General features: G+C 35.3%; 48 protein-coding genes (1 of these 48 running past the window's edge). 26 read left to right on the top strand and 22 right to left on the bottom strand.

Features of this window, described 5'->3' with window-relative positions; all coding sequences use genetic code 11:
* A protein-coding gene (locus HNS40_RS09695) for a prolyl oligopeptidase family protein (protein WP_172280188.1) crosses the window boundary here: on the bottom strand, nt 1-404 show its 5' portion. The gene continues 1,720 nt to the left of window position 1, outside the view; 404 of the gene's 2,124 nt are visible here — the first part of the coding sequence; its start codon is at nt 402-404; its stop codon lies beyond the left edge, outside the window.
* A 245-nt stretch (nt 405-649) separates the two neighbouring features.
* Here HNS40_RS09695 and HNS40_RS09690 point away from each other — a divergent pair, with 245 nt between their 5' ends.
* The 3 genes from HNS40_RS09690 (at nt 650) to HNS40_RS09680 (ending at nt 3,405) form a co-directional block, all read left to right on the top strand.
* Complete coding sequence (locus HNS40_RS09690) at nt 650-1,630, top strand: dihydroorotate dehydrogenase-like protein (RefSeq protein WP_172280186.1); 981 nt, start codon at nt 650-652, stop codon at nt 1,628-1,630.
* Between the two features lie 11 nt (nt 1,631-1,641).
* A complete protein-coding gene (locus HNS40_RS09685) occupies nt 1,642-2,445 on the top strand; it encodes a ferredoxin--NADP reductase (RefSeq protein ID WP_172280184.1) in 804 nt (267 codons plus the stop codon).
* A 75-nt stretch (nt 2,446-2,520) separates the two neighbouring features.
* On the top strand, nt 2,521-3,405 hold the full coding sequence (locus HNS40_RS09680; RefSeq protein ID WP_172280182.1) for a 4-hydroxy-3-methylbut-2-enyl diphosphate reductase: 885 nt from the start codon (nt 2,521-2,523) through the stop codon (nt 3,403-3,405).
* Here HNS40_RS09680 and rfbD read toward each other — a convergent pair.
* From rfbD to HNS40_RS09665, 3 genes are all read right to left on the bottom strand, one after another.
* Nucleotides 3,402-4,271 (bottom strand): dTDP-4-dehydrorhamnose reductase, encoded by an 870-nt coding sequence (gene rfbD, locus HNS40_RS09675; RefSeq protein WP_172280180.1) that lies wholly within the window; start codon nt 4,269-4,271, stop codon nt 3,402-3,404. The genes HNS40_RS09680 and rfbD overlap by 4 nt on opposite strands.
* A 54-nt stretch (nt 4,272-4,325) precedes the next feature.
* On the bottom strand, nt 4,326-5,270 hold the full coding sequence (locus HNS40_RS09670; RefSeq protein WP_172280178.1) for a UDP-glucuronic acid decarboxylase family protein: 945 nt from the start codon (nt 5,268-5,270) through the stop codon (nt 4,326-4,328).
* A 90-nt stretch (nt 5,271-5,360) separates the two neighbouring features.
* A complete protein-coding gene (locus tag HNS40_RS09665) occupies nt 5,361-6,686 on the bottom strand; it encodes a UDP-glucose/GDP-mannose dehydrogenase family protein (protein ID WP_172280176.1) in 1,326 nt (441 codons plus the stop codon).
* 339 nt (nt 6,687-7,025) lie between these two features.
* Here HNS40_RS09665 and HNS40_RS09660 point away from each other — a divergent pair, with 339 nt between their 5' ends.
* From HNS40_RS09660 to HNS40_RS09645, 4 genes are all read left to right on the top strand, one after another.
* Nucleotides 7,026-8,816, top strand: coding sequence for a long-chain fatty acid--CoA ligase (locus HNS40_RS09660; RefSeq protein WP_172280174.1), 1,791 nt, complete (start codon nt 7,026-7,028; stop codon nt 8,814-8,816).
* 127 nt (nt 8,817-8,943) lie between these two features.
* Nucleotides 8,944-10,719 (top strand): long-chain fatty acid--CoA ligase, encoded by a 1,776-nt coding sequence (locus HNS40_RS09655; protein WP_172280172.1) that lies wholly within the window; start codon nt 8,944-8,946, stop codon nt 10,717-10,719.
* Nucleotides 10,719-11,021 (top strand): PaaI family thioesterase, encoded by a 303-nt coding sequence (locus HNS40_RS09650; RefSeq protein WP_172280170.1) that lies wholly within the window; start codon nt 10,719-10,721, stop codon nt 11,019-11,021. The genes HNS40_RS09655 and HNS40_RS09650 overlap by 1 nt, the downstream gene beginning before the upstream one ends.
* The gene (locus HNS40_RS09645) at nt 10,990-11,175 is read left to right on the top strand and encodes a hotdog domain-containing protein (RefSeq protein ID WP_172280168.1); all 186 of its coding nucleotides are present in this window, start codon (nt 10,990-10,992) and stop codon (nt 11,173-11,175) included. The genes HNS40_RS09650 and HNS40_RS09645 overlap by 32 nt, the downstream gene beginning before the upstream one ends.
* 177 nt (nt 11,176-11,352) lie before the next feature.
* On the opposite strand, the gene HNS40_RS09640 is transcribed toward HNS40_RS09645, so the two are convergent.
* From HNS40_RS09640 to recR, 7 genes are all read right to left on the bottom strand, one after another.
* On the bottom strand, nt 11,353-11,685 hold the full coding sequence (locus HNS40_RS09640; RefSeq protein WP_172280166.1) for an acetyl-CoA carboxylase biotin carboxyl carrier protein subunit: 333 nt from the start codon (nt 11,683-11,685) through the stop codon (nt 11,353-11,355).
* An 11-nt stretch (nt 11,686-11,696) separates the two neighbouring features.
* The gene (locus HNS40_RS09635) at nt 11,697-13,244 is read right to left on the bottom strand and encodes an acyl-CoA carboxylase subunit beta (protein ID WP_172280164.1); all 1,548 of its coding nucleotides are present in this window, start codon (nt 13,242-13,244) and stop codon (nt 11,697-11,699) included.
* Between the two features lie 310 nt (nt 13,245-13,554).
* On the bottom strand, nt 13,555-13,887 hold the full coding sequence (gene secG / locus HNS40_RS09630; protein ID WP_172280162.1) for a preprotein translocase subunit SecG: 333 nt from the start codon (nt 13,885-13,887) through the stop codon (nt 13,555-13,557).
* 14 nt (nt 13,888-13,901) lie between these two features.
* The gene (locus HNS40_RS09625; protein ID WP_172280160.1) at nt 13,902-14,807 is read right to left on the bottom strand and encodes a hypothetical protein; all 906 of its coding nucleotides are present in this window, start codon (nt 14,805-14,807) and stop codon (nt 13,902-13,904) included.
* A gap of 1 nt (nt 14,808) precedes the next feature.
* Complete coding sequence (locus HNS40_RS09620; protein WP_172280158.1) at nt 14,809-15,330, bottom strand: LptE family protein; 522 nt, start codon at nt 15,328-15,330, stop codon at nt 14,809-14,811.
* Between the two features lie 2 nt (nt 15,331-15,332).
* Entirely contained in the window at nt 15,333-16,580 is a 1,248-nt protein-coding gene (locus HNS40_RS09615; RefSeq protein ID WP_172280156.1) for a sigma-54-dependent Fis family transcriptional regulator, read from the bottom strand.
* 249 nt (nt 16,581-16,829) lie between these two features.
* The gene (recR, locus tag HNS40_RS09610) at nt 16,830-17,444 is read right to left on the bottom strand and encodes a recombination mediator RecR (protein ID WP_172280154.1); all 615 of its coding nucleotides are present in this window, start codon (nt 17,442-17,444) and stop codon (nt 16,830-16,832) included.
* Between the two features lie 122 nt (nt 17,445-17,566).
* On the opposite strand from recR, the gene HNS40_RS09605 reads away from it, so the two are divergent.
* Nucleotides 17,567-18,352 carry a toxin-antitoxin system YwqK family antitoxin gene (locus HNS40_RS09605; RefSeq protein WP_172280152.1) on the top strand — a complete coding sequence of 262 codons (786 nt, stop codon included), beginning with the start codon at nt 17,567-17,569 and terminating at the stop codon, nt 18,350-18,352.
* Between the two features lie 468 nt (nt 18,353-18,820).
* Here HNS40_RS09605 and HNS40_RS09600 read toward each other — a convergent pair whose 3' ends face one another.
* From HNS40_RS09600 to HNS40_RS09580, 5 genes are read right to left on the bottom strand one after another with little or no spacing between them, the layout of a single operon-like run.
* Complete coding sequence (locus HNS40_RS09600) at nt 18,821-19,825, bottom strand: SPOR domain-containing protein (RefSeq protein ID WP_172280150.1); 1,005 nt, start codon at nt 19,823-19,825, stop codon at nt 18,821-18,823.
* Nucleotides 19,826-19,873: 48 nt separating this feature from the next.
* A complete protein-coding gene (gene kdsB / locus HNS40_RS09595) occupies nt 19,874-20,611 on the bottom strand; it encodes a 3-deoxy-manno-octulosonate cytidylyltransferase (protein WP_172280148.1) in 738 nt (245 codons plus the stop codon).
* 3 nt (nt 20,612-20,614) lie between these two features.
* Nucleotides 20,615-21,229 carry a deoxynucleoside kinase gene (locus HNS40_RS09590; RefSeq protein WP_172280146.1) on the bottom strand — a complete coding sequence of 205 codons (615 nt, stop codon included), beginning with the start codon at nt 21,227-21,229 and terminating at the stop codon, nt 20,615-20,617.
* 17 nt (nt 21,230-21,246) lie between these two features.
* A complete protein-coding gene (locus HNS40_RS09585; protein ID WP_172280144.1) occupies nt 21,247-22,110 on the bottom strand; it encodes a hypothetical protein in 864 nt (287 codons plus the stop codon).
* Nucleotides 22,103-23,620: a GH3 auxin-responsive promoter family protein gene (locus HNS40_RS09580; RefSeq protein WP_172280142.1), complete on the bottom strand. Its 1,518-nt coding sequence runs from the start codon at nt 23,618-23,620 to the stop codon at nt 22,103-22,105. The genes HNS40_RS09585 and HNS40_RS09580 overlap by 8 nt, the downstream gene beginning before the upstream one ends.
* A gap of 150 nt (nt 23,621-23,770) precedes the next feature.
* On the opposite strand from HNS40_RS09580, the gene priA reads away from it, so the two are divergent.
* The 5 genes from priA to HNS40_RS09555 all read left to right on the top strand — a co-directional run bounded on the left by priA (nt 23,771) and on the right by HNS40_RS09555 (nt 31,532).
* Nucleotides 23,771-26,257: a primosomal protein N' gene (gene priA, locus HNS40_RS09575; protein ID WP_172280140.1), complete on the top strand. Its 2,487-nt coding sequence runs from the start codon at nt 23,771-23,773 to the stop codon at nt 26,255-26,257.
* A 746-nt stretch (nt 26,258-27,003) separates the two neighbouring features.
* Nucleotides 27,004-27,807, top strand: coding sequence for a hypothetical protein (locus HNS40_RS09570; protein ID WP_172280138.1), 804 nt, complete (start codon nt 27,004-27,006; stop codon nt 27,805-27,807).
* Nucleotides 27,808-27,848: 41 nt separating this feature from the next.
* Nucleotides 27,849-29,513 (top strand): VC_2705 family sodium/solute symporter, encoded by a 1,665-nt coding sequence (locus tag HNS40_RS09565; RefSeq protein WP_172280136.1) that lies wholly within the window; start codon nt 27,849-27,851, stop codon nt 29,511-29,513.
* Between the two features lie 2 nt (nt 29,514-29,515).
* Nucleotides 29,516-30,271 (top strand): hypothetical protein, encoded by a 756-nt coding sequence (locus HNS40_RS09560; protein WP_172280134.1) that lies wholly within the window; start codon nt 29,516-29,518, stop codon nt 30,269-30,271.
* A 19-nt stretch (nt 30,272-30,290) separates the two neighbouring features.
* Nucleotides 30,291-31,532 carry a hypothetical protein gene (locus HNS40_RS09555; RefSeq protein ID WP_172280133.1) on the top strand — a complete coding sequence of 414 codons (1,242 nt, stop codon included), beginning with the start codon at nt 30,291-30,293 and terminating at the stop codon, nt 31,530-31,532.
* A gap of 53 nt (nt 31,533-31,585) precedes the next feature.
* Here HNS40_RS09555 and pheT read toward each other — a convergent pair whose 3' ends face one another.
* Entirely contained in the window at nt 31,586-34,045 is a 2,460-nt protein-coding gene (gene pheT, locus HNS40_RS09550; protein WP_172280131.1) for a phenylalanine--tRNA ligase subunit beta, read from the bottom strand.
* 26 nt (nt 34,046-34,071) lie between these two features.
* Between pheT and HNS40_RS09545 the strand changes: the two genes are divergently transcribed.
* Nucleotides 34,072-34,278 (top strand): hypothetical protein, encoded by a 207-nt coding sequence (locus HNS40_RS09545; protein WP_172280130.1) that lies wholly within the window; start codon nt 34,072-34,074, stop codon nt 34,276-34,278.
* Nucleotides 34,279-34,515: 237 nt separating this feature from the next.
* Here HNS40_RS09545 and HNS40_RS09540 read toward each other — a convergent pair whose 3' ends face one another.
* A complete protein-coding gene (locus HNS40_RS09540) occupies nt 34,516-35,469 on the bottom strand; it encodes a rhomboid family intramembrane serine protease (RefSeq protein WP_172280128.1) in 954 nt (317 codons plus the stop codon).
* Nucleotides 35,470-36,321: a rhomboid family intramembrane serine protease gene (locus HNS40_RS09535; protein ID WP_253916304.1), complete on the bottom strand. Its 852-nt coding sequence runs from the start codon at nt 36,319-36,321 to the stop codon at nt 35,470-35,472.
* A gap of 166 nt (nt 36,322-36,487) precedes the next feature.
* Between HNS40_RS09535 and HNS40_RS09530 the strand changes: the two genes are divergently transcribed.
* Nucleotides 36,488-36,781, top strand: coding sequence for a hypothetical protein (locus tag HNS40_RS09530; RefSeq protein ID WP_172280127.1), 294 nt, complete (start codon nt 36,488-36,490; stop codon nt 36,779-36,781).
* Complete coding sequence (locus tag HNS40_RS09525) at nt 36,736-37,359, top strand: nucleotidyl transferase AbiEii/AbiGii toxin family protein (RefSeq protein ID WP_172280125.1); 624 nt, start codon at nt 36,736-36,738, stop codon at nt 37,357-37,359. The genes HNS40_RS09530 and HNS40_RS09525 overlap by 46 nt, the downstream gene beginning before the upstream one ends.
* Nucleotides 37,360-37,512: 153 nt before the next feature.
* Here the strand turns inward: HNS40_RS09525 and mutL are convergent, their stop codons facing one another.
* Together mutL and HNS40_RS09515 are read right to left on the bottom strand one after the other, a co-directional pair.
* Nucleotides 37,513-39,411: a DNA mismatch repair endonuclease MutL gene (mutL, locus tag HNS40_RS09520; protein WP_172280124.1), complete on the bottom strand. Its 1,899-nt coding sequence runs from the start codon at nt 39,409-39,411 to the stop codon at nt 37,513-37,515.
* 3 nt (nt 39,412-39,414) lie between these two features.
* A complete protein-coding gene (locus HNS40_RS09515) occupies nt 39,415-39,678 on the bottom strand; it encodes a hypothetical protein (RefSeq protein ID WP_172280122.1) in 264 nt (87 codons plus the stop codon).
* 198 nt (nt 39,679-39,876) lie between these two features.
* On the opposite strand from HNS40_RS09515, the gene HNS40_RS09510 reads away from it, so the two are divergent.
* Together HNS40_RS09510 and HNS40_RS09505 are read left to right on the top strand one after the other, a co-directional pair.
* Complete coding sequence (locus HNS40_RS09510; RefSeq protein ID WP_172280121.1) at nt 39,877-43,605, top strand: hypothetical protein; 3,729 nt, start codon at nt 39,877-39,879, stop codon at nt 43,603-43,605.
* 45 nt (nt 43,606-43,650) lie between these two features.
* Nucleotides 43,651-44,964 (top strand): carboxypeptidase-like regulatory domain-containing protein, encoded by a 1,314-nt coding sequence (locus HNS40_RS09505; RefSeq protein ID WP_172280119.1) that lies wholly within the window; start codon nt 43,651-43,653, stop codon nt 44,962-44,964.
* 123 nt (nt 44,965-45,087) lie between these two features.
* Here the strand turns inward: HNS40_RS09505 and HNS40_RS09500 are convergent, their stop codons facing one another.
* Nucleotides 45,088-46,377 (bottom strand): aminopeptidase P N-terminal domain-containing protein, encoded by a 1,290-nt coding sequence (locus HNS40_RS09500; RefSeq protein ID WP_172280117.1) that lies wholly within the window; start codon nt 46,375-46,377, stop codon nt 45,088-45,090.
* 249 nt (nt 46,378-46,626) lie between these two features.
* Between HNS40_RS09500 and HNS40_RS09495 the strand changes: the two genes are divergently transcribed.
* The 8 genes from HNS40_RS09495 (at nt 46,627) to HNS40_RS09460 (ending at nt 57,279) form a co-directional block, all read left to right on the top strand.
* A complete protein-coding gene (locus HNS40_RS09495) occupies nt 46,627-47,499 on the top strand; it encodes a Fic family protein (RefSeq protein WP_172280115.1) in 873 nt (290 codons plus the stop codon).
* Nucleotides 47,500-47,784: 285 nt separating this feature from the next.
* Nucleotides 47,785-48,462 (top strand): succinate dehydrogenase cytochrome b subunit, encoded by a 678-nt coding sequence (locus HNS40_RS09490; RefSeq protein ID WP_172280114.1) that lies wholly within the window; start codon nt 47,785-47,787, stop codon nt 48,460-48,462.
* 33 nt (nt 48,463-48,495) lie between these two features.
* Nucleotides 48,496-50,433 (top strand): fumarate reductase/succinate dehydrogenase flavoprotein subunit, encoded by a 1,938-nt coding sequence (locus HNS40_RS09485; protein WP_172280112.1) that lies wholly within the window; start codon nt 48,496-48,498, stop codon nt 50,431-50,433.
* Between the two features lie 47 nt (nt 50,434-50,480).
* The gene (locus tag HNS40_RS09480; RefSeq protein WP_172280110.1) at nt 50,481-51,230 is read left to right on the top strand and encodes a succinate dehydrogenase/fumarate reductase iron-sulfur subunit; all 750 of its coding nucleotides are present in this window, start codon (nt 50,481-50,483) and stop codon (nt 51,228-51,230) included.
* A gap of 635 nt (nt 51,231-51,865) precedes the next feature.
* Complete coding sequence (locus tag HNS40_RS09475; protein ID WP_172280108.1) at nt 51,866-53,971, top strand: DUF3857 domain-containing protein; 2,106 nt, start codon at nt 51,866-51,868, stop codon at nt 53,969-53,971.
* A 94-nt stretch (nt 53,972-54,065) separates the two neighbouring features.
* Nucleotides 54,066-54,704, top strand: a complete 639-nt coding sequence (locus HNS40_RS09470) for a hypothetical protein (RefSeq protein ID WP_172280106.1) — start codon at nt 54,066-54,068, stop codon at nt 54,702-54,704.
* A 335-nt stretch (nt 54,705-55,039) separates the two neighbouring features.
* The gene (locus HNS40_RS09465) at nt 55,040-56,257 is read left to right on the top strand and encodes a hypothetical protein (protein ID WP_172280104.1); all 1,218 of its coding nucleotides are present in this window, start codon (nt 55,040-55,042) and stop codon (nt 56,255-56,257) included.
* 329 nt (nt 56,258-56,586) lie between these two features.
* A complete protein-coding gene (locus HNS40_RS09460) occupies nt 56,587-57,279 on the top strand; it encodes an aspartate/glutamate racemase family protein (RefSeq protein ID WP_172280102.1) in 693 nt (230 codons plus the stop codon).
* Nucleotides 57,280-57,671: the final 392 nt, after the last annotated feature.

Here is a 57,671-nt window from a genome sequence, read left to right as displayed (position 1 = left end):
AGAAATAACTCAGGTTCGCCATCCAAGGTTTTCATTCTGTAAATTACATATTGAGGCTGTAATCCATCGTTTTTATAAAAATACCAATAGTCACCTTTTTTAAAAGGCATTCCATATTTGGGGTAATCCCAGATTTCTGTCAGTCTGTCTTTTATTTTTTGGCGAAAAGGAATTTCTGCTAAGTAGTCGTTGGTGACTTTGTTTTGCTTAGACACCCAGGCTTTGGTGGAATCGGAATTATCATCTTCCAACCACCGAAAAGGGTCTGCAACCTCTACTCCATGGTAGATGTCCACGGTATCAACTTTTTGACTAATTGGATAGTTTAACATCTTTTCTTGCTTTTGATTACATGAGTATAAACCCAAAATGGCTGCCATGGCTATGAAAATATATTTTTTCATGATATTGTGATTTATTGAATTTGATGATTGAATTTGAACCGATAAAAGTAAGGAATTTTCAAATGAGATACCTCAGGTATTTGTAAGTTCAGTAAAACTCTGTAAGTGTCAGGAATATAGTTTAGTATATATTTGGTATTATTCCGGAATTAAAATACCAATTTAGAATCGTTTTGAATAATTTTTAGATTTCTAAAATCTTCTAAAAAAACGTACTTTTGCGCTGAATTGAAATTCTTTAAGAAATGGATTTATCAGTAAATTACATGGGTTTGAAGTTGAAAAACCCTATCATAGTTGGAAGTTCAGGGTTAACAAATTCTGTAGAGAAAATCCGCGACTTGGAAAGACAAGGCGCAGGAGCCGTTGTGCTAAAATCCCTATTTGAGGAGCAAATCCTTATGGAACAGGAAAAAGCCAACGATCAAAACGATTTCGATTATCCTGAAGCAATGGATTATATGAAGGCTTATGCTGAAGAATATACCTATGCCGACTTCATTCAATTGATCAGAGGTGCTAAAGCAGCAGTCGATATTCCTGTAATTGCCAGTGTAAACTGCGTTAGTATGGGAAAATGGACTGAGTTTGCTAAGAAAATTGAGGATGCTGGAGCCGATGCTTTAGAGATTAATATTTCTCTCTTGCCTTCTGATATTTATAAAACTAGTGCTCAAAATGAGAAGACTTATTTTGACATTATTGAAGCGGTCAGAAAACAGGTAAATATTCCAATAGCCTTAAAGATGAGTCATTACTCTGCTGGTTTGGCACATTTAATCCGTCAGCTGAGCTTTACCAAAATGGTAGATGCTTTTGTGCTTTTCAACAGATATTATGCCCCTGATATTAATATTGATGATTATTCTATCACTTCGGCTGGTGTTTTAAGTCGTCCTGAGAATATTTCTGATTCATTACGTTGGGTAGCATTGCTTTCTGGGAAAATCAAAACTCCTATCGCGGCCTCTACTGGAGTGCACGAAGGAGAAGATGTAATTAAACAGATTCTCGCAGGTGCTGAGGCTGTTCAGGTGGTTTCGACATTATATAAGCATGGTATTGTGCAATTATCGAAAATGCTTAAAGACATTGAGACTTGGATGACAGAGAAAGGATATACTAATTTAGATGACTTTAGAGGCGAGATTAGCTATGAAAAATTCGACGAACCACAGGCTTTTGAGAGAATTCAGTTCATGAAATATTTTGGAGGATTTGAATAAAACTATAATAAATGATTGAATTAAATAGTGTAGTAACACAAATATTACAAGTTTCACCTATCATGAAGATAGTTCGTGTGAAACCAGTAGGTTGGGAATTCCCAGAGTTTAAAGGTGGTCAGTTTGTGGCTTTAGCATTACCCGGTTCTGCTGAAAGGTGCGATTCAGCAACTGATGAATTTGAAACTCCTGAAGATCCTGATAAATTGATAAAGAGAGCTTATTCTATTGCTTCTACTTCTACAGCTGATTATGTAGAATTTTATATCACTTTAGTGCATTCTGGAGCTTTGACTCCACGTTTGTTCAATTTGAATATTGGTGATAAAGTTTTCATGGGTAAAAAAGGTGTTGGGATGTTTACTTTGGATTCTGTTGTTCCTGAGAAAAACATTGTATTAATTGCTACTGGAACTGGTGTGGCTCCATACATGAGTATGCTTCGTTCTGATGCATTAAAACGTAAAGGTAATATCATGGTAGTTCATGGTGCTGCTAATAGCTGGGACTTGGGATATTCAAGTGAATTACAGCTTTTAGAAAGCATGTTCGATCAGTTTACTTATTTACCTACTATTACTGAGCCTCAGAAAGAACCTGCAGGTTGGGGTGGTGATACCCGATTTATTGAAAAAATCTGGGAAGGTGGAGTAGCAAAAGAAAAATGGGGATTTGACCCAACAGCTGATGATACAGAGATATTCTTATGCGGAAACCCAAGAATGATTGAAAGTATGGTTGCTCTTCTTGAAAAAGATGGGTTTACTGAGCATACTAAAAAAGTACCAGGTCAAATTCACGTAGAGGAATTTTAAACTGGAAAAATAAATAATTGAAAAGTCATCCTAGTTTAGGGTGGCTTTTTTATTTTTGGGAAATAATAAAAGACTATGAAGATAGAAATTGATCCAGGAGCAGGACCGTGTTTTGGAGTGGAAAAAGCAATTGAGAAAGCGGAATTTATTTTGAAAGAAAAATCGGTTTTGTATACGGTTGGAGACCTGATTCATAATGAATCAGAAGTAGAGCGTCTTGAAAAGCTTGGAATGAAAACTATTGCCATGGAGCAGGCCATATCTGGTGATTATCCCAATGTCTTGTTTAGAGCTCATGGCGAGCCTCCATCATCTTATGATAGTGTAAAAAAGGCCAAAGTGGAGGTAGAAGATGCTACTTGTCCTATTGTTGTCAGCCTACAAAAGAAGATAGCTAAAACCTTTTCTGAAATTAAAGATGGGAAGGGACAGATTGTTTTATTTGGAAAGAAAAGGCATCCTGAAGTCATTAGCTTAATGGGGCATTGTGATGATAAAGCAATAGTAATAGCAAATATTGAGGAGCTTGAGCTTATCGACTTCTCTATACCTATTTACTTGTTCTCTCAAACTACTAAATACCGCTCTGAGTATTATTTAATTAAAGAAAAAATCGAAAAGAAATTGGATGAGTTAAATTTGTTAGCCTCCTCTCAATTTAGTTTTAATGACAGTAGTTGTAAGATTGTAGCTAGAAGAGATGAGCAACTCAGAAATTTTGTTGAAGATAAGGATTTAATTATATTCGTTAGTGGTACAAAGAGTTCCAATGGAAGGCAATTGTTTCAAATATGCAAAAATACTGGCATAGAAACTTACTTTATTAGTCGAATTGAGGATCTTAATAGAGAATGGTTTGTTGCAAAGAATAATATAGGAATCTCTGGAGCAACATCTACCCCAAAATGGTTATTGGAGGAAATGAGTTTACGAGTAAAAGAGCTGGTCTCAGAAAGTTAATCCTGATCTTCCAAAATCTTCAGACAATCCAACATACTTACCCTCCAATGAGGAATCTTTACATCAAAATCTTTCTTAATTTTTGCTTTATTCATCACGCTATAGAAAGGTCTTGGTGCTGGTAAAGGATATTCATGGCTTTCGATGGGGGAGACTTTACAATCGATTTTAGCCGCTATCATAATTTCTACAGCAAAGTCATACCAACTGGCTACCCCTTCGTTGCTAAAATGATAAATAGTATTTTCTGAAGCTACTTTGCCAGAGCATATCATATCAAGAATGGCACGTGCTAAATCAGTGGCATAAGTTGGCGTTCCAATCTGGTCAAAAACGACTCTTAACTCGTCTCTTTCTTTACCAAATTTCAGCATAGACTTCATGAAATTATGCCCAAACTCAGAATATAACCATGAGGTTCTAATAATGATGGATTTCTCATTAACTTGAAGTACCATTTCTTCTCCAATGAGCTTAGTTTTTCCATAAGCAGAAGGTGGTTGACAGGCATCTTCCTCTTTGTAGGGGAAATGTTTTTTACCATTAAAAACATAATCGGTAGATATGTGATAAAATTGGCATTTGGTTTTTCTTGAAGCTGTCGCCATATTGGTCGGACCAACAGCGTTTATCTTTTTAGCCAATTCAAATTCTTCTTGGGCTTTATCTACTGCTGTATATGCAGCACAATTGATGGCGTGTGTAAACTTACCTTCTATAAAGAAGTTAATCACTTCTTCTTTGTTGGTGATATCTAAATCTGCCACATCGGTATATACAAAACTGAAATCAGGATACTCTGCTTCGATCTTTCTTATACTGTTGCCTAATTGGCCATTACTGCCGGTGATTAAAATCTTTTTCATGGATTATAGCTTAATTGAAAACAGGTGAGATTTATACTCACCTGTTTGTTCTTATTAATGAATAACAATCTTTTTAAAGTAATCAATCGTTTTTGTCAAGCCTTCTTTTAATTGAATATTTGGCTGCCAATCTAATTCTTTTTTGGCAAGAGTGATATCAGGCTGGCGCTGCATGGGATCGTCAGATGGGAGGTCTTCAAATACCAACTTAGACTTTGTTCCAGTAAGTTCAATAACCTGTTCTGCCAGTTCTCTAATGGTAAATTCGTTAGGATTACCCACATTCACAGGTCCTGTAAAATCCTCACGAGTAGCCATCATTCTAACCATACCTTCTACCAGATCATCTACATATTGGAAGCTACGCGTTTGCATTCCATCACCATATAAGGTAATATCTTTGCCTTGTAATGCTTGAACAATAAAGTTAGAAACTACCCTTCCGTCATGAGGATGCATCCTAGGACCGTAGGTATTAAAAATTCTAATGATTTTAATTCTCACCTTGTTTTGCCAATGATAATTGAAGAAGAGTGTTTCTGCCACACGTTTTCCTTCGTCGTAACAAGATCTAGTTCCAATGGGGTTTACATGGCCCCAATAATCCTCTGTTTGAGGGTGTACCTTGGGATCTCCATATACTTCACTTGTGGAAGCCTGTAGTATTTTAGCGTTGATTCTCTTTGCTAATCCAAGCATGTTGATGGCTCCCGCAACTGATGTTTTTACAGTTTTAATAGGATTATATTGATAGTGAACTGGTGAGGCAGGGCAAGCTAAATTATATATTTCATCCACCTCTATAAAGAAAGGCATGGTAATATCGTGACGAATATATTCAAAATAGGGATTGCCCATTAAGTGAACGATATTCTGTTTTTGGCCGGTGAAGTAATTGTCTACACAAATAACTTCATTTCCATCTTTTAATAATCTGTCAATTAGATGAGAACCCACAAAACCAGCTCCTCCGGTGACTAGTATTTTCTTCCGTATCATAGTGGTGATTTAATTGTAAGAGATTATCTCTAAGCATTGCACTAGGCTAATAGAGGGGAATGGCTTAGAAATAATCTCTTGGGTTAAATATTATTTTTTAGTATTTATTCCAATACAATAATAATCTATCTCCCTGTCTTTCATTTCATCGAGGTCGTATACGTTACGACCATCAACAATAACAGGGTTTTTTAATAGTTTCTTAATAATATTGAAGTTCGGGAATTTGAATTCTGGCCATTCTGTAGCAATGATAAGGGCATCAGAATCGATCAATACATCATATTGATCTTGTCCATATTCAATTTTATCACCTAATATTCTTCCTGCTTCTTCCATTGCAACAGGGTCATAAGCTTTCACATTTGCTCCAGCTTCAAGAAGCTTTCTGATGATTACTAAGCTTGGAGCTTCTCTCATATCATCGGTTTGTGGTTTAAAGGCGAGTCCCCATAAAGCAAATGTTTTACCTTTTAAATCATGATTAAAGTGCTTATTCAGTTTAGTGATTAAAATAGACTTTTGTGCCTCGTTAACTTCTTCAACAGCTTTTAACACTTTTAAACTATAAGAAAAGTCATCTGCGGTTTTAATAAGAGCTTTAACATCTTTTGGGAAGCAGGAGCCGCCATAACCTGTACCAGGATAAATAAATTTAGTTCCAATTCTTGAATCTGAACCTATTCCTCTTCTCACTGAATTTACATCGGCTCCAACAATTTCGCATAGATTGGCTATATCGTTCATGAAACTGATTTTTGTGGCCAGCATACTGTTGGCTGCATATTTGGTCATTTCTGCAGAAGTGACATCCATAAAAACCACAGGGTGACCATTCATGGTAAATGGTTTATATAGTCTTTCCATCGTTTTTTTGGCTTTGTCTGTGTCACAGCCTACAACAATTCGGTCTGGTTTAAGAAAATCAGATACTGCAGCGCCTTCCTTAAGGAATTCTGGATTTGAACATACATCAAATTCAAGTTTAGAGTCACGGTTATCTAACTCTCCTTGTAATGCTTTTCTTACTTTTTCTGCTGTACCAACAGGTACTGTGCTTTTGGTGACCATTAATAGATAGTCATTCATATGACGTCCAACTTCTTTAGCTACTTCTAGAACGTATTTTAGGTCAGCACTACCATCTTCATCTGGTGGGGTACCTACTGCTCCAAATACTACTTCAGCTCCATCTAAGCTTTCAGAAAGCTTTGTGCTAAAATGAAGTCTCCCTTTTTTTACATTTCTATGTACTAGATCTTCCAGTCCAGGCTCGTAGATTGGAATGATACCTTTTTTAAGGTTTTCAATTTTGAGTTCATCAATATCCACGCAAGTTACGTCGATACCTACTTCACTAAAACATGCACCAGTTACTAAGCCCACATAACCAGTTCCTACGATTGTTATTTTCATCTTATATGATTTTTATAAGTTAATCTTTCATATCAAATATAGTGATATTTTTTGATTCAAACAAGAATAACTATTCAAAATTTCTGTTTTTTGAAAAATATTTCCATATTTCGGAAACCTAAATGTTTAGATTTCTTTGATATGGATTCTTGTCCAGGTAAATAATTGGAAATATTTTTTATGTTTTTAGAATCTACAATAATAAATATTGGAATAAATATGAAAAAATTCGAAAAATGCATTATGTGAATCATGTAAGTATCAGATATATAGACCTTAAGGTGATTTCATATATTGGATATAAAATTTTATATTTGCTGCTGTCAATTTATTTAAAATATGGAAGTTAGAAGAACATTTGATCTATTAGATCGTTATGCCGAGAAGTTTGTAATTGAGGATGCTTTTGCCATTAAGAGAAATAAAAAGTGGGAATTGTTTTCCACAAAAGATTATATAGATAACTCGCATTATTTTGCATATGGTCTTATGGAAATGGGATATAAAGTAGGTGATAAGATAGCTACAGTTTCCAATAATAGACCAGAATGGAATTTTATTGATATGGGATTATCCTTAGGTGGGTTTATCCATGTTCCAATATATCCAACTATCAGTGAAAGTGAGTATGCCCATATATTTGCAGATAGTGGTGTTAAGATGCTCATTCTAAGTGATAAATTACTATTAAAAAAGCTTAGTCCTTTAGCAGAGGAAGCCACTACTATTAGGGAGATATTCACTATAAATACAATTGAAGGTGAAAAGAATTACGGGGAGATTTTAGCTTTAGGTAAAAAAACTGAGCCTAAGCATAAAGAAGCACTTCTAAAACATAAAGAATCGATAAGTTCAAAGGATTTAGTTACCATTATTTACACATCGGGGACCACAGGAAACTCCAAAGGTGTGATGTTGTCCCATCAGAATTTGGTTTCCAATTTTATTGCCACTGCACCAGTGCAGCCCATGGAGTTTGGAGCTAAAGTATTAAGTTTTTTACCATTATGCCATGTTTATGAGCGCATGATGAATTATCATTTTCAGTATAAGGGCTTGCGAATTTATTATGCTGAAAATATGGGAACCATTGCTGATAATTTAAAAGAAATTAAAGCCGATGGATTTAATACAGTGCCAAGATTGCTCGAAAAAGTGTATGACAAAATTGTGGCGAAAGGAAAAGATCTTTCAGGGATTAAAAAGGTTATATTCTTTTGGGCTGTTAATTTAGGTTTACGATATGAACTAAATGGAGAGAATGGTTGGTTATATGAGCAGAAACTCAAATTAGCTCGAAAGTTGGTTTTTGATAAGTGGAATGAAGCTTTAGGAGGGAATATTAGTACCATAGTTTCTGGAGGGTCCGCTTTACAACCTAGATTGGCCCGTGTTTTTCATGCGGCAGGTATGAAAGTTATGGAGGGCTATGGTTTAACAGAAACAGGGCCTGTAATTGCTGTTAATAATGCTTATTATCCAAATATTAAATTTGGAACTGTGGGCCCTGTTATTGATGGTGTTGAAGTGAGGATAGCTGAGGATGGTGAGATTTTATGCAAAGGACCTAACGTAATGATGGGTTACTATAATGCACCTGATCTTACCGCAGAAGTAATAGATGAAGATGGTTGGTTTCATACTGGAGATATCGGTGTTCTAGAAGATGATAAATTTTTGAAGATTACTGATAGAAAGAAAGAAATCTTTAAATTATCATCAGGAAAGTATGTAGCACCTCAGGCGGTTGAGAATAAATTTAAGGAATCTATCTTCATTGAACAAATAATGGTGGTTGGTGAAAATGAGAAATTTGCAAGTGCTTTGGTTTCGCCAAACTTTAACCATCTGCATTTTTGGGCATCAAAGCATAAGGTACACTATAGAGACAATATGGAGTTGGTGAGAAAACCTGAAGTGGTGGCCCGTTTCCAAAAAGAAGTGAATATCGTTAATAAAAAACTATCTCTAACAGAGAATGTGAAACGATTTAGAATAGTTTGTGATGAGTGGAGTCCAAATACCAGAGAACTCAGCCCAACACTTAAACTTAAACGAAAAAATATTTATGAGAAATATGATCATATCCTTAGAGAAATCTATAGATATTCTAATGGGAATGGAGATTAAAGTTGATACAAGAGTTGCTAGGCTGATTTTGTTTAGATGAATGCTCTTTGTCAAATTAATGTAAATACCCCATCTTATTAATTTAGAAATATAATTATCTTTGAACCTATAACTCTAGAAAAGCCGCATGAAGGAAATCAAAAGAACATTCGATATTTTAAGCTATAACGAGATACATCAACCTCTCGACAAAGCACTGTCTATTAAGCGTAATGATCAGTGGGAATCTTATACTATTCAAGAATACAGAAAAAATGTAGATTTAATTAGTTATGGATTTATTGAGATGGGCTTCTCAAAGGGTGATAAAATTGCTACAGTCATTAATAATTGTCCAGAATGGAACTTTATCGATTTTGGGATGTCACAATTGGGACTGGTTCATGTTGGCATTTACCCTACCATTAGTGAAATAGAATATCTTCATATTCTAAAACACTCCGAGGCTAAAATTTTAATTGTCTCTTCCAAAGAAATTTACACCAAACTATTGCCTGTAATTTATCAGGCAGATAGCATTCAAGAGGTATATAGTATTGAGGATATTGCTGGTGTAAAAAGTCTTAATGATATTGTTTCTTTAGGGGAGAAGAATCAAGAGAAGTACAAGTTGGAATTAGTAGAAAGAAAAGCTTCTGTTTTGCCAGATGATTTATTGACATTAATATATACCTCAGGAACAACTGGTTTGTCAAAAGGAGTTATGCTTACCCATAAAAATGTGGTGAGTAATGTTGTTTTAGGCCTAGAATTCACTCAACCTTTGAAATATAAAGAAAGAGCATTTAGTTTCTTACCGATGTCACATGTTTTAGAAAGATGTGGGATTTACCTGTGGCAATATAAGGGTTTGGAGATTTATTATGCAGGAAGCATCGAGTCTATCGTTCCTGATATGCAAGAAGTACAGCCTCATACTTTTATTTCGGTTCCTCGTATTTTCGAAAAAATATATGACAAGATTATAAATACAGGTAGAGGGTTGAGTTTTGTAAAAAAGATGATTTTCTTTTGGGCAGTAAGAGTAGGGGATCAGTATCAGCCAAATCCTGAAGATCGTTCTGCTTTTTATAATTTTAAGTTAAAGATCGCTGATAAGTTGGTTTTGAATAAATGGAGAGCAGCCTTAGGTGGAAATGTAAAAGGAATTGTTTCTGGAGGAGCTGCTCTACAACCACGATTGGCCAGAGCTTTTTGGGCAGCCGGAATTAAGGTGCAAGAAGGTTATGGTTTAACTGAAACTTCTCCCATAGCTACCGCAAATGGTTTTGAGTCTCCAAATGTATTATTTGGTTCTGTGGGTTATATTAATGATAGCGTTCAGGTGAAGATAGCTGAAGATGGTGAAATCTTGCTCAAGGGTGATAATGTGATGGTTGGCTATTATAAGGAGCCAGAACTAACTGCAGAAGCCTTAAAAGATGGCTGGTTTCATACGGGCGATATCGGGAAAATAGAAGGTCGTTTTCTTTATATCACCGATAGGAAAAAAGAAATTTTCAAATTATCGGGTGGTAAATATGTGGCTCCTCAAGCTGTTGAGAATGTATTTAAAGAATCGAATTTTATTGAGCAATTAATGGTGATTGGTGAAAACCAGAAATTCACAGCAGCTCTGATAGTACCCGATTTTAACTTCCTTCATAACTGGTGTACTATACATGTGGTGGAGTTTAGAGATAATGAGGAGCTTATTAAAAATCCTATTATTGTTGCTCGTATTCAAAGAGAAGTAGATAAATATAATGCGCAGCTCGACCATATTGCCAAAATTAAAACATTCAGAATTGTGGCTGATGAATGGACGCCAGATACGGGAATGCTTTCTCCAACATTAAAATTGAAAAGAAAGAAGGTAGTCGCTAAATATGAAGAGGAAATAAATAGTATATATCAATCATAATGACAAAGAATCCAATATTATCTTATCTGAAACAGCATGTCAATAAACCTATAACTAAAAGCATGTCTCCATCGGCCTTGTGGCTGAAAGGCTTTTTAGTGAACGTAGAAGAAGGTTTTGCTGAAATTGAATACACGGTAAGAAAAGAAATGACTAATCCATTAGGCACACTGCAAGGCGGTGTAATGGCTGCGTTGATAGATGATACCATGGGTATGGCCCTTTTTACCTTGTCGCAAAAAAGACTTGTTTACTACAACCAACCTGAATGTGAATTATCTTTATGGTGCCAAAGAGGGTGAAAAAGTATTGGTTAAAGCAAAAGTGGTAAGAATTGGTAAAAAGATAGCCAACATTGAATGTAAGGTGATGAATGAGGAGGGTGATATTATTAGTACAGCCACCAGTAACTTGGTGGTAACTAGTATAAAGATTAATAGTGCTATTCCTGAATAGTAATAACAAATGTACATCAAAATACTCCTTAAAGCATTTTGCTAGTTATATTGGTAAATACCGATATATAATCAAGCTATCCTTTTATCAAAACTAATTTAAGGCACATTTCTATTTGTCATTGGTATAAATTCATTAACCATAAAAAAAGGGAGCAATTTTGCTCCCTTTTTTTTATTATTTAAACTCTATCAGTAATTGTCCTTTTCTGACAATATCACCAGGTTTACAATGGATTTTTTTAATCTCTCCACCAATAAAACTAGTGATCTGATTTTTCATCTTCATGGCTTCCAGAATTAATAAATCTTGGCCAATTTCAATGGTCTGTCCTTCTTCTACAAAAATCTCGAAGATAGTACCAGGAATAGCTGCAGGAAGTTCCTTTACATTTTCTGGTATGTAGGGCTTTCTGTTCTTGTAGCTTTCGGGTACTTCAGTAATATATATAGAGTTATCTACATTAAACTCGCTATACTGAGTTTCCTTTGACTTATCATCTTTACTCATTAGCTTATGTTTTAGAATGGTGGAACACCATGTTTCTTTTTAGGAGTCTGAACATCTTTCGAAGAACTAATTTCAAGAGCATGAACAATCATTTTTCTAGTTTCTTCTGGCTCAATTACCGCATCAACATAACCATAGGCTGCTGCTACGTATGGATTAGCAAACTTCTGTTTGTACTCTTCCACTTTCTGTAATCTTACTTTTTCAGGATCTTCAGCATTTTTAATTTCATTTCTGAAAATAATATTTGCAGCACCTTCAGGTCCCATAACAGCAATCTCTGCCATTGGCCAAGCAAATACGAAGTCAGCTCTTAAGTGATGACTGCACATGGCGATATATCCTCCTCCATAAGCTTTTCTCATTATTACAGTCAGTTTGGGAACTGTAGCTTCAGAATAAGCATAAAGAATTTTAGCACCATGACGAATAACACCAGCATGCTCTTGATCTACTCCAGGTAAGTAACCAGGAAGGTCAACCAGTGTTAATAGTGGAATATTAAATGCATCACAATAACGGATAAAACGGGCGGCTTTATCAGAAGAGTCTACATCAAGAACCCCGGCTAAAAAGGCTGGCTGGTTCCCTACGATACCAATAGTTTCTCCATCAATACGAGTGAAGCCAATAACAATGTTTTTTGCAAAATGCTCTTGGATCTCAAAGAACTCAGAGTTGTCACAAATCGCCTTCACTACATCTCTTACATCATATGGCATTTTCGGATCTGTTGGCATAATTTCATCCAACTTATATGTTCTTGTTCTTGGTGGCTTTTTAGGAAAGCGATCGGGCTTTTTGGTATTATTCCAAGGGATGTAAGTACATAATTGCTTAATTTGTCCAAAACACTCTTGCTCACTTTCTGCATAGAAATGAGCGTTTCCTGTTTTGGCAGCATGTACATATGCACCACCAAGGGCTTCCATACTAATTTCCTCACCAAGCACTGTTTTAATCACTTCAGGACCTGTAATAAACATTTTGGATATCTTGTCTACTACGAATACAAAATCGGTTAAAGCAGGACTATAAACAGCGCCACCGGCGCAGGGTCCTAAAATAACAGATATCTGAGGGATAACCCCAGATGCTTGAGTATTTCTAAAAAATATTTCACCATAACCAGCCAAGGAGTTAACCCCTTCTTGAATACGTGCTCCACCAGAATCGTTGATTCCAATGATTGGCACCTTCATTTTCATGGCATGGTCCATGATTTTAGTGATTTTCTTTGCGTGCATATACCCCAAAGAACCACCAGCAACGGTGAAATCCTGTGCGTAAATACATACAGGATGAGCTCCTAGTGTACCTGTTCCAGTGATTACTCCATCACCAGCGAGGTATTTTTTATCCATGTCAAAATCTTTTGCAGCATGTTCTACAAATAGATCATATTCATGGAAGGATTTTGGATCGAGAATGGCAACAATACGCTCACGGGCAGTTAATTTACCTACGGCTTTTTGTTTTTCAATAGCCTTGGATCCCCCACCAGACAAGGCGTTTTTCATTCTCTCTCTTAAATCTAAAGACTTCTGTTTAATAGACATATTTTCCTTTTTTGATTCAGAATTTGTTGTTCAATCCAATTCCGCAATAACCTAGCAAAATTAAGAGATTTTACAAATAAAACAATAATATTTCTGTTAGTTAGGTAACAGCAGAACTTTTTTTGATGTAATGATGTCTTAAGATTAAATAGGATTTGGAACTCTAATCTTTGGCTTTTCAGCTACTGACAATGATATGCCAACTATTATATTTATTTATTTTAGATGGAATATTCTAAAATTATTAAGCTCAAAAAAAAATGATTTCTCAGCATCTGAGAAATCATTTGTATATTTTTATTGAATAATACTATTCAGCATTCTCCGTTGGAGGAACCATATTTGATGGAATTGGCTGAGCATTTTCAATTTGTTCCCTAAGTTCAGTATCGATAATATCACCATTGTTTACTGATCTTGGAATAACGAAAATAGAGAATAAACTCAATACTAATAGAACTAAAGCTAGAGTCCATGTTGATTTCTCTAAGAAATCAGCAGTTTTTCTTACTCCTAAATACTGATTGTTTCCAGCAAAGTTGGAAGCTAATCCACCACCCTTAGAGTTTTGAACCAAAACTACTAACATTAATAAGATACAAGTGATTAAAATTAAAACTGATACAATTATATACGCACCCATGGCTATTCTTTTTTCTAATTATTTTTACTCAATTCTTGAATTTGGGCTGCAAAGTAAGTACTTTTTTCTGGATTTTTCAAAATTAATTTTTGATAAATTTCTAGGGCCTTATTTATATTGCCTTGTTGCTTATGAATCTGTGCCAGAGTCTCTGTCACGAAAAAATCATCTTCGTCAATTGTACTATCTACAGCATCTTTATATGGATCGTGGAAATCTTTTTTATTTGGTCGAGTGATGCTTGGTTGAGCTTCAATAAAACGATCAATGAGCTGAGCTTTTAAAATATTTGTCTGGGTAGGCTCCACTGTTTCGCTTTTTCCTTCTTGTACATCTCTCTTTTCTGCTTCTATTTCTGCCAACCTTTTCCTAACTAATTTTAATAGTTCGGCTTTGGACTTGCTGGCTTGTTTTTTCTTCTTTTCCTCTGCAAGATCTATTTGACTTTCTTCGGACACATATAATTGTTGAACTTTTTGGGTTTTTTCTGGAGGAGTCTGTATAATTAGCTTTGGCGTTTTTATTTGAGAGACCTCCCCTGAGATCTCCTCTGATTCTAGCTCTTTCTCTGGGCTATAGTCTTCCTTTTCTTCTACGGTTTCATCTGATGGCTTGGAGATATGAACTCTAGCTTTTGTATGAATAGGTTCTGTTTCTATTTCTGGAGGATTCATATCCTCTTCTTGAATCATAAAATCTATCCAATACTTTAGTTTTCTTCTGTCTGAAGCATGAAAAGCAGCTTTGTGTAGATGTTTCTGATACCTAAAATCGTCTAAAATCAGCAAATTCAAAGCAAATAGAATTCTGAAATTCTCCACATATGGATAACTGGAAATTAATTTCTCCAAATCCTTTAAACTATCTTCTGATAATAGTTTGGGGTTATCCAGTAAACGATAATAGTGTGCTTTGTTCATATTACCAATTTACAACGGCTTTATTAAAAATATCATCTACCAACATTTCATTAATGATTTCTATTTGTGCATCCTGAACAGAATTTAAATCCTGAGAGGATGGGTAGTCATTATATCTGCTGAAAGTGGTTTCGTAGTTTTTATCAGGCTCAATCAGGTTGGTGAATTTTATCTTTACCGAAATATTGAGCCTGTTTAAAGCCGCTTGCTCATTACTTGTTACCGCTTGCGGAGAAGTGGAATAGTCTGTTATAAAGCCTTCTATTTGCAGGTCGCCATTATTTCTAACTAATACTAAGCTTGTTTGACTCGAAAAGCGATCCTTAATTTCTGTTGTTAAAGATTCGCTTAAGGTTGGAACAACAAAGCTGGCTTGATTGTCGATATATTGAATGCTAATGGTTTTTGCTTCTGGTGGAATCGAAGCTCCAGTAAAACTATAACTCACACATGATGAGATTCCCACCATCAATGTAAATAACAAAACTATAACACTAGTTTTCCCTATGATTTTTTTGGTCATTGTCATGAGTTAATGTCGTATTCTTTTATTTTTCTGTATAAAGTACGCTCACTGATTCCCAAATCATGAGCGGCATTTTTTCTTTTCCCATGGTGTTTCGACAAGGCTCTTCTAATAAGATCTTCCTCTTTTTTCTGAATAGACAGTGATTCTTCTATAACCTCAGCCTTTTGATCTAAAGTTTCAAATACTTGTTCGTGAAGATCTTCTTGGTAGGATCTAGAATCTTTACTATTAGATTCGTCACGCTGTGGGCTAAGAATGATATTATAATCCTGATCTATCTTTTTAAGAAGCTGATTACTTTCTTCCTTTGAAATAGAATTGCCACCTTGAATAATCTCTACCATTGTCTTTTTTAATTCTGAGATGTCCTTTTTCATATCAAAAAGCACCTTGTAAAGTAGATCTCTTTCCGATAATTTTTCATCTTCTTTCTTAGAATAGAGCACGGGTAATTCCTTGGAGTAAGACTGAGGGAGATATTTGGTAATGGTCATGGCATCAACTAGCCTATCCGTTTCGATGGTACTGATTTGTTCAGTAACATTTTTTAATTGACGAATATTTCCTTCCCAGCGGTATTTTTTCAATAATTCTTGTGCATCTTCATTTAGACGAACTATTGGCATTCTGTATTTTTCAGAAAAGTCGGAAGAGAATTTTCTAAATAACAGATAGATGTCGTCTTTACGCTCTCTTAAACTTGGAACTGCTATGGGGACCGAATTTAGTCGATAGAATAAGTCTTGACGGAACTTCCCATTACTGATGGCTTTTGGAATATCCACATTTGTTGCTGCAATTACTCTCACATTGGTTTTGTGCACTTTACTGCTTCCCACCTTCATAAACTCCCCGGTTTCTAAAACTCTTAACAAGCGAACCTGAGTGGAAACAGGCAGTTCTGCCACTTCGTCAAGGAAAATGGTTCCTCCATCAGCTACTTCGAAATATCCTTTTCTGGAATCACTAGCTCCAGTAAAGGCGCCTTTTTCGTGGCCAAATAGCTCGCTGTCTATGGTTCCTTCGGGAATAGCTCCGCAGTTGACGGCAATATAATGACCATGTTTGCGTGAACTCAATTGGTGAATGATTTTTGGAAAGACTTCTTTTCCTACTCCACTTTCTCCTGTGATGAGCACGGATAAATCGGTTGGGGCTACTTGTGAAGCAATATTAATCGCCCTGTCAAGAAGAGGGGATGTTCCGATGATACCAAATCTTTGTTTGATGGTTTGTAACTCCATAGTATATATGAGGTGTTTGTTTTTGTAGAATCAATAAAAGTACAAATTAACAGAAAACTGACAAAATTTCAGGTATTTTAATTAAAAATGATTCCAATGTTATTTTAAGAAATGTTAAATTTTAAATTTTCTTTATTTTTTTTCAAAAAAAGTAGTGCTGAGTGGATAATTGTCTTATATTTGCCTCGATGCGTTAATTTTAAGTGGGAATAATAATTTGGCCTCCAATCGTTCTGATTGGAGGTTTTTTTATACCCCTGTGTAAGGTAGCCTTTGAATGATGGATCTTCCTAATGTAACCTCATCGGCGAACTCTATTTCATCACCAATAGCAACACCTCTAGCCAATGAACTCACTTTTATTTTGCTTTCTTTAAGTTGCTTAAAAATGTAAAAATTGGTCGTGTCTCCTTCAACTGTCGCTGCTAAAGCAAAAATAACTTCCTCAATATTTTCTTCTTTAATTCGTGTTAAAAATGATCGGATTTCGAGGTCGGAAGGCGAAATTCCGTCCATTGGGCTTATTAATCCACCCAAAACATGGTATAATCCGGTAAATTGTCCGGTGTTTTCTATAGCCAAAACATCTCTTATGTCTTCTACAATACAAACTATTGAGGGGTCTCTTTTGGGATTAGAACAGATATTGCAAATTTCTTTTTCGGAAATATTATGACATTTATTGCAAAATCGCATCTCTTCACGCATTTTAATTAAACTTTCGCCGAGTCGCTTAACATGAGTTTTTTCTTGTTTTAAAAGATGTAGTGCCAGACGCATGGCGCTTCTCTTTCCTACGCCAGGTAGTTTGGAAAGTTCGTTTACGGCGTCTTCTAATAGATATGATGAGAAATGAAAATCCATTTTTATCGTTATATATGAAGTTTGAAAGGGAGGGAATTAGAGAATTCCTGAGAATGGTCTCTAATAGCTATCCTTTTTGTAACTTTGTTAATTGAAAAATTAAATGCAAAAATAAGAAAAGCATGCAAGTGAAACTTCTGAAATACATATTCTTTGGATTTATCCTAATAATGGGAAATCAGGTTCTCTTTTCTCAACAAAACCAGATCGATGAGATGGGAAGAAAGCAAGGAAAATGGGTAAAGTATAAAGATGGTGTTAAGTTTTATGAGGGGCAGTTTGAGGATGATCAACCTTTGGGTGAATTTCTACGCTATTATAAAAGTGGAAGATTGCAATCCAAGTCTTTGTATTCCCAAAATGGGTCTCATTGTTTGGTAGAGATGTTTTATGATGATAGAAAAAAGACTCCAAAAGCTAAAGGTTTATATATTGATCAAGTTAAGGACAGTTTGTGGCTTTTGTATAATAGCGATGGTGTATTGGTAAATGAGGAATACTATACAAAAGGGCAAGGGAATGGACTTTGGAAACTATATAATTATGTAGGAGCCCTTATGAAAGAAACCTCTTATGTGAATGGAAAAATTCATGGGGAACAAATTGAATATTTTGAGGAGGGTACTTTACAAAGAAAGATGACTTTTACTGAGGATGTACTCCATGGTGTCTTTGAAGTGTACTACCCTGAGAATAAAATACGTGTGGCAGGTGTATTTAAAGAAGGTATGCAAATAGGAGAATGGACATATTACGATGTGGATGGTTCCGTCTTATATATTGAGTACTACGAGGACGGTTCACTTATAAAGAGGTTGGATTCTGATGGAAAGCCAGTGGAAGTTGTACAAGTGATAGATACTATTGATATGGGTGTCACTCCTGAGGAATTGATGGAGATGAAGTAAGCTTCATTGTTATTAACAATGAATGCTTAAAACTGGTTTTGTTGACTGGGCAAGCATATCTTGAATACTTTGTGACCTTTTGGTGATTCTTTGTGATCCAGTTATACAGAGTCCACAAAGTACACTCAATGGTACTCAAAAATAGAAGAACAGTTACTAATCAGTAAGAAATATCAGTAAAATTGTTAGATTAAACAATTATACAACAGCGCGTCAAAATGAGAAATAGCCGATCGATATTCTAAAATTGGTTGATTTTTTTTGGCTCCCCAAGAGGAAGGACTATACAAAAAAATCATTTCTTATTGGCATTATAGTAATTTGATATTAGACTGATTACTTACGAAATACATATTAGAAAAGTAAAACACATATTTTTATTTGACAGTAAATCAGCAGATTGAAAGATTAAAGCAATGTGAAGGTTTGCCCTAGGTTTGTCGATTGAAAACGTAATAGGGAGTTGATTTAAAACTCCTCATTCAACAACCAGGCACTTTTGTTTTTGTTGGCTTGGAACCATTTAAGTTGCTCTACTGCTTTTTTACGATTGCTAAAATTTGCAGCGCTAATTCTGTATAGACCATTTTTATTTTGTCCGGCAATATAAGCTTCAAAACCTTCTGTTTCTAGTTCAGATAAAAGCTTATCCGCAAATTTCTTTTCGCCAAATGCACCGCAGATGATATGGAAAGATCCTTTAATGTTTTGGGTCTGCTCGTTAACTATCATTTCGGGTTCAGCTAGCACTGCTTCTTCGATGATTTTAATCGCTACGCGTTCTTTAGAAATGTCAGCAGTATTTTCTTGTTTGGCCTCCTCCGTTTTTGTTTCTGAATCAGCAGGAACTGAGCTATCAGTTTCGATACTTATGATACTCGCTGATTGTTGAAAGTAATTTCCAATGGGTTCTTTAATGAACCATGCTAAAACACTCAGTATCATCAAAGGAAGAGCGATGGCTGCAATGCGCCTAATAATAGGAGCGCTGTTCTTAATTTTCTTTTTGGCTTCGGGATGCAGTGTAATAACAGGCTGGTGATTTCTATTTCTTAAAATAGGTTGAGCCATTATATCAGGCAAGCCAAAATAAGAATCATCGTAATTCACACTTAAATCAGGAGAAAATTCAATATGACCATTTCGGTTCATGGATAGAAGACCTAAGTTTTCAAAAGAAATCTTTCCTCCATCTTGAATCTCGGTTTGGCAAAAATCAGCGAAAGTTTCAATTAATTGTAGCGCTTCCTTATAATTATATTGGTTTTTCTTAACTAAACTATGTGCCAAGAAACCATCGTTGTCATTAATTTTAGAATTGAATGCAATATGACGGCCTGGAGGAGTCACTTTATAAGAAATAGCGTGTACTTTAGAAGAGTAGGAGTTGGTTAGAAAAGCACCCAAACCTGGGATAATCACCATTTCATTCTCTCTAACTAAATTGCCAATATGTGCAGCTAAATCCATCATTCACTTATACTAATAATTTCACAAAAATACAATCTATAATATTGGAAATCAAGACTTGTTTGTAAGTTTTGATAAATCCTCAGGCGTATCAACAGATAGGCCTTCAATATCGGTGAGGTTCATAGAGATTTCATATCCTGCCGAAAGCCATCTAAGTTGCTCTAGTGATTCTGCAATTTCTAAAGGAGCTTGTGGAAGTTTGCAAATTTCTTTTAATGTCTCCGTCCTATAAGCGTATAATCCAATGTGCTTATAAAATTCGTAAAAATCTAGATATTCCTCTTTTTCAACACCTCTTAAAAATGGAATCGCAGCTCTGCTAAAATATAGCGCTTTCTGATTCTCACCAATGACCACTTTAACGGAATTGGCGTTGAAAAGTTCCCCAATATCCTCAATTTTTTTAGCTAATGAACTTATTTGTGTTTCGCGATTGGCAAAGCTTTCCGTAACTTTCTCTATCTGAGATGGCTCAATATAAGGTTCGTCACCTTGAATATTTACCACTACATCAAAATTATCTTCTTGGTGACTCAAAACTTCATTACAACGGTCGGTTCCGCTCTGATGGTTTTCTGCAGTCATCATGACCTCCCCTCCCCATGATTTAACATGCTCGAAGATTCTTTGATCGTCAGTAGCAACGATAACTTTGTTCAGGGCTTTACAGCTTGCAGCTTGCTCGTAGACTCTCCTAATCATCGATTTGCCATAGATTAAGGCTAATGGTTTTCCAGGAAATCGTGTACTGGCATAGCGAGCAGGAATAACACCTAGTATCTTCATGATCTAGAATAAACCGTGAATTTCACCACTAATCTTTTCGATGATCATCCCTAAATCTTCAGGATTATTAGCGAAGTCGATATTATCAACATCAATGATTAATAATTTACCGTGGGTATAATTAGTAATCCATTCTTCGTAACGCTCGTTAAGCTTCTTGAGGTAATCAATACGAATAGACTCCTCGTAATCTCTTCCTCTAGAAGCAATTTGGCTCACCAAAGTAGATACACTGGCCCTTAAATAAATCAATAGATCTGGTGCTTCAATAAATGAACTCATCAACTCGAATAATGAAATGTAATTATCAAAATCACGAGTGGTCATCAGATTCATTTGATGTAAGTTGGGAGCAAATATATAAGCATCCTCATAAATGGTTCTATCTTGAATGATAGTTTTGTTACTTTCTCTTATTTCAACCACCTGACGGAATCTACTATTTAAGAAGTACACCTGAAGATTGAAAGACCAACGTTTCATATCGTCATAAAAACTATCCAAATATGGATTGTCGTCAACGCTTTCATAATAAGGTTTCCACTTCATCTGCTTGGCCAACAATCTGGTGAGTGTTGTTTTTCCTGAACCAATATTTCCTGCAATAGCTAAGTGCATCGTCTTGTATTTTAGTTTTACTTTATGTTCTTTTCCATGGAATATATCAATACTCCTTTTGATGTGAGAAAGTTGATTCTTGCTGGACTTGTATTCATATTTAGTGACCAATCAATAAATTCTAAAACTGGAAGTGGATGATATGTTTCTTCTCCAGTGATTAGATTATGAGTGATAAAGAAGCTGTTGCTGGTATAAAACAACATATCTTTGAAAACCTGAATTTTTTTCAATCCAAACAATGCTAATTTCCTTACAAATCTACCATTTTCATCGAAAATATAAACCCCAGTTGATGGATTGTTAATAAAAAGTCTGTTGGCTTCCGTCATCATGAAATTGGGTTGGGGTTCCAAATCCATTAATTCATCTAATGCATCACCTCTGAAATCAATTCTATTTTCTTGATCCAATAATACAATTTCGGAAGTGTTGGCATCATAAACCCAATAGGCATCGTTGTATTCGTCGAGACATGCCAGTGAAGAAAACCCCAAATTGTTTATACTTAAATCTATGGGTTGAGGATTTCTGTTTAGGTTGTAAAAGCTGAGTGACCCTGCGTTGGCCAAATCCTGATTTAGGAAAAGAATATAGGAGTATGTCTTATAATATAGTAATATCCTGCGAGGGTCTTTGGCGTCAATGCATTTGATTTTCCCTGGAAACAAGGGGTGGTAATTGGCGATGAAGTTTCCTGAGAAGTCCAGTTTGGTGAGGTTACCTTTGGCAGCAATCAATAGATTCCCTCTATCATCACAGCTTATTTTGTTACCAGTGTATTGTGCTGATTTCGCTTGTTCGAAATGATAATATTGTCCAAAAGCAATATTTTGGAGGAGGAAAAGTAATACAATGCCAGTGTTAATAATTTTATTCATAATGAATACTTAATACTTCGTCAATAATTGGGCGTTGGTTGAGTAAACGAGGAACTTTATGTTGCCCACCCAATTTGCCTTTGCTTTTTAACCAAGCATAAAAGGTGCCAGGTTTTAAGCTGGTGAGATGAGGGGGGTGTAATATCATGTCTTTATATCTTTTGGCTTCGTAATCTGAATTTAAGGATTTTAGCGCATTGTCCAAAGCATCTCCAAAAACAGCCAAGTCCGTTGGGGCTTTTATAAATTCAAACATCCAATCGTGTCTGGCTTGCGCTCCGTTTTTAATATCAGCAGGACCTGCCATATACTCATCTACTATCACATTGCATTTTTCGCAAGCTACTTTTAAAGCTCGTTCGGCATTGTCGAGAATAATTTCTTCTCCCACCAAATTAATAAAGTATTTGGTTCGGCCAGTAATTAAAAACCGATAGGGATTAGTAGAAGTGAATTCAATGGTGTCTCCAATTTTATAGCGCCATAATCCTGCATTAGTGGAGATGAGGAGGGCGTAATTCACCCCTAATTCTACTTCACCAAGTGGAATGACTTGTGGAAATTCTTTATCAATTTCACTCATAGGAATGAATTCATAGAATATTCCATAATCTAACATTAAAAGCATCTCATTGCTATCTGTTCGGTCTTGGATTCCGAAAAAACCTTCAGAAGCATTATAAGTTTCCTGATAATTGATTCCACTCGGGCCAACTAATTCAGCAAACTGTTTGCGGTAGGGTTCGAATTTAATTCCACCGTGAATAAATACCTCCAAATTGGGCCAAATCTCTTTAATATATTTTTGACCACTTATTTCTAAAATCTTTTTCACTAATAATAAAGTCCATGATGGAACACCAGAAAGTGAAGTTACATCTTCCTCCATGGTGATTAATGCCATTTTTTCAATTTTACTTTCCCACTCGTCCATCAAGGCGATTTCTCTATTGGGAGTACGGAGAATTTGAGCCCAAAAGGGGAGGTTCTCAATTAAAATAGCAGAAAGATCACCATCGTAATACTCCTCATTATTTACATCTGAAATATTATGACTACCGCCCATAGCTATACTTCGACCATCAAAAACCATAGTCTCGGGATGATTGTTAACGTAGATGGATAGCATGTCTTTTCCAGCTTTGAAATGGCACTCTTCTAAAGCGTGTCGACTTACTGGAATATATTTGCTCTTTCCGGCGGTAGTGCCCGATGATTTAGCAAACCATTTAATATCAGAAGGCCAGAGTAAATCTTGTTCACCAGCTCGCAGCCGGTCGATATATGGTTTCAAGGTAGCATAAGAATGTATTGGAACTCGTTGACGATATTGCTCGTAATTGCGAATGGAGTCAAAGTCATATTTTTTTCCAAATTCGGTTTCTCTGCCTGCTTGTAATAATTTCTTAAACCATTCCTCTTGCACATCATGAGGGTATTTCATAAACAAATCAATCTGATGAATTCGCTTTTTAATGATCCAAGTTATAACGGAATTAATGATGGCCATATTGAAATTTTAGGTGTTCAAATCTACGAAAATTAGGCGTTCATAAATGACCTTAATTGGTCTAATTTTTTACTAAAATCATATTATCTTCATAAATACTAAATTGTAATCCAAATACACTTATTATTTTCTAATTTTGTATTTCAATTTATGGATAGAAAAACGCTTTTTGTAGAGGTTATTTTACCACTTCCCCTCGATGGAAGTTTTACCTATCGTGTGCCTTTCGAAATGAATGAAATGGTAGCGCAAGGGATGCGAGTTCTGGTGCAGTTTGGCACTAGAAAAGTATATGCGGCTTTAGTGGTTTCTGTGCATGAAAACATTCCTCAGAATTATCAACCCAAATATATTTTGGCAGTATTAGATGCTTATCCTATTGTAAATCAATACCAATTGAAATTCTGGACTTGGATTTCTAAATATTATATCTCAGGTATAGGAGAGGTGATGAATGCGGCGCTTCCCACAGCTTTTAAGCTAAGTAGCGAATCGAAATTGGTCTTAAATCCCGATTTTGAGATTGGTAGTATTTCTTTAAATGAAAAAGAAGCATTAATATTAACAGCACTTCAGAATCAGGATAATATAAGTATTACTCAGGCATCAGAACTTACCGATTTAAAAAAAGTATTTCCTCTCATTAAAACCATGACCGAGAAGGGCATTGTATTGATGGAGGAGGAGCTAGAAGATAAATATAAGGTAAGGAAAGAGACTAGAGTTCAGTTGGTAGAGGAGTATAGAGAAGAAGAGGCTTTACGAGAATTGTTTAGTCAACTAGAAAAACGAGCCTTTAAGCAGTTGGAAGTGGTAATGGCTTTTTTGCACTTATCACAAAAGCGAGGCGGGAATCATTTAGATTTACCTAAGAAAGAACTTTTATCTCAACTTGAAAATGGAGCATCTGCCTATGCTTCTTTAGAGAAAAAAGGGGTGTTTTTTAGTTTTGAGCAAAGTATTAGCCGTTTGGTGGATTTTGCAAAAGCCAAAGAAGTAGAAAGTATAGAATTGAGCTTTGCGCAAAATGAAGCTTTTGAGGCGGTGAAAAACAGTTTTGGAAAACAACCAGCTTGCCTATTGCATGGGATTACCGGAAGTGGAAAGACCGAAATCTATATCAAATTGATGGATGAGGTGATTAAAGAAGGGAAGCAAGTATTATACCTTCTTCCTGAAATTGCCTTAACGGCTCAAATCATTAATAGATTACGAAAGTATTTCGGTGAGAAAGTGGGTGTTTATCATTCTCGCTATAACATCCATGAGCGAGTTGAAATCTGGAATAAAGTTTTGAATGAAGAAGAAGGAACGCCTTCTTATCAAATCATATTGTCGGCTCGCTCGGGGGTGTTTTTACCCTTTAAAAACCTAGGTTTAATTATTGTGGATGAAGAACATGATAATAGTTATAAGCAATTTGATCCTGCTCCTCGTTATCATGCTCGCGATGCGGCTTTAGTATTGGCAAATCAGCATAAAGCCAAAGTGGTTTTAGGTTCTGCCACACCGTCGGTAGAAACTTATTATAATGCACGATCAGGAAAATATGGTTTGGTGAGTTTGACCGAGCGATTTGGTGAAGGTCGATTGCCAGAGATTTTGGTGTCTGATGTGAAGCATGAAACCAAAAGAAAAACCATGAATGGGCATTTCTCTTCCTTCTTAATGATGCATGTAAAAGAGGCCTTGGAAAGAAATGAACAAGTAATACTATTCCAAAATAGAAGAGGCTTTGCGCCACGCTTAGAATGTGAAGTCTGTAACTGGATTCCAGAATGTCCAAATTGTGATATCAGCTTGGTGTATCATAAAAATCAGAACCGATTGCGATGTCATATTTGCGGACATTCCTCTCATTTAATGCATACCTGTGGGAGTTGTGGTAGTAAAGAAGTCAGAATGAAAGGCTTTGGTACAGAAAAACTAGAGGAGGATTTATCAATCATTCTCCCTGAGGCTAGAATCAAGCGTATGGATTTAGATACCACCAGAGCCAAGAATGCCTTTGAAAAAATATTTGAGGATTTCGCTGATAAGAAGATCGATATTTTAGTGGGAACACAAATGGTCACCAAAGGATTAGATTTTGAGAATGTGAGTGTTGTGGGGGTTTTAAATGCCGATAATATGATCAATTTCCCTGACTTTAGAGCTTTCGAACGCAGTTTTCAAATGTTGGTGCAGGTGAGCGGTAGGGCAGGTAGAAAAGAGAAAAAAGGTAAAGTCATTATCCAATCTTTTAATCCCTATCATTCTGTTATTCGCTATGTGATAGAGAATAGTTATCAAAAAATGTATGACAGCCAGATTTTGGAAAGAAGAAATTATAAATATCCTCCATTCTATCGTTTGATTCGCTTTACTTTAAAGCACAAAGATTATAGGGTACTCAATGAGGCCATGCAAGATTTTTCTAGCCTTCTGAGAGAAAAATTCGGACAAAGAATCATAGGTCCAGAATACCCCATGGTTGCACGAATGCGTAATCTTTATCTTAAAGAAGTATTATTAAAATTAGAAAAAGGCTATCCTATTGATTCCTCTCGCAAGGTCATTCATGATATTCTCGATGCCTTCAATAGCGGAAAGCAATATAAAGCCATTCGTGTGGTGATTGATGTGGATCCTATGTAGTTCTAAGGAGTACTTAAAGATTATAGAGTACTTAGAGTTTAAAGTTTGATGTTCGACTTTTCAAAGTTCAAAGTTGAGTTTCTTGATAGAATCGCCTATGATTGGAGGATTAAAAGTATGAGAGCTTTTTGGTCATTGAGCTTCGATCACTTGTCGAAATTGTCGTAGTGAAAGGATAGCGCCCTTGAGTTTTTAACTGGTTTGTTTCTGAATCTAGGGCTCCAATCCTTTCGTTATACTCAAGATTTTGATCCCTTAGCGAGCTTTGCGAAAACCTTTGCGAAAACCTTTGCGTTTCCTTTGCGTGGAATGACAGCTAAAATAGTACTTAGAGTATTTAATTGCCTAAAGTATTTAGAGTTGGGGTTTTTTTGTAGTTTGATCATATTTCCTTTATTTTTATTTCAATCCTATATCAATGAAATCAGGGGGGCTTTTTTTCGTATTTGACTATCTTCTTTTCAAAGTCAAAATAAATTGAATGCGCATCCATTTAGGCCATTTTTTAATAAGATTTCTTAAGTTGCTCATTATCCGAGCCTTAATTTTAATAAGCAAATGCTCATTATTCTTATTAATTAAATCTGTTCTAAATAAGCATTTCGACAACATTCTGGAGTCTGAAATACCTAAATTTACTGGGTTTTCGAATATACTTATTGAATATTCGATAGTGAGTGTTTTGTTAATTCATTGGTTGATTGTTTATTAAATAACATTACTGCATATATTTACCCTGAGAATAAGTGAAAAAGCTAACCAATATTGGGGCTAGCGATGTGTTGTTTAATTTTAATATTTATTCAATGGATGAGATGAAGAATCTAAATGAAAAGGACTATCACATTAGTTTCTTTCAACCAACAACTAAATTGGCAAAATTTAACCGGAATTTATCCATCACCCTATTAACAGTTTGGGCTGTTTGTATTTTTGGATTTCAAATCTTTTTAAAAGTAATTGAAGAACCTACTCCCGAAATGGCTTATGTGGAATACCAAGGTGTTTGGAATCAGTTAAAAAGTGGTCAGGCTAGTGATTTGGAAAAACAAGTGTTCATTAAGTCTGCCTTATCCGTTTTGGGAAAAGTAACACTTAAACCAGAGGATCGTGTTTATTTGAATGCTGCGGTGAGTCATTTTACTTTTGAATTGGCGGGGGAAAGTCAAAAGGCCTTACTTGGTAATAAAATTGAAATTCTGAGGAGTGCTGAATTCGGGAAATCCGACTATCCTAATCAAAAAGCAGATTTAGGTTCTTTAAGCGCAAAATTGATTAATGTGGAGCCTTATAGTTTGGAAGCTAAATTATTGCCTATAGAACTTGCAGCGGCTAGTTCTTCCACTCTTAATACTGAAATGGTTGAAATGGTGATGGCTAAATATCTGATACATAATCAATCCTTTCTTACCGATTATGTTTTTTTGGGATTTCCTTTCCATTACTTCTATACTGGGGTATTCCTACTGATTCTATTTGTAGGTATTTGTCTTTATTATTGTATCGCTACGGATAAAGCTATGTTTAGGCTTGGCATTACAGAAGAATAATCATGGGTTTTCATCAAAATTCGAATATTAAAAGCATAGATATGAAAAAGATTTTATTGGCAATTTCCATATTGCTTCCAGGATATATATTTGCAAATGCCTCAACCACTTTGGAAGGCGGTTTTAAATTGGGTCCTGCATTAATTCTATTAAGCATCCTCATTTTGTTTGTGGTGGTGGGGATTGTTTTTCGTGCCAAAGACACCAATGATTTTTTTGCAGCAGGCCGAAAAATCTCAAAAGTAGGCTCAGGAATGGCGATTGCCTCGAACTGGATGAGTGCCGCTTCTTTCTTGGGAATGGCTGCTTTAATGTATGGTAGCGGATATCATGGTTTAGCTTATGTGATAGGCTGGACAGGTGGATATGTATTGTTACTTGTTTTAATGGCAGGTCAGATTAGAAAATATGGAAAGTATACCGCTGCCGATTTTATTGGCGATAGATTTTATTCAAAAACATTAAGAATTAGTGGTGCCATTGTAGCCATTCTGATTTCAATAGCTTATTGTGTGGGGCAATTTGGAGGAATAGGACTATTATTTAAGTGGATATTAGGTATTGATTATGCTGTTGCTGTAATGGTTGGTGGAGCTGTGGTTTTAAGCTATACATTAATATCAGGTATGCTTGGAGTCACCAAAAATATGCAGATTCAATATATTATCATTATTATTTCTTTCTTGATACCACTTTTTATACTCTCCTTCAAATATGATTATTTCTGGTTGCTTCCTCAAATTGGATATGGTTCTATTGTTACTGATATTGTAACCGGAATTCCTGCGCCAGAAATGGTCAATATGGTGAACTCCTTCGGGCATGACTTTGCCATTACGCCAAGTCCCGAATATGCCATGCCTTGGGACCCTTCAAGTGGACAAACTTTTTTCCAGTTTATGGCTATTACTTTCTCTTTAATGGTAGGAACCGCAGGTTTGCCACACGTTATTCAGCGTTTTTATGTAGTGCCTAAAGTACGTGATGCGCGTTGGTCAGTGGTTTGGGGCTTATTCTTCATCTGTATTTTATATTGGAGTGCCCCAGTTTATTCTGCCTTGGGAACTATTCTTTCTGCAAACCCTGAAGTTGGAAAATTATCTAAAGATGCCATTGTAGTATACACGGCTCAGCTTGGAAATATCAATCCTCTTATTGTTGGTCTTTTAGCTGCCGGAGGAGTTTCTGCAGCATTTTCTACGGTTTCTGGATTGTTAGTAGCTGGTGCCTCTGCATTCTCCCACGATTTATATGTGAAGGTCATTAATCCAAGCTGTTCTCCAAAAAGACAACTGGCAATGGCGCGTTGGGCGACTGTATTAATGGCCATTATAGTAACACTTATTGCTTTAATGAAATTAGCATTAATTGGCCAGTTAGTGGCTGTTGCTTTTTCTTTAGCTGGTTGTACTATCTTTCCATTATTCCTTCTGGGAATTTGGTGGAGTGGTTCCAATAGAAAAGGCGCTACATGGGGATTAATAGTTGGGGGTATGGTTTCTCTTATTGCAATCACCTATTTTGTTGCCGGAAAATTTAATCTAATACTTCCTGCCCATGAGTTTATGAACTATTGGTTAGGCGCTTGGTATTTTGCATGGATTGGTGCACCATTAGCCATATTAACTAATATCATTGTTTCGAAATTTACGGAAGAAACTCCAGTGGAAATTAGAAAGTTCTTAGTTGAAAATGTACATAGTTAAAAATGGGAATCATTAAGTTTAACCGTACTTCAGGAATTCTTAGTATCGTAATGGTGATTATATTCATAGCTGGCCTGTGGTATGCCAATCTCTATTATAGTCGGGTTAATGATGCTGAAGATCCTCGAGTAAGGCATGCTAAGGAGTTATATAGTGAGTATAATAATCTGGCAGTCGAGAAAAAGTATAATGATATTTTTGATTTACTGGACTCTATCTATCTTATATATGCTCAATTAGATGATTATCAGAATTCTTATGAAGTAGCAGTACTCCATAATAACCGAGCTGCAGTATTGTTAAATATTGCTTTGTTTGAAGCGGTTTCCCAAGTGGAAAGGGATTCTATTATTGGTCTTTCAGAGTGTGAAATTCTAGAGGGAATTAATATTTACGATGATTGGCTTCTGAAATTTGGAGAGCTAAATCATGAAGAATTGCTGATTCATTTTCAGTCTATTTACCAGAGGGAATTTCCATTATTGGATATATCTTTGCGCAATGATTATGTGAATAAAAGAGTGAAAGAAATAGAAACTGCACAAGTAGAAATGACTCGTAGATTATCTGTGAGTTATACCAATTTGGGCATTGTACTTCGTCATCAAAATCAAGTAGAAAAGGCAGTGGAGTATTATCAATTGGCATTGGAATTATGGCCTGAGAATCTTACTGCTGAAAATAATATTAATATTTTATTGGGAGAGCCTTTGAAAGAGAGGAGTCTTTTAGACAAGATTTTCCCACCAAACAAATAACGATATAATCAAATTTAGTATGAGAAAATTATTCTTATTCGTGTTTTTAATTCCATTTCTATCTTTTGGACAAGAGGTGAGTGAGGTGAAAGTTAAAGTAGGCGGCTTTGTGAAAAATGATATGTTTTGGGATTCTCGCAAAACCGTATCAGCCCGAGAAGGCCATTTTTTATTATTTCCGGCTGCAGAAGATTTAGATCCCGATGGAAATGATTTGAATGGTGCAAGCAGCTTTAATTTTCTTTCCATTCAATCTAGATTGGGAGTGAGTGTTAATGGTGCTAAGGCCTTAAATGCGGATATTTCAGCAAAAATAGAAGGTGATTTCTTTGGACAGTTAAATCCAAACATCAACTTATTTAGATTACGTCATGCTTACATTAAAATGAAATGGACATCCACAGAGGTATTGCTAGGTCAATATTGGATTCCCATGTTTGTGACCGATTGTTTTCCGGGTACTATTTCATTTAATACAGGTGTGCCTTTTCAGCCTTTTGGAAGAAGTCCTCAGATTAGAGTGAGTCAATCCATGGGTTTAGCGAAATTTATCTTTGTGGCTAATTCTCAAAGAGATTATGCCAGCAGAGGACCAAATCCTCTTGCTCCATCTTCAACATTAGTAAGTAGTGAGTTTCTAAGGAATTCTAATATTCCAGAACTCAGTTTGCAGGTACATTTAAAACCTGGGGATGCCATCCTTTTTGGTTTAGGTGCCAGTTATAAGCAAATTGCTCCACAAACTAAAACCTCATTAGGATATCAGACGGACGAGTCGGTGGGTGGTTATAATGCTTTTGCATTCTTAAGAGTGAATTTGAAGCCTATTACCATTAAAATGCAAGGCGTTTATGGGCAGAATATGCCAGATGTTTTGTCAATAGGAGGCATTGCTATCAGCGATTCTACAAACCTTGAAAAGGGTTTTGTGAGCTATACTACTTTGAACACCATGTCTTCTTGGATTGATATTTCTAGTAATGGAAAAAAGTTCCAAGTAGGAGTTTTTGCTGGATATTCTCAAAATTTAGGTGCTAAGGATAAAATCGTTGGACCCAAATATGGTTTAGGAACCAATATAGCAAGTATGTATAGAGTTTCTCCAAGAGTTTCATATCAAGTCAATAAATTGAAGTTTGCTCTAGAAGGAGAGTATACCAATGCAAGTTATGGTGCTTCTTATGATGAATATGGTGTACCTCAAGATTTAAACCCTGTTGGGAATTTGAGGATATTATTTGCTTCTTATTTCTTCTTTTAAAGTTTAGGATCGTAAACCCCCTCTAGGGGGTTTACGATCCTAAATCTCTTATCTTATTTTCTAATCAAAGCGCCTAATTCCTTTTCATAAAGCATGATCAGGCGGTTCATGAGTTTATCTATTTGTTTGTCGTTTAGTGTTTTGTTGTTGTCTTGCAAGAAGAAGTTGATAGAGTAAGATTTTTCACCCTCCTCTAATGGTTTGCCCTCAAAAACATCGAATAAACCAACAGATTTAAGAATGTTTTTTTCTGCTTTGTGAGCAATGGCTTCAATTTCTCCAAAAGTCACTGACTTGTCTACCACTAAGGCTAAATCTCTTCTTACCATTGGGAACTTCACTATCTCTTCCATCTGAACATCGAATTGCTTAGATAGTTTCATCACATTTTCCCAATTGAAATCTGCATAGAAGGCTTTTTGCTTGATTCCGAATGATTTCAATAATTTGGAAGACAATTCTCCGAACTCAACAACAGGTTTTTTACGAACACTAATCACTAATCCTTCTTTGAATTGTTTATTAGTAGTTTTTTCGGCTGTAATTTCTTTAGCTGTAAATTGAAGTTTAGTAAGAATACGCTGAACCATAGATTTTACAAAGAAGAAATCGATTTCTTTTTTGTCGTGATTCCAGTTTTCTAATTTCTCTTGTCCGCTAAGGATAATAGCCAAGTGTTTTTCTTCTTGGTACCTTTTGGTGACTACATCAGCTTCTGGATTTTTGAATTGGTAAGCTTTGCCAAACTCATAAAGCTTCACATTAGGCTCTTTACGATTGATATTATAAACCAAGTTTTCTAAGGAACCAAATAATAAACTCTGACGAAGTACATCTAAATCGCTACTTAGAGGATTCAACATACGAACTAATGTCTTTTCATCGTAGTTTTCGTCCTTGATATAATAAGAGGATTTGGTTAATGAGTTGTTCATTCCTTCGGCATAACCATTGGCAGAAAGATAATCAGAAATCATATTCTGGTATTTCTCTGGATTAGGTTTTTTAGAAAAGGCTAAAGCGGAATGAACTTGGTCAGTAAAATGAATGTGATTCATTCCATAGACTCTTAAAATTTCTTCTATAATGTCAGCCTCACGAGTGACTTCCACTTTAACAGTAGGAACAGCAACGCGTATACCTTCTTCGGTCTCGTTGACTACAAGTATATCTAAATCTTCTAAAATGCTCTTGATTTGAGATCTGTCGATAGATTTTCCAATTAGACGATCCACATTTGTATATTTCACATCAATTTCAACAGGGGCAACTGGGTTTGGATAGAAATCTTTAATTTCTGAACTGATGACACCTCCAGCGATTTCTTTCATTAATAAAGCCGCGCGTTTTAAGGCGTAAACAGTGATGTTAGGGTCGGTACCTCTTTCAAAACGGAAGCTGGCATCGGTTTTCAAAGTATGGAACTTAGAAGTTAATCGAATGGTTTTAGGATCGAAGCAAGCTGATTCTAAGAATATACTAGTGGTTTCATCAGTAACTCCCGATTTACTACCACCAAATACACCACCAATACACATGCCTTCTTCTGCATTGCAAATCATTAAATCTTCGCCACTGAGTTTTCTTTCTACATCATCAAGTGTGACGAAAGTAGAATCCTTGGCCATTTTCTTTACAATCACTTTGTTTCCAGTCACCGCTTTAGCATCGAAAGCATGAAGAGGTTGACCAGTTTCCAGCATCACAAAATTGGTAATGTCAACCAAATTGTTGATAGAGCGAATATCGATGGCTTCTAAATAGTTCTTCAACCATTCTGGAGATTCTCCAACTTTAAGATTGCTTAATGTTACTCCTGAATAACGAGGACAAGCCGCTTCGTCTTCTACTTCTATTTCTATATCTAAATCAGTATTGTCTACTTTGAAATCGTCCACAGAAGGCATTTTTAAGCTGGCTCCTTTGTTCTGATTTATATGGTTTAGAACGGCAACTACATCGCGAGCGGAGCCAATATGAGAAGTGGCATCGGAGCGGTTAGGAGTCAAACCAATTTCATAAACGAAATCATCCTCAATATTAAAAAAGGCTTTTGCTTCTTGTCCAACTTGGGCGTCAGCTTCTAGAACCATAATTCCATCGTGCGATTTTCCTAGGCCAAGCTCATCTTCAGCACAAATCATACCTTCACTAGCTTCACCACGGATTTTCGATTTTTTGATTTTAAAGGAATCATCGCCATCATAAAGAGTAGTACCTACAGTGGCCACTAACACTTTTTGGCCAGCTGCTACGTTTGGAGCGCCACAAACAATATCGAGGTGTCTTTCTCCACCAACATCTACAGTTGTTTTGCTCAGTTTGTCGGCATTAGGATGTTGTTCACAAGTCATCACTTCTCCAATCACAATTCCTTCCAGTCCGCCTTTAATAGATTGCACTTTTTCAATGCCTTCTACTTCTAGGCCACAATCGGTTAGAATTCTATCCATTTCTTCTGGAGTCTTGTCAAACTCTACATACTCTTTCAACCATTTATGAGACAATTTCATAATATTCTTCCTTTAAAAATTTAAGATTGCAAAAGTATGAAAAAATAGGCTTGGTTAATCTATGGAAATGGAGGCCTTTTGAAAATAAATTGGATAGCGGATTTAATTATTCGCCTGATGCTCTAATTGAAAAACTGTACATAAAAAAAGAACCTGAAAAGGTAGTTTCAGGTTCTTTTGAATTGTGTGTGTTGTGTGTTGTTGTTAAAGGGAACGAACTATTAGTTATGTAGTCCGTCGGTTTTTGTTCTAAATTTTAATTTTTTAATTGTTTGAAAGCCCAAAAGTAATTAATTACTATCTCAATACAAATGTAGGCCGATCTCATGGTCCGTACCTAAATTATTCAAACTAAAATGGGGTGTTTTTGACAATAAAATGTCCAATAACTGGAAAGCGAATATTTACAGGAAAATGACTTGAGATTCGGAGGATTCTAACAAAAATGACCTTATGCATGCCTATTTATTTTAAGATCTATTACTGGCATCAAAGAGTTTCTGTTTTTCATGAGTTGACAAGCTCTCATAACCTGACTTCTTTATTTTGTCCAAAATTTGATCGATTTCGGCTTGATGGGCATTTTTTTTCTTTAGATAGTCCTCGTCCGTACTTGGTCTTTTAGGGTTTTTATGTACGTTTTTAAAACTGCTTTTTTTCTTCTCGCTATAGAAATAGGATTTTAGTTTTAGCAGTAATTGATTAAAGCTTTTACTGATATCCACATTCTTTTTAAGTTGACTACTAAAAAGATAACCATAAAATGCACCACCAAGATGTGCGATATGTCCACCAGCATTTCCATTTCTGATATTCAATAGATCTAAGGCTATAAAAACAATCGCAATATATTTCAGTTTTACATCTCCCAGAAAAATGACATTTAGGGGAAGGTTAGGTGCGAAAGTAGCGGCTGCAATAAAAACCCCTAGAACGGAAGCGGATGAGCCAATGGCAAAGCTTCCTCCAACTACATTTTGAAAGGCAGGGAAAATATTAAAGGTGAGTACATATAAAATAGCTCCTGCAATTCCACTTAATATATAGGTGCTTAATAATTTAGACTCTCCAACAAAGCGATTGAAAATTTGTCCACCCACATATAATATCATCATATTAAAAAAGAGATGAAAAATACCTTCTTGGACAAACATATAGGTAATGAGTGACCAAGGACGCATTAAAAAAGAACCCAAGTCAGAGGGTAAGCTTAAGTAATAGGTCAATCGATAAACACCATGGATCTCTAGAAACTCTCTATCGATGTTTAATAAGTAGAGGAGGAGTCCAGAGATATTGATCAGTGCAAAAACACTGATGTTGATGACCATTAATCTGGTGAGCATATCATTTCTTTTGAAAAAAGATTTTAGTTCTTCCAGCATGGATTTCCCACTGTTTGCGTATGGATTCTGTCCTATCATTTAGTATAGTTTTCCTCTTTTCTTCCATATGGAAATTAAAATGAAGCCAAATAACATTCCTCCAAGGTGGGCAAAATGTGCCACATTATCACCTGGGCGGTTCGAGATTCCAGAGTATAATTCAAGAGCTCCAAAAATCATGACAAAGTATTTTGCTTTCACTGGAATGGCGAAGTATAAATAGATAATGCTATTTGGGAACATCATACCAAAGGCCAATAGAATACCATATACAGCTCCACTGGCTCCCACTACAGTGTGGGCATTTAAAAAGGATTCTCTATAGTCGCTCATAAAGTTAACCGCTTGTTGAAGGGCTAATCCTTTATCTGTAGCAATACTTCTGTTATAAGATTCCACGAAAGCATTAAAACTGTTTTGAATATCATAATTGGCGACTTGGAAATATTCAGAGTTTCTAAATACCGCAAATCCTTCCAGTGAGGGATTATTTAAAAACTGGTCGATGGCATTTACCGTTGGTGAAATTTCAAAACCAATCCAGAAGGTGTAAATGACTGCTGCCCCAATTCCGGTAAATAGATAGTAAATCAGGAATTTCTTGCTGCCCCAAACATTCTCTAGCGTATTTCCAAACATCCACAGGGCAAACATATTAAATAGAATATGTGAGTAGTTGGTGCTGGAATGCATAAACATATAGGTGAAATATTGATAAGGTCTAAAATCGGAAGCGCCAACATAGTGCAAGCCTAATAGTTCTATTAAATCAATTTGATAGGCAGAACCCAAGGCCATGGTGGCTAAATAAAACAAACCATTAATGATCAATAGGTTTTTAACTACCGGGGGTAAGATTCCAAATTTATTGGGACGAAATTGCTGACTCATAAATGTTTTTTTATTGCTCTATCAAAATTGTTGCCAAAAATACTAAGATTTTAGATGTGATACTGATTATCTTGCTTGTAGAATCATTGTTTTGTAAATAATTGTGATTTGTGTCAGGCTGTCATGGCAGCAATTCTCCATATTGTATTTTTCTTACCTTTGTTTCATGGAATTGTCACAACTCAATAAAGCTTTATTTTGGGACATCGACTTCAATAGTTTAAATGGTGAAGAGCATGCCAGATTTATTATTGAAAGAGTAGTTCAGAAGGGTGATATTTCTGATTGGAAATTGATAAAGTCGTATTTTGGGCTTGAAAAAATTAAATCAGAAGTGGTGAGGGTTAGGCATTTCAATGATAAAACACTAAACTTTCTTAGTGTTATATTAAAAATCCCAAAAGAAGATTTCAGGTGTTACAATATCAAAGCGTCTACCCAGAAACATTGGACTTATTAAAAGAGATTTCCGAGGAAGCGTATTTCTCAAAATTCTTTTTAGTTGGAGGTACAGCTATTGCTCTTTACCTTGGGCATAGAATATCTGTTGATTTAGATTTTTTTACTCAAGAAGATTTTGATACGGTCTCACTTCATGATTTTTCAGATAAGCATTTTTCTATTTCAAATTCCTATATGGATCTGAATACTGTTTCTCATGTGATTTCTTACAAGGAAAAAGAAATAAAGACAGAATATATTAGCTATAAATATGATTTACTTAAGCCAATTCATCAAATCGATGGAATTAGAATATTAGATTTAGAAGATTTGACAGCAATGAAACTGTCTGCTATAAATGGACGGGGAGCTAAGAAAGATTTTGTGGATGTGTATTTCCTCTTGGAGAGGTTTTCATTGAAAGAAATGATTTCGCTCTATATGAAGAAATATAAAATCCAGAACAGCTTTCAAATTATCAAAAGTCTATTATATTTTTTCGATGCTGATCAAGAACCAGAACCTATCTTTTTGAAAAAGACAAATTGGGATGCTATTAAAGAAAGAATTCAGAATGAAGTTGAACTTTTGTCATAATTGATTTTAAAAATCTCAAAAGAAGATTTCAGTTGTTACAATATCAAAGCGTCTACCCAGAAACATTGGAATTATTAAACAGGGTAAATCACCTTTTTAAGTTTTCTCTGTGAAACTTTGTGGCTTCTTTGTGTCCTCTGTGATATAGCTTTCTTACTGCAAAAATCGATTCCGAATTTCATCTAAAGATAAAGTCTTCACAATAGGTTCTCCATCGATAGAAACTTCTGGAACTTTGCAAGAGAAAAGGGCATCGGTAAGCTGATCCATTTCATGATTTTCTAATTTCTGCCCTACTTTAATGGCCAATTGACGAGCCATGCTTCTGGCAAAAGCTTTTTTACGTTCCTGCCCTGGGTCTTGTCCTGAGTCTATGTTTTGAAGAATCTCATCTATAATAGACGGGATTTTACCTTCGGAAACATCCATAGGGCTTCCGTTGATGATGATACCTGATTGGCCGAAATATTCCAAATCGAAACCAAAGCCTTTTAATTCTTCTTCAATTTCTCTCACCAAACTCAATTCTTCCACAGAGAGATTGATATTAACCGGGAAGAGTAATTGTTGACTTGCTATCTGGCGGTTCTCGTATTGCTCTAAGTACTTTTCATACAAAATTCGCTCGTGAGCCAATTGCTGGTGAATCATAATCAAGCCCGATTTTAAACTGGAAATCACATAGGTAAAGCCCAATTGAATAAAGGTGGTGCTTTTTATTTTAACATCAGAATCCTCTTCTGGTATCATGTCCATGGAGGAGGCTGCCCATTCGGCATGCTGGCTAGGCTGAATATCTGGAGTGTCAGAACTAAAAGAGTCAGGAGAGCTAAAGGAGCTGGATGAGTGGCTGGGTGCTGAAGAAGCAGGAGTGTCAAAATCGTAAAGCTTATCCCAATTTTCGTGGTTGCTTTCTTGTCTGGGGTTGGGTTCTGGTTTCTCCGATTCAAAGGGATTATAATCTGGGTTTATTTTAACGCTTGGAGGACGAACAGGGCGGTCTGCTGGGAATTCGAATTTCATGCTGTCCTCTTGTTCAAAATCGAGGCTGGGGGTTAAACTAAATTGCCCTAAAGCCTTTTTGATAGAAGCAGCCAAAACTGCATATATTAATTGCTTGTCCGTAAAATTCACCTCTATTTTGGTAGGGTGAATATTAACGTCTATATCTTCTGGATTGACCTCTAGAAAGATGAAGTAGCTAGGAGTAGAGCCGTCTGGGACCAGTTCGCTATAGGCACTTTCCACAGCATGGTGAAAGTAGGGATGTTTGATAAACCTATTGTTGGCAAAGAAGTATTGTTCGCCTCTTTTTTTTCTGGCAAATTCAGGTTTTCCAATAAAACCAGAAATTTTCAGGTTTTCAGTTTGTTCTGCAATGGGGACTAACTTCTCCTCATAATTTTTCTGACCAATCACCTGAGCTATCCTTACTTTCAAAGGAGCCGATTTTAATTGATAAACTACATTACCATTATTATAAAAATTGAATGCTACATCGGGATGTACCAAAGCGACTCTTTGAAATTCCTCGATAATATGTCTAATTTCGGCAGGATTCGATTTTAGGAAATTTCTTCGCGCCGGAACATTATAAAACAGATTCTTTACTGAAAAAGAAGTTCCAGTGCTAGTGCTGCAGTTTTCTTGTGATTTAAACTGTGAACCTTCGATAATAATTTCGGTACCTAATTCTTCATCTTCTGTTTTTGTCTTTAATTCAACCTGAGCAATAGCCGCAATACTGGCTAAAGCTTCACCTCTAAAGCCAAGGGTATTTAAATTAAAAAGATCGTCGGGTGTTTTTATCTTAGAAGTAGCATGTTTTTCGAAACACATGCGAGCATCAGTGGCGCTCATTCCACTACCATTATCGGTGATTTGAACGAGGGTTCTTCCAGCATCTTTAATAATCAGGTTGATTAAAGAGGCTCCAGCATCTAAGGCGTTTTCTAAAAGCTCTTTAACAACAGAGGCTGGGCGTTGGATAACTTCACCAGCTGCGATTTGGTTTGCTACCGAATCGGGGAGTAATTTGATTTTATCTGCCATATTTTATTTAAAGAACATGAAATAAATGATTGCAATGAGAAGGACAATATAAATGGCCAAAGAATAGGACTTCGATTTTTTTCTAGTCCTATCATGACGACCCCATTTCTGTTGCATTTCTCTACGTAGATTTAAACGCTCTGGATTCTTTATATTATCTTCTATTTCTTTCTTTCGCTTCTCATCAGCTTCTTTCTGAGCATCATAAAATCGAGGCTTATAATCAAATTTCCTGGCTTTGGAAGTTTTTAAAAAAGTTACCTTCATGTTCTAGTCTTTATTTGGCTGCAAATTTACTAAATTATACAGATATGTTTTTATTTATCATCTACTGCTTTTGAGTTTTATAAAGCCTTTAGATGTTTTTCATGGTTTGTTTTTGAATTTGTGGCTTCTGAAAATTAATATGTGTTTCTAACGTTTTATATGTTTTTTTTACTAATTTTATAGGCCAAAAAAAATAGCATGAAATACATAGCTCTCTTTCTGTTTATATTGTTTAGTTCCTCTTTATTCTCCCAATCTGAAATATGGGGATTGAAAGAATATGATGGACTAAGCAAAGGTGGGTTTATCTATACCATAGATAGTGCAACAAAAAATGTAATTATACAGCATCGGTTTTTGCAATTGTATAATTATGATGAAGATTTAGATAATGTTACACCTGAAATACATAGCTCTACAGGAGATTTTATTAGTATTTCTGGTTCCTACCTCATTAAATATAACCCATCTTATCAAACAAATAGCTTTAAGGTTTTGGGGGATAGGCCTTTTGGGAGGTTTTGTGCTGTGAATGATTCATTATGGTATGTATTAAGAGATAGAGGGCTTTTTAAGATAAATCCCATTACCATGAAAGTAGATAGTATTGAAGGATATAAAGCCATTTTTTATACTGCTGATGGAGGGCCAATAATGATTAATGATTCAACCATTATATGGAGTCAGATTGTAGAAGCCTATGGTGGTGTTATTTGTAAATTAGATTTACGAACTGATGAAATATCTATTTTATATAATATGGATGAATTAATTGATGCACAATATTTCCCTACAGGTTCTTTGATTCCTTATGGTGGGAAATACTATGGTATCACTTATCAGTATTTAGATAGTAAGAAATATCTATTAATCTATAGTTATGATGTAGTAACAGGAATCTTTCAACAGGAATATAAGCTCGAAAACAAATATATTCTACGAGATCAAGTTAATGGATTAGCTAGAGGAGATGATGATAAATTATACTCCGTAGGGCAGATATCAAAAAGCGATAGGGCCTTTTATGTATTTTCTTTTAATCCAATAAACTCAGTCTTTGACTCTATAGGACCCATAGATGAATCAATAGGAACAAAGCCTTATGGCACATTTATAAAAGATAAGAATGGAATATTATATGGTAGTTGTTTGGAGGATGGTTTAAATGATGATGGTGGAATTTTTACTTTTAAGCCTGCTACAAAAGAAATAGACCTTCTTTATGCTTTCGATACACTGAAGTCATTAGGGATTAAAAAGAATCTGGTTTTATCCCCTCAAGAAGATTTCATGTTTATATCTTTTAAAATGAATAATTATAGAAGAGTTACTATTGACAGATTGAATATTGATGGTTCGGGGTATGAACATCTTAGTGACTTGAATCATATTTATGGAAATAATAAAGGCTCTTATCCTTTTGAAATACAACAGTTAGTAAATGATAAAATTATTGGGGTTTGTAAGTCTGGTGGGGTTTATAATATTGATAACGGAGGTGATGGTTCAGGGGTTTTGTTTGAGTTTGACTCGCGTAATAAGCAATATAGTGTTCTTCATCAGTTTGACGATCTTGATTATCGTTTGTATCCTTCCGATTTATTCATTTTAAGTAATAATAGAGTTCTGGGTTTGCTTAGAAGTACTATTGATGATGTCCCATCTTCAAAGTATGTTTTTGATTTGAACACTAATACCTATACTCAGTTAAATGATTTCCCATGGATGAAGTACGAGGAATCTGCCCAAATGATTGGTGATTCTATGATGTATTCTATTGTGAGTGATAATGGAAACTCGCCTTTTCAATTGGTAAAGTATAATGTGTTTACTGATGATATGGAGGTTTTGATTGAATGTGATGAAAATACGGAAATATCCAACTTGGAACAACTAGATGAACAACAATTGGTTTTTCAGGAAGTTGTAGATGTTTATGATGATTTGGATAGTACTTTTTTGACAAGCTATAATTTTCAAAATAATATATTTCAGCGTATTACAAATTTAAATCAATTTTCTTATAATGGTGATAATAATATAGTTCGATTTGATTTTAAAGTGTCTGAGAACAATACCTTGGTGGGTAGACTTAAGACAGTTCCTATAACCAAAGATGATGAAAATCAAGTTGTTTGGCTTAATAGTTTTGCAAAATATGATATTATTCATGATGTGATGATTAAATTACAAGAAAGCTCTTATATTGCTGATAATGATTGGGGTCAGTACTCAAATCCAAATTATATTGAATCTTATGAGGGTGGTGATTCTTATTTAGCTTCTGTTGAGAAAGATTATGATAATTTTAAAGGTGTTTTATTGGACGTGGATTTTTATTCAAAAAGTGTAGATACTCTTTTGTTTTTTGAAACTCCGTCAATAGGAAGTTTGTATACGGGTGATGTAGGGGTATCAGGGCTTAAAAAATTTCGTAAAACAGATTATTATAATCACTGGATAGGGAAAGTGAACAGCAGCTGGCATGATTCAGAAAACTGGCTAAGTGGAATGGTTCCCGATACTACATCTGAGGTTTGTATTGATGCTTTTACACCTTTTGATTTAGTGATAGATACTCTAGTGAAAGTAAAAAAGATTATTGTGACAGAAAATGCCAAGCTAGAGGTGAGTGAAATGGGAAGTTTGAGTGTTTTGGATAGAATTATCAATAATGGAAGTATAAGCTTGAAAGGAAACTCTAAGCAAAAGGCTAGTTTAATAGAAAATCATGCTATGGAGGATTTTGGTTCTTGTGATTACTACTATTCTACTGACTCAACTTTAAACGAAACTTTGGCAAGTCCAGTTGAATCTAGTGGGTTTCAGTATTCTGATTTATATGATATATCTTCTTTTTCATCTAGCGAATTTGAATGGAATCCAGAAGAGCAGTTTCCATATTATCCAAGCCCTACAGATGCCCATTATTATAAGGGTAGCAATAAAGATATAGACTTTAATGGGACTTTTAATACTGGAGATTTTAATTTGGAAATTCCTTTACAAACAGAAGAGCAACTCTTCCCAATTGTGAATCCTTATCCATCATCCTTAGACTGGACTCAATTAGATTTGTCCAACCTGTCTCACCAAGCCCTCTATCGGTTTCATGCTTCCGATAGCACTTATTCTGCTTTTGTGGATGGTTTAGGTTTTGAGAATCCTCTCATTCAGCCTTTAGATGTGTTTTGGGTTTCCTCAGAAGGCAACGAAAGTATGAAGTTAAAAAATGATGATAGAATTCATGCTTCACAATATATAGAGGAAGTTGATGAAGAAAGAAACCAATTGGTTTTACAAGCCAAAGGAGCTGGAGGAGTGGATAGAGCCATGATTAGTTTTAATCCAGAATCATCTTCTAGTTTTGAAGGAAATAAAGATGCCATAAAATATAGTTTGACCTATAATGATAGACCACAAATATTCACCAAAGCCAACGATTATCCTTTAGTCATTAATCAACTTCAAGATACAGCAATGATGGATTTGTTTGTAGAAGCTGGCGTAAATGGAAATTATACCATAAGCATTGATAAAAACATTGGTTTTGATTATTTGGTTTTAGAGGACCTGATATGGAAAACGCGTCATAATTTATTAGAGGAGGATTATAGTTTCGATTATTTCACTAGCGATGGAGACTATCCTTTCAAGCTCTATTTTAGTGAGTGGGGAACCCAACCCGTAGAAGCAGGTGACATACAAATCTATTATTATCCAGAGAGTATAGTTGTGAGGAGTAGTAAGCAAATAGAGCAAGCTATAATTGTGTTTTACGATTTAATGGGAAGGCCAGTATTAGAGTTTAATGAGCAAGACTTCCATTATTTTGAACATCCAGTGAGCTTGCCGGTTGGGCATTATATTGTGCAATTACGTAGTAAGGATGTGGTGGTAAATACTAAGGTTTTGGTGAGGCATTAATTATTTTTAAATTGATTCATCAGGATAAATTTATAAATCATAAATATGAAAAGAAGCGTATTTTGCATATTAATCATTAGCTGTTTGTTTTCTGTTTCCTTGCAATGCCAAAACAAGCCGATACAAATATCAGGTTATGTCATCGACTCAATTACAAAAGAAAAGAAATCAAATATCAATATCATCTCGGCTCGTTATAATATTGGTATGGTGAGTGATGAAAATGGTTTTTTCAATATCCAATTGCACGATTTGCCCGATACTCTTAAGTTTTCTTTTGTGGGTTATAAAAGTAAGTCCATTTTTGTTTCAGCAATAATTGATACCTGTGTGATTGTTGAATTGGTTCCGAAAGTCTATAAGCTAAAGGAGGTGGCTATTTTTAGTGATAACAAAACCTATAATGCTCACGTCAATAAGTATAGTATTTTGGATTATGGTTTTATTGGAGATAGTATCCTTATTTTGCAAAAGAAAAGGAGTTTAGGTGGAAATCCATCATTGGTTTTATTGAATAGAGATTATGATACCATTGCTTTTAAGAATAACCTTCCAAAAGATTCTAAACAGCTGTTTGAAGATTGTCTGGGCTCTTATCATTTGCTTAGCAAGGATAGTGCTTATCAAGTCATCATAGAGGAAAACACGCTAAATATTATGACTCCTTTTGATAGAGAGTGGTTTATTCAAATACTTGGGGATTGTAGGTTTAAAAAAGGAGGCAATTTGTTTTTTGAGTTTCCTATTTATAATGGTTTTGGGCATGAGATTATTTATGTGAGTTATAATCGTGAAAGGAATCTTTTTGTTAAATATGTTGATTTGGAGGGTTTTTCTAATTTAAATGAAGATATTTCAGAGGTATCTAAAGACTATTATTTGCATTCTGTTGTAAAATCTTCTACAAATGATAGTCTTACGATATGTCACATACGTCACTTTAATGATGCAGCTAGATATATCAAAGATATTGAAAGCAAACCAATAAGAAATAATATTTGCCTTTTTCAAGATACCATCTATTATTTCAATTTTTATGAATCCAAAATCCAGTGCTTTTCAGATGTGAGTAAACCTCCTTCGGAATATAATCTGAATAGTGATAATACTAAGGGTTGGGAGGGTAAAATAATAATTGACCAAATTGAAAACAAATTGTACTCCCTAGAGAAAAACAAGGCCTATTATTATATCTACACCTTAAATATGAAAGATGGTGGGTTTGATTATTGTACCCGTGTTTCCCAGTTTAAGGGAGAAAATTTGAGTATTAATAATGGGTATGTATATTATTTGACTATCTCTGGTTCGTCACGGAATTCAATCGCAAGGCTTTCAAGAATAAGACTTGAAAACTAAAAGTCTTCAAGTCTTATCATTTGAATTCAGTAACTTGTTTTATGGTATTATAATGCTATTCGTGAAATCAATATCCAATTTTAAATAATTATCATTTGTGCATTCGTGGCTACTCACCACCCCTTATTCTCCCATCAAGCGCTCAATATCCTCCACCTCAATAGGAATATTGACCATTAGATTCACAGGGCCATCTTTGGTAATGAGAATATCATTTTCCAATCTAATCCCAATCTTTTCTTCTTTGATATAGATTCCAGGCTCACAGGTTAATACCATTCCTGCTTTTAATGGCTGAAGTCTATCTCCCACATCATGAACATCTAATCCCATGTGGTGGTTTACTCCATGCATAAAGTATTTCTGGTAGAGTGGTTGTTTAGGGTCTTGGTTTTTTACTTCTTCTTCGGTAAAAAGACCTAATCCTATCAGTTCTTTTTCAGTTAATGATTTGGAGGCTTTGTCTAATTCGGAAAGCGGCATGCCTACTGTCATCATTTCGGTGAGAGATTTCTGTGTTCTAAGTACTGCCTCGTAAACTGCTTTTTGTCTCTCGTTGAACTTACCATTTATTGGGATGGTTCTGGACATGTCTGCCGCATATTCGGCATATTCAGCACCAAAGTCGAATAATAATAATTCACCCTCCTCACATTTTTTATCATTCTCAATATAATGCAAAACACAAGAGTTTATACCTGAGGCTATAATGGGGTAGTAGGCATTTCCATTGGCGCCATTCATGGAGAATTCATGCTCTATTTCTGCCTGAACCTGATATTCCATCACATCTGGTTTTACATATTTCAAAATCCTGCGGAAAGCTTTATTGGTGATTTCACAGGCTTCTTTTATCAAATCTATTTCAATATCACTTTTTATCAATCGTTGCTCATTTAAAATGGGAGCAGAGCGATGGTAGCGATGCTGAGGAAACTTAGCTGTTAATTCCCTATTCTTTCTTTTCTCGCGGCTTTCAACTTCTGAACTATATTTAGGATATTCATATTGATTCAAATATACATGCTTGGCATAAGTCATCATTTGATTGATATTCATTTCTTGATCGTCTAGCCATTTTACATTTGCTATTCCACTGGTTTCGGTAGCTTCCTCTTGTGTATACTTATGACCTTCCCAAATGGCAATATGTTCATTGGTTTTTAAAACAAATAAAAGCTCTCTAAATTCGGGTATAGGACAATCAGGAAACAATAGCAAAACTGACTTTTCTTGAGCAATTCCTGTGAGATAAAAGAAATCTGGCGATTGCTGAAATGGAAAAAACTGGTCTCCCTTTTTAGGCATTTCATCATTAGAATAAAATATGGCCATGGAATTAGGTTTCATCTTACTGGTGAACTGCTTTCTATTATTGATGAAAAGTTCTGGATTTATCTTTGAATATCGCATAAGGCTAATTGTTTTTTGCAAAGTTATAAAATCATCTGTTTTGATAGAATTATTTATATTCACGATTCTATGATGATATGTCGTTAAAAGATAGGTGTTAATTAATTAATACACGATACACTTGCTAAATACCGTTAAAAAATACGTAATATGAATTATGTTAACGATATCTGTATGTATATTCGTGAATAATTAGTATATTTGTAATAATTCACGATATTATAATTATAATTCGTTAAATGTATTCTTATGTCAACAACAAAAGTTATCGATTATATTCATCAATTGCGCAAGAGATATTATCAATTATCTCATACTAAATCGTCCTTGTTAAAAATGATTGGTGAATCTGAAGTTTCCGAGCAGGTTTATAATTCTAATGCCATCGAGAACAGCACCCTGAGTTTAGAGGAAACCGATAAGGTTTTAATTCAAATTGAGTTGGACAGGTATATTAGCGAACGAGAATTATTTGAGACTAAGAATTTGGCCAGAGTCATCAATTATATTGATGAAAGAGCAAAAGAAAAAGAATTGAGTATTGAAGTCATTTTACTTTTGCATCAAATGCTCTTATCAAATATTAAAGACGATGTTGCTGGAAGATTTCGGCAAAATCAAGAATGGGCAAGAGTAGGGAGTCATATAGCTGAAAACCCATCGAAAGTTAACTCATTGATGGATGATTTACTAATTTATTATTTTTCGGCAGCAGATGAGGATATTGTACGTAAGATTTCAAAGTTTCATTTAAGCTTCGAAAATATCCATCCTTTTGTTGATGGTAATGGAAGATTGGGGAGGGTGCTAAATAATTATATTCTCATAAGAGAAGGCTATGTGCCTATCAATATAAAATTCATCGATCGAAAAAAGTATTACGGGGCCTTTAAAGAGTTTGATTCTACTGGGAAAACCAAAATAATGGAAACCATGGTAAGTCAAGCTTTAACCAACAGTTACCACAAACGATTAGCTTATCTCGAAGGAAAAACCATTATCAAACTATCGGATTATGCCAAGCAATCAGAATATTCCCATCAAAACCTCCTCAACAAAGCCAAGCGCCAAACCATTGAAGCTTTTACTGAAAAAGGAGTTTGGAAGATTGGTGTTGATTAATGTATCATCATTATTGACGTTAATTTATGGATAGAAAACTTGTGAACTAAAGATTACTCGAAACAACTAATTTCAAAGAATCTTCGTTCCTAAGTAATAAACCTATTGTTATATTTTTCACAATGCCAGATAATTAGTGTTTTCCCTATTTAGAATCCGTTAAAATTGTAATTTAGGACTTCTAATGCTTAAATTATTGATGAATTAAAACCCTATATTTGCTCTTCTCAAAACCGAGAATTTTGTAATTTTTAACTAGCTTAAAATCAATCTAAAAATAACATTATGAGTAACACAAAAGCCTTATCATCTATTACTAAGAAGGTAATAATGTCGCTGGCCGGATTATTTCTAATTGTTTTCCTATTGATACATTTAGGAATCAATTTATTCCTTTTACCAATAGTAGAGGGCAATCGAGAAGTTTTTCATGCCGCAGCTGAATTTATGAGTACATTCTGGCCAATGAAAGTTATGGAAATAGCTTTGTTTGGTGGTTTTATTTTACATGGTTTGTACGGTGTGATTGTTCAATTAGGAAATTGGAAGTCACGCGGTAGTGAAGCCTACAAAGTATCCAGTAAAACCAAAACTACTTTTGCATCTAGAACCATGATTTATTCTGGGCTTCTAGTTTTATTATTTCTAGTGATGCACCTTTACCAATTTTACTTTGTAAAACTAGGGCTTGTTGAAGGAGCTATGCTAGCTAATGGTCATCCAGATTTCTACACTATTGCAGTAAATCTATTCACTAACGACATGATTTTCTCTTCTATCTACATTTTATTATTTGTAGTATTAGGTTTCCATTTGTATCATGCCTTTCAATCTGCTTTTCAAACCATGGGTTGGAATCATCCTAAGTACACTCCTGTAGTGAAAGTGATTGGAAACATCTACGCTGTAGTAGTTCCTTTAGGTTTCATTATCATTCCATTGTATTATATGTTTATGGGATAATATCTGATTGTAGAAACGAAAAAATTGAAGAAAATGACAAAATTAAATTCAAATATACCAGCAGGTAAAGTACAGGAGAAATGGACCAATTATAAGGCTCATCAAAACCTGGTGAATCCTGCCAATAAGAGAAAATTAGATGTTATTGTTGTTGGAACCGGATTAGCTGGTGGAGCTGCTGCAGCTTCATTTGGTGAGCTTGGTTTTAATGTAAAGAACTTCTGTATTTCTGATAGTCCACGTAGAGCGCACAGTATTGCAGCTCAAGGTGGTATTAACGCTGCTAAGAACTATCCAGGTGATGGTGATAGCGTTTATCGTTTGTTTTATGATACTATTAAAGGTGGCGATTACCGTGCCCGTGAAGCAAACGTTCATCGTTTGGCTGAAGTTAGTAATAGTATTATCGACCAATGTGTAGCTCAAGGTGTTCCTTTTGCTCGTGAATATAGCGGATATTTAGACAATCGTTCTTTTGGAGGAGCTCAAGTTTCGAGAACATTCTATGCTCGTGGTCAAACCGGGCAGCAGCTATTATTAGGTGCTTATGGTGCTTTGAGTAAAGAAGTGGAGAAAGGCACAGTTGAGATGTTTACTCGCCAAGAAATGTTAGACTTGGTTATTGTTGACGGAAAAGCTCGAGGTATCATTACTCGTAACTTAGTGACAGGTAAAGTAGAAAGACATGCGGCTCATGCCGTAGTTATTGCTACTGGTGGTTATGGTAATGTATTCTTCTTGTCAACTAACGCTATGGCTTCCAACGGAAGTGCTGCTATTAGGTCTTGGAGAAGAGGTGCTTATTTCGCAAATCCTGCATATGTTCAAATTCACCCAACTTGTGTTCCTGTTCATGGTGACTTCCAATCGAAGTTAACATTGATGAGTGAGAGTTTGAGAAATGATGGTAGAATTTGGGTTCCTAAGAAAAAAGAGGATGCTGTCGCCATTCGCGAAGGAAAGAAAAAGCCTACCGATTTAAAAGAAGACGAAAGAGATTATTATTTGGAAAGAAGATACCCTGCTTTTGGAAATCTAGTTCCTCGTGATGTGGCCAGCCGTGCTGCTAAAGAACGTTGCGATGCAGGTTTTGGAGTAGGAACTGGTTTAGCAGTTTATCTAGATTTTGCATCTGCCATCGAAAGATTAGGCGAAGATGTGATTAGAGCACGCTATGGTAACCTCTTCCAAATGTATGAGAAAATTGTGGATGATAATCCATATAAAACACCAATGATGATTTATCCTGCGATTCACTATACTATGGGTGGAACTTGGGTAGATTATGAGTTACAAACAACCATTCCTGGTTTATTTGCTGGTGGAGAAGCTAACTTCTCAGATCACGGAGCAAACAGATTAGGAGCTTCTGCATTAATGCAGGGATTAAGCGATGGTTATTTTGTACTTCCATATACCATTCAAAATTATTTAGCCGACGAGATTCGTACTCCTCGAATTTCTACTGATTTACCTGAGTTTAAACAAGCTGAAAAAGATGTGAATGCTCGCATTAGTAAGTTGATGGGAATTAAAGGAAGCAAGTCTCCAGATTATTTCCATAAGAAATTAGGAAAAATCATGTGGGAATATGTAGGAATGGCTCGTACCAAAGAAGGATTAGAACATGCTTTAAAGGAAATAGCTCAGATTAGAGCTGATTTCTATAAAGACTTGAGAGTGGTAGGTACTGCTGATAGTTTCAATCCTGAATTAGAAAAAGCACTTCGTATAGCCGATTTCATCGATATGGGTGAATTGATGGCTTATGATGCTCATCATAGAGAAGAAAGCTGTGGTGGTCATTTCCGCGAAGAATACCAAACTCCAGAAGGAGAAGCCATGCGTAACGATAAAGACTATATGTACGTAGGTGCTTGGGAATTTAAAGGCGAAGGTGAGAAACCCGAACTTCATAAAGAAGATTTGAAGTATGAAGAGATCGAGGTAAAAACCAGAAATTATAAATAATTGTTGAACAGAAAATCAATGCAAATTGATTTCTAAAATATATGGCTATGGATTTAACATTAAAAATATGGCGTCAAGAAAACGCTCAAGCCAAGGGGGAATTTAAAACATATCAAATAGCAGGTGTTTCTGCTGATAGTTCTTTCCTCGAAATGCTCGACGTGCTCAACGAGTCGTTAGTAGATAAGGTGGAAACACCAGTTTGTTTCGACCATGATTGTAGAGAAGGTATTTGTGGTATGTGTAGTTTATACATCAATGGACGTCCTCACGGACCAGATGATGCAGTAACTACATGTCAGCTGCATATGCGTAAATTTAAAGATGGAGATACTATTACAATTGAACCTTGGAGAGCGTCACCGTTCCCCGTAATTAAGGATTTAGTGGTAGATCGTACTGCTTTAGATAAAATTATTCAGGCAGGTGGATATACTTCTGCTTCAACTGGGGGAGTGCCAGATGCAAATGCTACGCTAATTAATAAATACGATGCTGATTTAGCAATGGATGCTGCAGCTTGTATTGGTTGTGGAGCTTGTGTAGCAGCTTGTAAGAATGCTTCAGCTATGCTTTTTGTTTCTGCTAAGGTGAGTCAGATGGCTTTGCTTCCTCAAGGAAAAGTAGAAAAGACAAAGCGTGTTCAGAAAATGGTTGCTCGCATGGATGAATTAGGATTTGGTAATTGTACCAACACCTATGCATGTGAGATGGAATGTCCGAAAGAGATTTCAGTAACCAATATTGCAAGACTAAATAGAGAATTCTTGGTGGCCAAAATTGCAGGCGCAGAATAGAAATTCTTATAGATTTATAAAGCCACAATTCCAATGGAGTTGTGGCTTTTTGTTTTAGTTTCGGTTATGATTTTTTCTTTCCCCAACCCCGAGGGGTGGAAATAATCAGTATTGAGTAAATTAAAATAATAGAGTAATCTTAATATTGAAGGATATTCTTTTTCGGCTCTCCTTGAGGTTAGGGCAAATCGAAAAAAATAACTTAACTGGTTTATTATCGATTTTTTCTTTCCCCAACCCCAAGGGGTGGAAAAAATCAGTTTTGAGTAAATTAAAATAATAGAGTAATCTTAATATTGAAGGATATTCTTTTTCGGCTCTCCTTGAGGTTAGGGCAAATCGAAAAAAATAACTTAACTGGTTTGTATATCGAGATAGTCAATATTGTTTTCTGCAGTAAATCTATTATAACAAGCTTAAATTAAACAATACAAACTTGATTTATGATATAAAAGTTCTATATTTGAAGACGTATATCATTATAAACAGATTTAATACCAAGAATGTTATTCTTTTTGTTCTCATTATGAAAGTGTTTTCTGTTCCTTAAGATTGGAACCATATTTCACTTTGCTATAAGTATGGAATAAAAGAACGGATTGAAATACATGGTGCTATCGCATAAAATAATTAATATGAATAATTTACGATTTCTATTTGTAACTTTACTTATGGTTTCAGGAGCTATGGCTTTTTCTCAGCAATCTGAGAAGTTGATAAGCGATTCTAATATTATCAAGGAGTCGGCCATTATTCTAGAAGAGGATAATTCTATTGAAATTATTGGGCAAAAAGTTGATTATATCTTGTTTTATGTGTCAAAAAAAATGAAGGTGAAAATTTTGACAGAAGAAGGTCTGGAACAGTTTTCTCTTTTTAGTCTTCCTGAAGCTTTTGACCCCACTTTTATTGGGCATTTCCCAGAGGCTAGAAATTATACTGACGCACTTTCTGAGCTGTTTATTAGGCGTTTTAGAGTGAAAATAATGGCTCAGGATGGAAGCTATAGAAAACCCATATTGGTTGATACGATTGAAATGGTGAGGTCAGTGGATCCTAATACCGATTTTTTCGCTGATTATGAAAAGCCACATATTGGGATCACAAATCTCAAAGTTGGAGATGTTTTAGAAGTAGATTATAAATACGAATTGAGATATGGAGTGAATATGCTTGATTTATCAAGTTTTCGAGTTTTCTTTAATGGGGATGTTCCTAAAGAGAAATATCACCTCAAAATTTCTCATAATGAGAAGCTGCAGACTGATATTGTTATGGAGAATATGGAGCAAGATTCTGGTAAAGTGGTTGATGGCTATAGGGTATACGAGTGGACTAAAACAAATTTAAGCGGATGTATTGATGAAATAGGCTCAAGACCTTATTTGGAGCTGCCTCACGTAGTCTTTTCTGTAAAGCCTTACGAACTTCTATATGAATATTATTATTCTTTTGAGGAGCGTTTCGTCCCCTTTTATGCTATTTATGCCGAAGTAAGAGAAAGGAACCATGTAAGTATTCTTAGAGATATACATCAGGGAATCAATACAAAACAATACTCTCAAGTTAATCGATTTATCAGAACCCAAACAGAAGGCATAGAAAATGATAGCTTAGGCCTTGAAAAACTCAAGAAGGTACATCATACCATCGTTGATGATTTTGTGTTTGACCCTGATATTAAATATTTTGAAAAATTAGATCCCAGAAGAGATCGGTTTGGGGATTATATCTCAAAAAAGAGCATAAGAGATATTAGTAGGTATGATGTTTATGTGAGCTTGATTCTGAAATTAGAATTGTCCTATTTGTCTGCTTATGTTTGTGATATTAGAACTGGGAATATTTCCAATACCTATTTTGCTCCTATGAAGGAGAATGATTATTTGTTAGCTGTGGTTTTAGACAATAACACAGTCCAATTCATCAATCCTAAGAGAAGTCGGTTTGGTTATTATTTGAATGAGATGCCATTTTACTATGAAGGTAGCAAGGCACGCCTAGTGAGTTTGGCTGATTATAGAAATTATAAAGACTTTATCGCTGAAAGCAATAGGCAAATTACTATTCCTAGAAGCCCTTTAAAGGACAATCAAAGACGAACAAATTCTGCTGTCAGTATAAATCTCGAATCTTCTCATGTTGAATTCGAGACTAGGGTCCATTTGTCTGGTCAATACTCAACCATGTCTCGAGGCCTTTATTTATACGATGTGAAAGATGAAACTGTAAATGAATTGTATAATAAAAAAGTATGGGATTTGCATAAAGGAATAGAGCATAGCAAGCCTGAAGTGATGATTCAGGATAAAGAAGCTCCTTTTAATACAAAGGTCTCTGTAAAATATAACAGTGATCAATTGATATCGAACTCTGGAGATACCACCATCTTCGATTTAAGTCATCTGTTTAATCATATCGTTTATAAGGATATTGATGAGGATAATAGAAAGCTAGATTATTATTCCGATTTCTTATGTCAAGATTCTTATGTTTATTTTTTGAAATTTGATAAAGATATTACTCTAATTCCTGAATTCGAAAGTGTAGATTTAAAAAATAGCTTTGGTGAATTAAAGATTTCAGTTGAGCAGTTGGGGCCTCGTAATTTAAAAGTGTCTAGTAATTTTATTGTAAAAAAAGGACATGTGAAGGCTGAGGATATACACGATGTTGAAACTATATATTCCAAAGTGGAAGAGCTAAATCATTATCAATTAAAGTTCTTAATCAATAAATAGTAAAGCGATTTAAGAATTCTAGTCCTGTTCTTTGGGAGTTGCAATATTCCCAGGTGATTAATATTAAAATGTCAAACAGTAAATCTATAATAATATGAAAAACGCATTATTATTATTATTATTCCTTTTATTCTGTATGATTTCAGTACAAGCACAGAATGATTCCACCAGAAGAGGATTCTTGATTAAAACCCTCCCCATTCAGGATGTTTTCCATAAAAATCCAAATGTCATTATTGAAAAACCAATTACTGATAAATTCTCAGTTGATTTCTTATTTGCATTACGATTTACCGATTGGGTTTTAAACTCATCCACTGGAATTGGCGGAGGTCCGTCTTGGTCACAAAACGATTCTAAAGGATACACACTAGGTAGTGCTTTGAAGTTTTATCCATTAACAAAGCATCATGCTCCAAAAGGATTTTATATCAGTGGAAGCATTCGCTTTAATGACATTCTTATCGAGGGTGTTAACATTAAAGGAGATATTGATAATAATGACAGCAGAATCGTTGATTTAGATAGGTTAGAAATTGGTGCCGGTGCATTGGTGGGTTATCAATTCTTGTTTTCACGATTTGTCATTGATATTTATACAGGGCCTGGGCTTAAGTATAGGATTGAAAAAGAAAATTTTGTTAGTGGCAGTGAGAAATACTTGGAACCAAAAACATATGAGTGGGTGAGTAGAATGTTTTTAGGCTTATCTATTGGTGTCAAGTTGTTCTAGAAATTGATTTTTTCATTTCCCCAACACCCAAGGGGAGGAAAAAATCAGATTAGAGTATTATAAATGATTTGTATTAGTTTTCCTGCCATCACTTGTGATTAGGGCAAAGCAGGAAATAAATTTAATGTGATGATTTTTTCGTTTCCTTGCTTAAAATTGGTAGAAAAAACCAGATTAGAGTAATATAAATGATTTGTATTAGTTTTCCTGCCACCACTTGTGATTAGGGCAAAGCAGGAAGAATATCCCCAGCTAAAAAAAAAGGCAATTCACTTTTGGCATGGTTCTAGAATATTTAATTACAGATTTCTATTATTAACTAAAACCCATGCCTTATGAAAAAGCTAATCGTAATACTCGTAATAAGCCTTATTAGTTTGAGTCAATTAATAGCTCAAAATATAACAACAATAGAGGCAAAATCTTTTGATATAAGTGATAACCTTGATCTAGATGCAGTAGCTTCCATTTTTGGGGAGGCTAGAAATCTGGAGGATTTTGAAAATAAACTCAATAATCCTCGTTTGAGATTGTCTAATTTAGATTTAAATGAGGATGGTTTGGTAGATTATCTTCGCGTTATTGAAACATCAGAATATGGTATAAATCTGATAACCATTCAGGCGCTAATAGCAAGGGATTTATTCCAAGATGTAGCTGTTATTAGTGTTGAGAAAGACTATAGAGGATTGACAACAGTTCAAGTAATAGGAGATGTGTATATGTATGGTCCCAATTATATTATTCAGCCTGTATATGTGCATCAACCAGTAATTTGGACTTGGTTTAGAGGACCTTATTATAGTTCTTGGAGATCGCCTTATCGTTGGGGATATTATCCTTCAAATTATCACCATCGCAGAGCTTGTCATCCACGTCAGTATCAAAACAATGTATATGTTCATATCAATGTGCATAATTCATATTATAGAGCAGACCATAGAGTTTCCAATAATTCAGTTCGTATTCAGAAAAGAAACAGAAGCAACGATTATGGACGAAATAATCCACAGAGGTCCTTTGCAAAGAGAAACAATGGGGTGAAAAACAGAAGCGAATTAAACAGAAGAAGAGATATAGCACAAACGTCTTCTTCGAACAGAAGCATTAGGAGCAATGTATATTCACAAAGAAATAGAAATAATGTTTCTTCAAGCAGAGAGGCACAAAACAATAATAGAACTACTTCTGTTAGAGAAGGAAGAGATACTAGACAAGCTGTTTCAATGAATAGAACAAGTAGAGATGTTCAAAGTCAATACAGACAGACTTCAACGCAGCAAAATAGAGGAGCTTCAAGTAGATCATCTATGAGTAGTCAATCCGTTCAAAGACAGGATAGGCAAGCAAGCCAAACTCAGTACTCTAATAGGCAAAATTCACAGTCCGATAGGAGTCTGTCGACTAGAGCGCAATCAACAGTATCTAATTCATCCAGGTCAAAAGCCAAAACTACACCAACAATACAAAGGCAGTCAAGTCAAAAGCAAATTGCAAAATCGAATAGTAGCTCTACAAGCTCTAGAAGAACTAATGGATACGGTAGAAGCTAAATGATAAACGGTAGTTCATAAATTGGCAGGAAAAACTCGGCATTGTTTTCACGATTTATTATCCTTACCGATTTTAATAAACTGAAAACCAAAGTATTGATTCTGTAATTTTAATCAAGCTCACAGAATTAATTTTTGTGATTTATTTTCCAGACTATGGTCAGCAAAACGGACCATTGTCTGGAATTTGTTTTATGATAATCCCCGACCACAATAAAAGTATGCCTTCAACTTGATTTAATTAGGCTTTCAGGTGTTTAATTGTAAATGATTGATTAGATTTGTTGCGCACAGTGAATCGGGAGACCGATAAGAATAATAATTAATATATGAAAACATTAGGATTAATAGGAGGGATGAGCTGGGAATCCTCCGTGGTATATTACGATTTGATCAATAAAAAAGTAAGAAAAGAATTGGGAGGTCATCACTCTTGTGATAGCATTCTACTCACCGTCGATTTTGATGAAATAGTAAAACTACAACACGAAGGTAATTGGAAGAGACTGGATGAGATGATGGCGAAGGCTGCTCAACAACTGGAAAAAGCGGGAGCAGAGTTAATAGTGCTTTGTACCAATACCATGCATCTCTGTACGCCAGCTATTAAAGAGGCGATAAGTGTTCCATTTCTTCATATTGCGGAAGCCACAGCTATGGCCATTGAAGCACAAGGTCTCAAAAAAGTGGCTTTACTAGGAACCAAATTCACCATGGAGAAAGAATTCTATAAAGATTATATTGCTCAGAATTTTGGTATAGAAGTTATCATTCCAAACCTTGAGGATCGTGATGAAGTTCATCGCATCATCTATAATGAATTGGTTCAAGGAGAAATTAAAGAGGAGTCTAAAGAAATATATAAAAAAATCATAGGCAAATTAGAGTCAGAGGGAGCTGAGGGAGTCATTTTAGGTTGTACCGAAATTCCATTGCTTATCAAAGCTGAGGATGTGAATATCCCTATCTTTGATACCACCACCATTCATGCTGAAATGGCTGTTGAATGGGCTTTGAAGTAAATATAGTTCAAAGTTCTTTTGTTTAAAGTTCCATGTTCTGTTGTTCCTAGTGGTGAAGAAGACTAATTGATTTGTTTTTCATTTGAAATAATTAAAGTAATCGTTACTAATCAGTTAGAAATAGTATACTTGATTTTCCCTGATTGCCCCAACCCCAAGGGGAGTCAGGAAAAAGATTCAACAAAACTATTAGATTGAGAAGTCGATATTCTAAAGTAATTTGATTTTTAAAGCTGGAATCTGATTTGTTTTGCTCCCCATGGGGCATTAGCGTTAACTTAAGCAAAAAGCTCTTTCAATTTGTTGCTCAAAATTTAATCGATTTTTCCTTTTCTCATAAGTACAATACCTTGATAATTTAGCTAATGAGTCGCCTGGGATATTTGGGCTGT

The organism is Lentimicrobium sp. S6, from assembly GCF_013166635.1.
In the GTDB taxonomy this organism is placed as follows: domain Bacteria; phylum Bacteroidota; class Bacteroidia; order Bacteroidales; family UBA12170; genus UBA12170.
This window is presented reverse-complemented; position numbering and strand designations above follow the sequence as displayed.

Excerpts from the sequence above, each read along its gene's own strand:
- HNS40_RS09615 (WP_172280156.1), bottom strand. The coding sequence starts at position 16,580 with ATGGAGTTACAAACCATCAAACAAAGATTTGGTATCATCGGAACATCC.
- HNS40_RS09580 (WP_172280142.1), bottom strand. The coding sequence starts at position 23,620 with ATGGCCATCATTAATTCCGTTATAACTTGGATCATTAAAAAGCGAATT.
- HNS40_RS09685 (WP_172280184.1), top strand. The coding sequence starts at position 1,642 with ATGATTGAATTAAATAGTGTAGTAACACAAATATTACAAGTTTCACCT.
- pheT (WP_172280131.1), bottom strand. The coding sequence starts at position 34,045 with ATGAAATTGTCTCATAAATGGTTGAAAGAGTATGTAGAGTTTGACAAG.
- HNS40_RS09600 (WP_172280150.1), bottom strand. The coding sequence starts at position 19,825 with ATGATGGATTTAGCTGCACATATTGGCAATTTAGTTAGAGAGAATGAA.
- HNS40_RS09590 (WP_172280146.1), bottom strand. The coding sequence starts at position 21,229 with ATGCACTTAGCTATTGCAGGAAATATTGGTTCAGGAAAAACAACACTC.
- HNS40_RS09690 (WP_172280186.1), top strand. The coding sequence starts at position 650 with ATGGATTTATCAGTAAATTACATGGGTTTGAAGTTGAAAAACCCTATC.
- HNS40_RS09660 (WP_172280174.1), top strand. The coding sequence starts at position 7,026 with ATGGAAGTTAGAAGAACATTTGATCTATTAGATCGTTATGCCGAGAAG.
- HNS40_RS09500 (WP_172280117.1), bottom strand. The coding sequence starts at position 46,377 with ATGCGATATTCAAAGATAAATCCAGAACTTTTCATCAATAATAGAAAG.
- HNS40_RS09490 (WP_172280114.1), top strand. The coding sequence starts at position 47,785 with ATGAGTAACACAAAAGCCTTATCATCTATTACTAAGAAGGTAATAATG.
- HNS40_RS09555 (WP_172280133.1), top strand. The coding sequence starts at position 30,291 with ATGAGAAAATTATTCTTATTCGTGTTTTTAATTCCATTTCTATCTTTT.
- HNS40_RS09670 (WP_172280178.1), bottom strand. The coding sequence starts at position 5,270 with ATGATACGGAAGAAAATACTAGTCACCGGAGGAGCTGGTTTTGTGGGT.
- HNS40_RS09460 (WP_172280102.1), top strand. The coding sequence starts at position 56,587 with ATGAAAACATTAGGATTAATAGGAGGGATGAGCTGGGAATCCTCCGTG.
- HNS40_RS09560 (WP_172280134.1), top strand. The coding sequence starts at position 29,516 with ATGGGAATCATTAAGTTTAACCGTACTTCAGGAATTCTTAGTATCGTA.
- priA (WP_172280140.1), top strand. The coding sequence starts at position 23,771 with ATGGATAGAAAAACGCTTTTTGTAGAGGTTATTTTACCACTTCCCCTC.
- HNS40_RS09680 (WP_172280182.1), top strand. The coding sequence starts at position 2,521 with ATGAAGATAGAAATTGATCCAGGAGCAGGACCGTGTTTTGGAGTGGAA.
- HNS40_RS09635 (WP_172280164.1), bottom strand. The coding sequence starts at position 13,244 with ATGTCTATTAAACAGAAGTCTTTAGATTTAAGAGAGAGAATGAAAAAC.
- HNS40_RS09620 (WP_172280158.1), bottom strand. The coding sequence starts at position 15,330 with ATGACCAAAAAAATCATAGGGAAAACTAGTGTTATAGTTTTGTTATTT.
- HNS40_RS09505 (WP_172280119.1), top strand. The coding sequence starts at position 43,651 with ATGAAAAGAAGCGTATTTTGCATATTAATCATTAGCTGTTTGTTTTCT.
- HNS40_RS09540 (WP_172280128.1), bottom strand. The coding sequence starts at position 35,469 with ATGATAGGACAGAATCCATACGCAAACAGTGGGAAATCCATGCTGGAA.
- secG (WP_172280162.1), bottom strand. The coding sequence starts at position 13,887 with ATGGGTGCGTATATAATTGTATCAGTTTTAATTTTAATCACTTGTATC.
- HNS40_RS09485 (WP_172280112.1), top strand. The coding sequence starts at position 48,496 with ATGACAAAATTAAATTCAAATATACCAGCAGGTAAAGTACAGGAGAAA.
- HNS40_RS09515 (WP_172280122.1), bottom strand. The coding sequence starts at position 39,678 with ATGAAGGTAACTTTTTTAAAAACTTCCAAAGCCAGGAAATTTGATTAT.
- HNS40_RS09510 (WP_172280121.1), top strand. The coding sequence starts at position 39,877 with ATGAAATACATAGCTCTCTTTCTGTTTATATTGTTTAGTTCCTCTTTA.
- HNS40_RS09470 (WP_172280106.1), top strand. The coding sequence starts at position 54,066 with ATGAAAAACGCATTATTATTATTATTATTCCTTTTATTCTGTATGATT.
- HNS40_RS09650 (WP_172280170.1), top strand. The coding sequence starts at position 10,719 with ATGACAAAGAATCCAATATTATCTTATCTGAAACAGCATGTCAATAAA.
- kdsB (WP_172280148.1), bottom strand. The coding sequence starts at position 20,611 with ATGAAGATACTAGGTGTTATTCCTGCTCGCTATGCCAGTACACGATTT.
- recR (WP_172280154.1), bottom strand. The coding sequence starts at position 17,444 with ATGGATTTTCATTTCTCATCATATCTATTAGAAGACGCCGTAAACGAA.
- HNS40_RS09565 (WP_172280136.1), top strand. The coding sequence starts at position 27,849 with ATGAAAAAGATTTTATTGGCAATTTCCATATTGCTTCCAGGATATATA.
- mutL (WP_172280124.1), bottom strand. The coding sequence starts at position 39,411 with ATGGCAGATAAAATCAAATTACTCCCCGATTCGGTAGCAAACCAAATC.
- HNS40_RS09665 (WP_172280176.1), bottom strand. The coding sequence starts at position 6,686 with ATGAAAATAACAATCGTAGGAACTGGTTATGTGGGCTTAGTAACTGGT.
- HNS40_RS09475 (WP_172280108.1), top strand. The coding sequence starts at position 51,866 with ATGAATAATTTACGATTTCTATTTGTAACTTTACTTATGGTTTCAGGA.
- HNS40_RS09480 (WP_172280110.1), top strand. The coding sequence starts at position 50,481 with ATGGATTTAACATTAAAAATATGGCGTCAAGAAAACGCTCAAGCCAAG.
- HNS40_RS09585 (WP_172280144.1), bottom strand. The coding sequence starts at position 22,110 with ATGAATAAAATTATTAACACTGGCATTGTATTACTTTTCCTCCTCCAA.
- HNS40_RS09535 (WP_253916304.1), bottom strand. The coding sequence starts at position 36,321 with ATGAGTCAGCAATTTCGTCCCAATAAATTTGGAATCTTACCCCCGGTA.
- HNS40_RS09495 (WP_172280115.1), top strand. The coding sequence starts at position 46,627 with ATGTCAACAACAAAAGTTATCGATTATATTCATCAATTGCGCAAGAGA.
- HNS40_RS09605 (WP_172280152.1), top strand. The coding sequence starts at position 17,567 with ATGCAAGTGAAACTTCTGAAATACATATTCTTTGGATTTATCCTAATA.
- HNS40_RS09625 (WP_172280160.1), bottom strand. The coding sequence starts at position 14,807 with ATGAACAAAGCACACTATTATCGTTTACTGGATAACCCCAAACTATTA.
- HNS40_RS09640 (WP_172280166.1), bottom strand. The coding sequence starts at position 11,685 with ATGAGTAAAGATGATAAGTCAAAGGAAACTCAGTATAGCGAGTTTAAT.
- rfbD (WP_172280180.1), bottom strand. The coding sequence starts at position 4,271 with ATGAAAAAGATTTTAATCACCGGCAGTAATGGCCAATTAGGCAACAGT.
- HNS40_RS09530 (WP_172280127.1), top strand. The coding sequence starts at position 36,488 with ATGGAATTGTCACAACTCAATAAAGCTTTATTTTGGGACATCGACTTC.
- HNS40_RS09465 (WP_172280104.1), top strand. The coding sequence starts at position 55,040 with ATGAAAAAGCTAATCGTAATACTCGTAATAAGCCTTATTAGTTTGAGT.
- HNS40_RS09655 (WP_172280172.1), top strand. The coding sequence starts at position 8,944 with ATGAAGGAAATCAAAAGAACATTCGATATTTTAAGCTATAACGAGATA.